A 57449-nucleotide genomic window follows, 5' to 3' on the forward strand; every position below is an offset into this window, starting at 1 on the left:
CTGCGGGTGACCGGCAAGCTGGTTGCGCCCGCAGCGCATGTGACGCTGGATCTGGTGCGGCACGGCCTGGCGTCGCCGCTGACGCTGGACGTCTCGGCGCAAGCGCCGGCGCATCCGATGGCGGGCCGCGTGTGGGCCGGGCGCAAGCTGCATCAGCTGGACGCGGACTATGAGCTGAACCGCGCGGCCATCCGTCGTCTTGGCGCGCAGTTTGGCATGCCAACGCGTGAGACGTCCCTGCTGGTGCTGGAGCGGCTGGAAGACTATGTGCGCTACGATGTGCCGCCGCCGGCCGAACTGCAGGCGGCCTTTGATGCGCTCAAGAGCGTGCGCGGCGCGGCGTTGACACAGCGTCGCGGCAAGCAGATGGAGCGTGTCGTGCAACTGTTTGAGCAGAAGCTCGCCTGGTGGAACGGCAGCTCCCCCAAGCTGCCACCGAAGCCGCTGGAACGCGAGACCGTCGCTGCGGGTGCGTGGGAACCGATGCTACCCGCGCCTGCACCTGTAGCAGTTCCGGCACCGGCGCCGGCCATCGCGATGCCGTTTGCGGAAGCCGCGCCACTTCAGCGCGCGCCGTCCTTCGGCGCCAGCGCGCCTGCGATGCGCTTTGTGGAGGCCAGCGATGCGCAGCGTGCGGCGGCGGGCGCCGGCCGCGACAAGAGCGCAGGCGAGATTGCCGTCAGCTTGAAGCGCTGGGACTCCAACGCCCAATACATCGCCCGCATGAAAGCCGCCACTACCGATCAGCTGTACGCGATCTATCTCGATGAACGCCCGTCCTATCTGAACAGCAGTGCCTTTTACATCGATGTGGCGGACCTGCTGCTGGAACGCGGCAAGCGTGAGCTGGCATTGCGCGTGTTGTCCAATCTGGCGGAGATGGACCTGGAAAACCGCCAGATACTGCGCATACTCGGCTACCGCCTGCTGCAGGCAGGCCAGCCGGATCTAGCCGTCCCGATATTCGAGAAAGTGCGCGAACTGGCTGAGGAGGAACCGCAATCCTTCCGTGACCTGGGCCTGGCTTATGCTGCCGTGGGCCGCACCCAGGACGCCATCGATCAATTGTATGAAGTGGTGACGCGCCCTTGGGATGGCCGCTTTGCGGAGATTGAGCTGATCGCGCTGGCGGACATGAACGCTCTGATTGCTGCTCCGCCGCGCAAGGTGAAGCTGGATACCAGCCGTATCGATCCGCGCCTGTTGAAGAACATGCCGCTTGATTTGCGGGTGGTATTGACTTGGGATGCCGATGACAGCGATATGGATTTGTGGGTGACCGATCCCACCGGTGAGCGCTGCTTCTACGGCAATCGCATGACGCCGCAGGGTGGCCGCTTGTCGCTGGACTTCACGGGCGGCTACGGGCCGGAGGAGTTTTCGCTGCGCCGCGCGATGCCGGGCAAATACAAGGTGGAGGCGAACTTTTTTGGCGCGCATCGGCAGGTAGTGGCGGGAGCGACCACCTTGCAGCTGAAGCTGACCAGCGGCTTTGGCCGCACCGGTTCACGCGATCAGATGGTGACGGTGCGCCTGCAAGGCCGGGGTGAGACGGTGCTGGTGGGTGAGTTTGAAGTGAAGTAGCATTTATTCGATGGCAGCGATCTGCCTGGCCAGGGCTTCCGGCACGGGATAGTCCGGATAGGCCAGGCGGAATTTTTTCCATTCCGCCAGCGCGTCGCTGCGCAAGTCGGCTTTCAGCATTTCGTCGATGGCGTGCAGCCAGGCGGCGGCTTGCGCATCAGGCGCAGGCGGCGCGATGGGGGCGGCACTTGGGCGGGCGACGATGGGCGCAGGGGCTGCTGCGGCGCCGAAGGATGGCGCAGCAAAGCGATGCGCAGTCACCGCATCGGTGACTGGCGCGGCAGGCTGCGCTGCCATGACAGGTGCCGGTGCAGGTGCAGCGGCAGGTGCGGGCAGTGGTGTCCACGCTTCCTCGGCGGCTGGTGCTGCTGGTGCAGGTGCTGCATGCACGCGTTTGTCGCTCACGATGGCGGCCGGCTTGGGTGGTGCAGTAACGGTTATTTCTGGCGACGCGGCGCGCACCGGGGCATGTGGCGCCGAAGCAGTGACCTGCGCGGGCTCCGCATATTCGCCGCGCTGCCACTCCAGTGTCAACAGCAAAGTGCCGACCACGCTGGCAGCCAACGCCAGCGGCATGCGCCAGCGCGCCATATTGGCGGCAGGCCGCTGGCGCATCGCCTGCTCCTGCGCCAGCTTTCCTTCAATCGACGCCATAATCGCCGTGTCCAGATGCGCCGGCGATTCGGGCTGCTTTAGTGCCGACAAATGGCGAGACAGCGCATCACGACCCGCCATGAAATCGTCGAGTTCGTCATCCAGCTTTTGATCATCGTGGCGCGTCATGCCTGCTCCTCCTGGGCGGCCATCCCATTCGATAACTGCTCGCGTAATTTTCGCATGGCGTAGCGCAGCCTGCTTTTGACGGTTTCAATCGGAGCGCTGGTCAGCGCCGCAATTTCCTCCAGCGATAGACCGCTGAACTGCTGCAGCACCAGGGCTTCCTTCTGCTCACCCGGCAGTGCGCGGATAGCCCGGTGCAGCGCCGCGTTCAATTGCTGCGTTTCCAGCATCGCCTCGGCCGCAGGCACCTCGCTTTCCAGGTCGGGCGCATCATCGGTCGATAACTGCGGCGACTGGCGCTGCAAATCGATCAGCCGGTTGCGCGCGATCTGGTACAGAAACGTGCGGAAAGTGGCCGTGACCTGATAGCGCTCGCGCGCTTGATGCAGCGCGATCCAGCTTTCCTGCGCCACCTCGTCCACCCAGTCCCTGCGCGGCGAGCGCCACGCGACAAACCGGTACAAGCCACGCTGATGGCGTTGGTACAGTTCGCGGAACGCCGCCACATCGCCACCCGCGTAGCGCAGCATCAGGGTTTCATCGGATGGATCGGTTGACATGCTGGCCAGTGTAGCGAGATCGTCACCACGCCGCAATGGGCAAGCTGTTTAGCGGGGCAGTGCAGCCAGGATGGCCTGCACGCGCTGCTTGCCCAGCGCCGACATAAACGGGAGTATGTCCCGATATGGCAGTGTCACTGCTTGCACGCATTCCTTAAAGTCGCGGCGGGCAAACGGCAGGAAGACCAGGCCTTGCGCGGTTGGATAAATTTGACGATCTTCCAGCGTGAACGTGACTTGCGCACTGCATTCCGGATTCGGATGACTGTAGGCCTGCCACAGGAGCTGCGATAACGTTCCCGCGTAGGTGGCTCTTTCGCTTGCCACTTCATACTGGCTGGCGATGATGGCGTCCGGATCGACGAGCCAGTCCACGGTGTGCTGTTGCTGGCCGGTGTTGAGATCAATGGTGAGGCTCTGCTCTTCGTCACTCATGTAGTCCTGCTCGCATGCGCGCTGGCGATGCTTGAGGATGACCGCGAAGTCCTGGTTCAGCATTACCAGTTCGTCTTCGTAGCGCGGTATGGCAAGCCGGGTGCGGTCCTTGAGCCACCGGAGTGCACGGCATTCCAAAGCTGTTTCATAGGCACTGGTCAGATGTGCTTCCAGGCCGATATTGATATGACCAATCTCTGCCGCCTCGCCGAGAAAGCGCAAGCTGCGGCGGTTAGCGACACCTGCAATGCCGATGACTTCATACGGTGCTTTGCCTGAGCGGCTCGTACTGATGGTTTCGACCGCAACATCAATGATGCCGTAGTAGCCAGATGGCGCGACCTGTCCTGTCAATGGCAGGGACAAGCGGCCGTCAGCCGTACGCCATGTGCCACGGAGGGGCTGATTCAGTGCACACTCCAGCGTCAGCGTGCCTAATACGGCACCTGCACTATTCACGGCCTGCCAGCCGCCGCTGGCCTGATCGGGCAGCAGGAAATTGTCCTCTGGATTAATGCCGGCGTGATAGCGGCCAGCCAGTTGACCTTCCGCTCCTAGCCACGGGCCAAATGTCATCTCGATCGGCGTATCATCGATGGCGCCCAGCCAGACGTTTTCAAGGCAGTGGCCCTGCGCCTGCGCGGCGGGCGATAGCAGGAAGGTGGCGAGGAGAGTGGTCAGCAGTGGCCGTATCATCATGTTCTTGGGTAGCGGGGAATAAAAAAACGCCCTGCGGAGAGGGCGTTTTCGCGAGGGTGAGGCTGGCCGACTGCTTAGGTGTAGTCTTCCGCGTTCAGGCCCATGACGTGCGAGAAGCCGCCGTCAACGTAGGTGATTTCGCCGGTGATGCCCGATGCCAGATCCGACAGCAGGAAGGCGGCGGTGTTGCCCACTTCTTCGATGGTGACGTTGCGGCGCAGCGGCGCGTGCGAGGCGGCAAAGCCCAGCAGCTTGCCGAAGTCCTTGATGCCTGAGGCGGCCAAGGTCTTGATCGGGCCAGCCGAAATGCCGTTCGAGCGGATGCCTTGCTTGCCCAGGTTTTCAGCCAGGTAGCGTACCGACGCTTCCAGCGATGCCTTGGCCAGGCCCATGGTGTTGTAGTAAGGGATGGCGCGCACTGCACCCAGGTAGGACAGGGTCAGCACCGACGAACCTTCTTTGAGCAGCGGCAGCGCAGCCTTGGTCAGTGCCGGGAAGCTGTACGCCGAAATGTCATGGGCGATACGGAAGTTTTCGCGGGTCAGGCCGTCCAGGAATTCACCGGCGATGGCTTCGCGCGGCGCAAAGCCGATGGCGTGGACCAGGCCGTCCAGTTGCGACCAGCTCTTGGCCAGGTCGGCGAACAGCGCGGTGATCTGCTCGTCGCTCGAGACGTCGCAGTCGAATACCAGGTTGCTGCCGAATTCAGCGGCAAATTCCGTGATGCGGTCTTTGAAACGCTCGCCAACATAGGTGAACGCCAGTTCAGCGCCTTCGCGTTTGCAGGCTTGGGCGATGCCGTAAGCGATGGAACGGTTCGACAGCAAACCAGTGATAAGGATTTTTTTGCCTTGCAAGAACGCCATAAGGACTCCGATTGCAACTGCGCGCACTGGCTGCCCGGTGGGGCTGGCTGGCGGCGTCAGTGGGTTATGTTTTTTAAGACCAAGATTGTAGGACTTGTAAGCCGCGACCGCAACCTTTGGATTGTTGCAGTCACGGCCCGTAGCCCGCGTCAGTGGCTGGTCTTGCGATGGGATTTGGATTTTGCGGCATCGCGCGACACGCGTGCCTTGACCAGTGCCACCGGGCTGGACTTGTCCGACTTGCCGGCTTTGGCCAGTTTATAGCCTTTGGCCGATTTGCCATTATTGCTGCGTTCCGCCTCATAGGCCACGGTGGCGCTCTCGGCGATATCCGACGAGATGTCGACGCTGGCCGAGGTGGAAATCTTCGGCACCAGGATGGTCGAACCGGCCTTGAGCACGGATTTCTGCGGAATGTTGTTGGCCTGGCGTATCACTTCCGGCGAAGTATGGAAACGCGACGCCAGCGTGCTGATGCTCTCACGCGCGCTGGTGATCTTGTGCGTGGTCCAGGTCGACAGCTCTTTGGTCCATTGCGACAGGTTCAGGTGGAACTTCTCGGCGTTTTCTTTCGGCAGCAGGATTTTGGTCTGCTCGTCGCCGGTAATCACCGGACGCTTGAATTGCGGATTCAGCGCCTTGAATTCGTCCACCGACAGCTCGGCCAGATGGGCCGCCACGGTCAGGTCGATGTCACTGGTCTTATCGACCGCCATGAAGTACGGCGAGTTGTCGATGAGTGGCAGGTTCAGGCCATATTGCTGCGGATTGGCAACAATGTTCTTCACTGCTTGCAATTTTGGCACGTAGTTGCGGGTTTCGGCCGGCATCAGGTCGGCCAGGCTTTCAAAATCGGTCGGTTTGCCGGCCGCCTGGTTGCGCTTGATGGCTTTTTGGACCGAGCCTTCGCCCCAGTTGTAGGCGGCCAGGGCCAGTTGCCAGTCGCCAAACATATCGTACAGGCGCTGCAGATAGGTCAGGGCGGCGTCGGTCGAGGCCAGAATGCCGCGGCGCTCGTCCTTGAAGGCGTCCTGCTTGAGGTTGAAGTCGCGGCCGGTGCCGGGCACAAACTGCCACATGCCGGCGGCATTGGCGCTGGACAGCGCGTTCGGGTTGAAGGCCGACTCGATAAACGGCAGCAGCGCCAGTTCGGTCGGCATATTGCGCTTTTCCAGCTCGGTGACGACGTGGAACAGGTATAGCGATGCGCGCGCGGTGGTGCGGGCGATGTAGTCCGGGCGGGTGGCGTACCAGTTGACGTGTTTGGCAACCAGCTCGTTGTTCACGTCGGGAATCGCGTAACCGCTGCGGATGCGGCCCCAGACGTCTTTTTCGCGGAAAGCTTCTTCGTCGACCATCTTGGCCGGCTTGTTGACTTTCAGGGAGGAGATATCGGGGAGGGGGGATTTCGGCAGGGGGGACAGCGCGGTGGTAACCGTCGGCAGGCCCGGGGCCTCATCGTAGGCCTGGACCAGCGCGGGCGCCAGTAGCGCCATCAGTGCTGCCAAAGCTGCGGATTTAGGAATTCGTGCTTGCATAGTTTTCCATGGTTGGCGACAAGAAACATCGCGTGGACTATGAATTAAACGTGGAGTGTACGAAGGTCGCTCCATCGAGTCAAGAAATATGTCACCCTTATGACAAATTCTTATAAGCAATAATTCCAGTGAAATAAGCGCGAGATCGCTGCAAATTGACGGAAATAGGAGATGCGGCAAAGAGTGCGTACAATTCTGTTTTTGCGTAGTTACCGAGGAATTGCAATATGAGTAGCCCAGCCATCGACCGCGACGTGGTCATTGCCGACACTGTCCACTGGATGGAAAAAGCCGTGATTGGCCTGAACCTGTGCCCGTTCGCCAAGGCGGTGCACGTCAAGAAGCAGATACGTTATGTGGTGAGCGAGGCGGAAACGCCGGAAGAGTTGCTGGAAAAACTCATGGAAGAGTTGCAGCACCTGGCGGACGCCGATCCTGAAAAAATCGACACCACGCTGCTGATCCATCCGAACGTGCTGACTGACTTCTTCGACTACAACGAGTTCCTCGACGTCGCCGACGCCGCGCTGGAAGAGCTGGGCCTGGATGGCTTCCTGCAGGTCGCCAGCTTCCACCCGGACTACCAGTTTGCCGATACCGACAAAAACGACATCAGCAACTACACCAACCGCTCACCGTACCCAACCCTGCACCTGCTGCGCGAAGACAGCATCGACCGCGCGGTGGAGGCGTTCCCGGAAGCGTCGGAGATTTTTGACAAGAATATCGAGAACCTGGAAAAACTGGGCCATGATGGCTGGGACAAGCTCATGGAGAAGCCATGAGCGATGATCTGCCCATCCGCCCGGACACCCCGTGCGTGGCAGTGTGCTCCACCACCTTCGACGAGATCTGCCGCGGCTGCGGCCGTACCGTGGTCGAGGTGGCGCACTGGGTGTCGATGACACCCGAGCAGAAGGAAGTGGTCTGGCAGCGCATTGTGGCGCAGGGCTACCCGCGCCGGAATACCTGATCAATAGCTACCGATAAAGTCTTTCTTGCCGATTTCCAGGCCGTTGTGGCGCAGGATGTCGTAAGCAGTGGTGGCGTGGAAGTAGAAGTGCGGCAGCGCGTAGTGGAACAGATAGGTCTGGCCGACGAAGTGCTTGGTCTTCTCGCCACTGCCGGTGGTGATGGCGCGGCCTTCGCTGCCTTCGATCTGCGCTTGCGGCACGCTGTCGATGTAGGCCAGCGTCTTGACGATGCGCTCTTTCAGATCGGCAAACGAAGTTTCCTTGTCTTCATACGACGGCACTTCCAGGCCGCCCAGGCGCGCGGCAGCGCCCTTGGCGAAATCGCAGGCAATCTGGATCTGGCGCGTGAACGGCAGCATGTCCGGGAACAGGCGGTATTGCAGCAGCGCGGCCGGGTCGATTTTCTTGTCGGTGGCGTGCGCTTCGGCTTTGTCCAGAATGGCGTGCAGGCTGTTCAGGATCTGCTTGAACACAGGAATGGAGGCGGAGTACATGGAGAAGGTGGTCATGGCGGATTCCTATGTGTTAAAAAAGAGTCGCGATCATAGCGCGGCTAGAGGTTTTTTGCTTGTGCGTGACTTTTTAAGGTTTTTTCCGTGCATAATTCCACCAAGTAATAAGCCCCAGAGCGACGATGCCCATTCACCCATTTGCCGTACCCGTGCATGACTAGCACCATTTACCAGAGATTGCGCTTACGCCTGAGCGCGTTGTATGGTCTTTCCATCTATGGTGCGCTGCTGCTGGTGGTGTTTGGTGGCCTGGTGATTCCTGCGATTATCGGCAGCTATCTGCTGATCGGCGTGCACGAGCAGCAGTCGGCGCGCGCCTCGTTGCAGGAATCGCTGCAACGCAATGCCGACATCCTGGCGCTGGGCATGCAGGAATCCCTGTGGAATATGAATGCCGAATCGGCCCATTCGCTGGTCGAATCGGTGATGCGCGACCGTTCGGTCTTGCAAGTCCAGGTCGTGGGCCAGGCCGACACCCAGTTCATGCACGTGCGCTCGCCGCGGGTGGCCAGCGGTAATGTGTACCGCGCTGAGCGCGAAATCCTCGTGCGCGGCGAACGCATCGGCCGCATCATGGTCGAGATGGACGATGCGCGCAGCCAGCAGGAGTTGCGCGAGAAGCAGCTGTCCTATGTCTTCGTGCTGGCGGCGCAGCTGACCGTGTCGCTGCTGCTGATTGTGCTGTTCCTGAACTCCCGCCTGATCAAGCCGCTGCGCAAGCTGATGCGCTTTTCGGACCGGCTGTCGCATGGCGACTTTGAAACCCGGCTCGATGTCACCGGCAGCGATGAACTGGGCCGCCTGGCGCAGCAGCTGGAGCAGATGCGGGTGGCGATCAAGCGCCTGTTTGAAGATATCGGCCAGCGCGAGGAACGTTTCCGCACCATCGTGACGCAGGTGCCGGGCGCCGTGTTCCGCTTCCGCCCGGACGGCCCGATCGACTTTGTGTCGGACGCCATTGAAGACATCTCCGGCTATTCGGCCGCACAGTTCATGCGCAGCACCACGCACTCCTGGACCAACCTGATCGCGCCGGAAGACCGCAAGAAGCAGCGCCGCGTGATCGGCCAGGCCATCCGTGACGGCCAGCCCTACGAAATCGAATACCGCATCACCGATTCCGCCGGCGCCGAGCGCTGGGTGCAGGAGAACGGCCAGCCGCAGCCATCCGAAGGCGATGAAAGCGCGCCATGGGTGGACGGCATCATCTCTGACATCAGCCAGCGCAAGCACAACGAGATGCGTATCGAAGCGCTGCTCGCCGAGCAGAGTGCGATTCTGGATAACGTGATGTTTGGCGTGATGTTCGTGCGTAATCGCACCATCGTCTCCGTCAACCGCCGCTGCGAAGAACTGTTCGGCTACGGGCCGGGCGAGATGGGCGGGGCGTCCACTTTCATGCTGTTCCTGGATGGACTGGATTACGAATCGTCGGGCGCGCGCCAATACCCGTCGCTGTCGCAGGGCGATTATTTCAGCGAAGAGCGCCAGTATCGCCGCAAGGACGGCAGCGTATTCTGGTGCCTGGTCAGCGGCTATGCGCTGGACAATAACCGCGCCAATGAAGGCAGCATCTGGGTGTTTGCCGATATCACCGAGCGCAAGGAAGCGGAAGAAAAACTGCGCCTGTCCGCCACCGTGATCGAGCACATTGCCGATGGCGTGGTGGTGCTGGACGAAGAGGGCACCATCGTCGCCGTCAATCCGGCCTTCACGCTGATTACCGGCTATACCGAATTGGAAGCGGTCGGCAAGGACCGCACGCTGACGCGCTCCGGACGCCACGAACCCGCATTCTACGAGGGCATGTGGGAGGAGCAGCTGGAGCACGGCTTCTGGCGCGGCGAGTTGTGGAGCCTGCGCAAAAACGGCGAGCTGTATCTGGAATACCTGACCGTGAGCGCGGTGCGCGACACCAGCGGCCACACCACGCACTATGTGGGCGTGTTCAGCGACATCACCAAGGCCAAGGAATCGCAGGAGAAGCTGGACCATCTGGCGCACCACGACCCACTGACCGCGCTGCCGAACCGCCTGCTGTTCCATGACCGCCTGCAGCACGCCTTGCAGCGCGCCTCGCGCGACGGCGAGCAGCTGGCGCTGCTGTTCATTGACCTGGACCGCTTCAAGAACGTCAACGACACGCTGGGCCACCACATCGGCGATGAGCTGCTGAAGCAGGTCGCGCATGCACTGACCGAGCGCCTGCGCGAAGGCGATACGCTGGCACGCCTGGGCGGCGATGAATTCATCGTGCTGCTGGAAGATATCGACAACCAGTACGGCGCCAGCCAGGTCGCGGAAAAACTGGTGCAGATGTTTGAGGAACCATTCATGGTCGCCGGTCACGAGCTGTTTGTGACCTGCAGTGTCGGTATCAGCCTGTTCCCGGACGATGCGGCTGACTTGAATATGCTGATCCGTAATGCCGACGTGGCCATGTACCAGGCCAAGGCGCGCGGGCGCAATGGCTTCAGTTTCTACGCGCCGTCGATGACGGGCGAGGGCGTCGAGCGCCTGCGCCTGGAGACCTTCCTGCGCCGCTCCATCGAGAAGGACGAGATTTTCCTCAACTACCAGCCGCAGGTGGAAATTGATACGGGCCGCCTGGTGGGCGTCGAGGCGCTGGTGCGCTGGAACCATCCGGAACTGGGCCTGATCCCGCCGATCCGCTTCATCCCGCTGGCCGAGGACACGGGCTTCATCAACCAGCTGGGCAAGTGGGTGCTGCACGAAGCCTGCCGCCAGATGGTGCGCTGGCAGGAAGCCGGGCTGCATGTGCCGAAGATCGCCGTCAACCTGTCGGCCAAGCAGTTTGAGCGCGGCAGCATCGTCAACATGGTGGCCGACATCCTGCACGACACCGGCCTGCAGCCGGAGCGCCTGCAGCTGGAAGTGACCGAGTCGGTGATTATGAACACCGGCGACGCCATGGTCTTCATCAACGACCTGCACTCGATCGGCGTGGCGCTGGCGATTGACGATTTTGGTACCGGCTATTCTTCGCTGGCGTATCTGAAGCAGCTGCCGGTGCAGACACTGAAGATCGACCGCTCCTTCATCAAGGACATCTCCACCGACGTCAATGACGAAGCGATCGCGATTGCGATTATCCAGCTGGGCAAGAGCATGAACCTGTCGGTCATCGCGGAAGGCGTGGAGACCGAAGAGCAGGCAGCCTTCCTGCTGCGCCACGGCTGTAACCTGGCGCAGGGTTACTTCTACAGTCGTCCACTGGCGGCGGATGATATGCTGAGCCGCTGGCAAAAATAAATACACGGAGAGACAGGAATGCAGGGAGTGAAGAACACGTCGCGGCGGCGCTTCCTTCTGGGCGGCGTGGCGGTGACGGGCGCATTGGTGGTGGGCTGGGGCGTGATGCCGCCGCGCCAGCGCCTGAACGCCTCGCTTCCCTTGCCGGTCCACGACGGCTGCGTGGCGCTGAATGGCTGGGTGGGCATCGGCAAGGATGGCGCCGTGACGGTCGCCATGCCGCGCAGCGAAATGGGGCAGGGCGTCTACACCGCCTTGCCGATGCTGGTGGCGGAGGAGCTGGATGTGCCGCTGTCCGCGGTGCAGGTGGTGCAGGCGCCTATCGATAAGATCTTCGGCAACATCGCCATGCTCAAGGACGGCCTGCCTTTCCATCCTGACGATACAGGGCGGTTGAAAACCACCGTGAGCTGGATCGTCGGCAAGGTGGCGCGCGAACTGGGGCTGATGATCACGGGTGGCTCGTCCAGCGTGAAGGATGCGTGGGAGCCGATGCGCGAAGCCGGCGCCGCAGCGCGCGCCATGCTGGTCGCGGCGGCTGCCGCCGAGTGGTCGGTACGTCCCGAAGACTGCTACACAGGCAACGGCTTTGTCGCGCATGCCGATGGCCGCCGCCTGGCCTATGGTGCGCTGGCCGAGCGTGCGGTGACTGCCGCGCCGGGCGAAGTGCGGCTCAAGTCCCCGGAACAGTTCAAGCTGATTGGCCATCCGCAGCCGCGCCGCGACACGCCATCCAAGGTCAATGGCTCGGCCATCTTTGGTATCGACGTGCGCCCGACGGGCATGCTGTATGCGGCGGTACGCATGTCGCCCGTGATTGGCGGCACGGTGGCTGGCGTGAACACTGCTGCCGCGCTCAAAATGCCGGGCGTGGTCAAGGTGGTCGATTATTCCAGTGCCTTGGCGGAGAAGACTGGCGCCGGTGCCGGCGTGGCCGTCATCGCCAGGAGCTATTGGCAGGCAAGGCAGGCCGCGCTGGCGCTGGATGTTCAGTGGCATGACGGCCCGCTGGCCAGCCTGTCCAGCGCCGCCATTTATGCCGGCTTTGCGCATCAGCTGGATAGCGAAGACGGCTATGCCTACTACAAGGCTGGCGATATGGATGCGGTGGAAGGCAAGGCCGCCGGTGTGGCCAAAACCATCAAGGCCGAATACCGCGCTCCGTATCTGGCGCATGCGGCCATGGAACCCATCAACTGCACGGCGCAGGTCAAGGATGGCAAGGTGCGCGTGTGGGCGCCGACGCAGTCGCCAGGCTTTGCGGTGGATGTCGCCGCCAAGGTGGCGGGTGTGGCGGCGGGCGATGTCGAGCTGCACGTCACCATGCTGGGTGGCGGCTTTGGCCGCCGGCTGGATGTGGACATGATCGCGCAAGCCGTGGCCATCGCCAGGCAGGCCGACGGCCGCCCCGTGCAACTGATCTGGTCGCGCGAGGACGATACCACGCATGATGTCTACCGCCCGGCGGCGCTGGCGCGCTTCAGTGCGACGCTGGATGCACAGGGCAATGTGCTGGGCTACGATAACAAGTCGGCCAGCGGTGCGATTTCGCACCAGTTCTTCAAGCGTAACCTGGGTTTGCCGCCCGGTGGGCCGGACAAGACCACGGCCGAAGGCGAATTCGATATGCAGTACCACTTCCCCAATCAGCGCATCCGCCACGTGATCGTGGACAGCGCGGTGCCGCTGGGTTACTGGCGTTCGGTGGGCCATTCGCACAATGCCTTCTTCAAGGAGAGCTTCATCGACGAGCTGGCGCACGCGGCCGGCAAGGACGGCGTGACGTTCCGCCGTGGCCTGCTGCTCCAGCATCCGCGTCACCTGGCGGTGCTGAATGCGGCGGTGGCCAAGGCCGGTGAGGCGCCAGCGGGCAGGGCGCACGGCGTGGCCCTGCATCAGTCGTTTGGCACCATCGTTGCGCAGGTGGCCGAGGTGTCGGTGGAAGGTACGGAGATACGCGTGCATCGCGTGGTCTGCGCGGTCGACTGCGGCCTGGCGGTGAACCCGAACATCATCGCCCAGCAGGCGGAATCGGGCGTGCTGTTTGGCCTGTCGGCGGCGCTGTTTGGCGAGGTGACGATCAAGGAGGGCAAGGTTGAACAGACTAACTTCCATGACTACCCGGTGGTGCGCCTGAACCAGGCGCCCGAGGTGGACACCATCATCATGCCGAGTGCGGCCCATCCGGAGGGGATGGGGGAACCGGCCACGCCGCCGATCGCACCGGCCGTGGCCAATGCGGTCTTCAAGCTGACGGGCAAGCGCCTGCGCAGCCTGCCGCTGAAACTATGAAGCCGCTGCTCCCGCTCCTGGTTCTACTGGGCAGCGGCGAGCTGTCTGCTGCGCCACTGGCGCAAGACCAGGTCATCAAAGTGTGTGCGCAGAGCGCGGAATGGCCGCCGTTCATGTACACCGACAAGGCCAGCAACAATAAGCTGAGCGGCTATATGATCGACTTTTTGCAGCATAGCCTCATCGAGCGCGGCCTGCGTTACACCATCGACCTGGTGCCCTGGAAGCGCTGCATGGAGCTGACCCAGCGCGGCATCTACGACATGATGACCGATGCTTCCAACAGTGCGGAGCGCGCACAAAATTATCTGGTGTCCAAACCGTATTATCAGCAACAGCTGGTCTATTTCTATGACAAGGATCGGCCACGCCCGGCGATCCACGCGGCGGCGGACCTGAACAAGGTGCGCCTGTGCGGCATGGCCGGCTACAACTACTCCGGTTTTGGGCTCAAGCCCGAGGAAGTGGAAACGGGCTCGCAGAACCTCGCACAAACCTTCCAGAAGCTCAAGCACGACCGCTGTGACGCCGTACCGGAACGGCTGGAAGTCACGCTGGGCTACCGGGCGCAAGGCGTGGTGGACTTTGAAAAGCTCAATATCGGCGTGGGCTACCTGCCCGATTTGCCGCGCTCGACGTTCCACCTCATGGTGAGCCGCAATGTGGTGTACGGACCGGCCTTGCTGGAGGTGCTCGACGAGGGGATCGATAAGCTTAATGGCAACGGCGTTGCGCAGGAACTGGCCGTCAAATACGGCGTTCCGGGCGCGGAGCTGCCGCGCCCGAAATCGAAGCGCTGATTACAGGGCGTCGCGCAGCAGCGAACGCAGATTGCATTCGCGCTGCCACTGGGCGCGCTCTGCGCTGTTGATGATGAGTTCCTGCAGGTCGGCGTCGCTTTGCGCGGCGGTGGACTGCACCAGACGGTGCGCCACGCCCACATCCGGCAGCATGGTGCCGAAGAAGGCCACCATTTCGTGGTGCTGGATCAGCAGGGTAGGGAAGTTTTCCACGTCGAGATCGCCGACCACGTCGGCCTGGTCTTCAATGTCGATCCAGACGAAAAACTTGTCGGGATGGCGTTCGGCCAGTTCGTCAAAGGTGGCGCGGTAGGATGCGCAGGTGCCGCACCAGGCGGCGCACAGGCAGGCGACGATCCAGCGGTCGCCGGCCAGGGCGGCGGCCACGTCTTCGCGGTTTTCGGAATTCAGGGTCAGGCTAGCCATAGTAGGATCAGCAAAAGCGCGCTCAGCGCCAAAACGCGTATTCTACCTGTCCGCGCGGGGTCGCGCCTGTTAGCGCGCCGGGTTAAAATACGGGATGCCTATTATTCTCGCCATTGAAACCTCGTCCGAAACCGCTTCCTGCGCACTGCTGCGGGGCGATGCCGTCACCAGTCGCGTCTCCAGCGGCGTGCGTACCCATTCCCAGGCAGTATTGCCAATGATTCAAGAACTGCTGGCCGAAGCCGGCATCACGCTACAGGACTGCGATGCGGTGGCCTATGGTTCGGGGCCGGGTTCGTTTACCGGTGTGCGTACCGCCTGCGGCGTGGCGCAGGGGCTGGCATTCGGCGGCAAGCTGCCTGCGGTGCCGGTGGTGACGCTGGATGCCATGGGGCTGGCCTGCCACCAGCAGCACGGCGCCGACGAGGTGCTGGTGGTGCTGGATGCGCGCATGGGCGAGGTCTATTGGGCGCAATACCGGTTTGAGAATGGCGCGCCGGTGGCGGTGTTGGCGCCGGTGCTGTCGGCGCCCGGTGACGTCAGGCCGCAGGGTACGCCTGTTGCCTGCGGCAATGGCTTGTCGGCGTATGCAGAGGCCTTCCCGGCCGGCGGCTTTGCCGCGGTGATGCCGCATGCGGAACAGATCGCGCAACTGGCGGCAGCGGCGTTTGCCGCCGGCCGCACGGTGGCGGCTGCCGACGCCCAGCCGCTGTACCTGCGCAACAAGGTCGCGTACACGCAGGCCGAGCGCCGCGAAATGGCGGCCACCAAGGACGGCAACGCATGACGGCGCCCGTCTGGGATCTGGCGCGGCTCAACTACGAGCCGATGCAGCACACCGATCTGGAGGACGTGTTCGCGCTGGAGCAAAGCGTTTATCCTTACCCGTGGAGCATGGCCAATTTCGTCGATTCGCTGAACAGCAATTACGAAGCGTGGGTATTGCGTGACAGTGATGGTAGTTTGCTCGGCTATTTCCTGCTGATGGCGGTGGTCGATGAGGCGCACTTGCTGAACGTGGCGGTGTCGGCAGAGAAGCAGGGGCAGGGACTGGGGCGCTTCCTGCTGAACCAGGCCGTGGCGTGCGCGCGTGGCCTGGGCATGGAATCGGTGCTGCTGGAAGTGCGGCCATCGAACATGCGGGCGCTGGAAATTTACGAACGTTACGGATTTAAACAGATAGGTCGCCGCAAAGGGTATTACCCGGCGGGCAACCAGCAACGCGAGGACGCGATTGTGATGCGGTTTGAGGTATGAGTCAGTCGGCACGTAACACGGCGTTCCTGCACGAGATGGGAATTGGCGTGCAATGGAAGTTGCGTAATGGCGTGGAGGCGCAGGCCGATCCATTCGTCGCAGCCGTCCAGGCGCTGGCGGATGGCGAGCCGGTGATGGAGGCCCCTGTGCAGCAAGATGCTGCAGTGGCCGCAACGCCAGCGATGGCTGCCCCGGCGGCTCCGCTGAGCCACGCCGCACCGGCGCCGGTCGAAGCGCCGTCGTCGCCAGTAGCGCAGCAGCCCATTCCATCGTCCGCTGCGCCACGCGCACCGGCACCATCGCAGGGCGACGACTCCACAGCCTGGTTCGACGACGCGCCCATGCCGCCGCCGGCGCCCCAGCCTGCGGCCCGCCCCGTGCCTGCCGCAGCGCGTCCTGCCGCCGCGCCAGCCCCGGCAGCCGCATCGGAAGACGAATCCACCGCATGGTTTGACGATGCTCCAGCGCCGGAGCGTCCGGAGCCAGTCAGCGACGAAGCCATCGCCGCCATGGACTGGCCGGCGTTAAAGCAGGCTGTCGCCACCTGCACCCGTTGCCCGCTGTGCGCAACCCGCCGCACCGCCGTCAACGGCCGCGGCGCCGAGCAGGCGCGCTGGGTCGCGATCGGCCCTGCGCCGTCGCGCCAGGACGAAAAGGATGGCCAGACCATGTCGGCCGAATCCGGCCAGCTGCTGCACAATATGATGAAAGCGATCGAACTCCAGCCGGAGTCCGATGTCTACGTCACCAATCTGGTCAAATGCCGCCCGACGACGCCCGAAGGCGACGACCGCACGCCAGGTGCGGACGAAGTCCTGGCCTGCCGCCCGTTCCTGGAGCGTGAACTGGCACTGACGGGCGCCGCCATGGCCATGACCTTCGGCCAGTTCGCCGCCAAAGGCCTGATGATGGGACCGGCCGCACGGGGCAAGGTCATGCACTACGGCGCGCAGCAATTGCCGGTGGTCGCGACCTATCATCCTGACGATCTGCTGCGCAAACCGGAAGACAAGGCCAAGGCCTGGGCCGACCTGTGCCTGGCGAAAGCCAGCCATGGCTAAGCCCCCGGCTGGCAGCTTTCAAGCACTGTTTGAAAGCCGCTGGCCGCATCTGACGCACCCGCACGTGCGTGCGCTGGCATGGCTGCTGGATGCGCCAGACCTGCTCGATCCCGCCGCACCGCAGTGGCAAGGACGCATCGCCACGCTGGGCGCCATGCCGCCCGCGACGGCCGACTGGCTGGCGGCGCTGGAGCGTGATCCGGCGCCGCTGGATGCCGCACTCGGCACCCGGCACTACTCGCGCCTCGGGCTGTATGCGGAAAAGCTGATGGCCTTTTATTTCGCCGAACATGGCCAGCTGGTTGCACACGGCCTGCAAGTGCGCGCCGACCGCACCGACACCATCGGCGAATTCGACTTCCTATTGCAAAACGACGCCGGCCTGACCCACATCGAGTTCGCCACCAAGTTCTACCTGCTCGACCACGCCGCCCAGGATTTCAACGGCCTCATCGGCCCAAACCTGGCGGATACGCTGGGTGTGAAGATGCGCAAAATCTTCGACAAGCAGTTATCGCTGGCCCGGCATCCGGCCGCGCAGGCCGTGTTGCCGCAGCCGGTTACGCAAGCGCAGGCGCTGGTCAAGGGCTGGCTGTTTTATCCGGACGGCGTGCCGCCGATGGCCGGCATCTCGCAACAGCACTGCCATGGTTTCTGGATGACGCAAGCACAGGCACACAGCCTGCCCGGTCAGCATTTTGCGGTGATGCCGCGCCTGCAGTGGCTGGCGCCGTTCAAGGCCGCATCGGGCCTTGACCGCGATCAGCTATTGGCGGCCGTCCACGAGCAAGCGGCGCCCGTCATGATCGTCGTGTTGCGGGCGCAAGGGGAATGGCTGGTGGAAGAGAGCCGGGGCTTCATTGTCCCCGACGGCTGGCGCGCGCAAGCTGCGCAGCGCCGCCATGAAGGTGTGCTGCCGGCCTGAGGTTTAGTGCTTGGCTTCGCCGATCAGCGCGACCGAGTCGAACTCGCGCTGATTTGCCTGGTGCCGGCGCATGATATACAGCATGGTGCCCGCCAGGAACAGGCCGAACAGCAGAATGATCACATCCAGGTTCAGGTGCGCGCGCAGCATCAGCGAGTACATCGCCAGCATGGTCAGGATCGACAGGTTCTCGTTGAAGTTCTGGACCGCGATCGAGTGACCGGCGCTCATGAGCACGTGGCCGCGGTGTTGCAGCAGCGCGTTCATCGGCACCAGGAAGAAGCCGCCCAGCAGGCCGACCAGGATCAGCAGCGGATACGCGACTTTGACCGAGTTCACCATGGTCATCGACATCACAATCACGCCCATGGCAATGCCGACCGGGATCACGGTGAGCGACTTGCGCAGCGATACAAAGCGCGCGGAAATCACGGCGCCGGCGGCGACGCCGATGGCCACTACACCCACCAGGCTGGTCGATTGTTCGTAGCTCAGGTGCAGGGTACGGTTGGCCCACTCCAGCACAATAAATTGCAGTGTTTGCGCAGCGCCCCAGAACAGTGTGGTGACGCCTAGCGAAATCTGGCCCAGCTTGTCTTTCCACAGCATGCCGAAGCAGTTGGCGAAATCGGTAATCAGCTTGATCGGATTGCGTTCCTGGTGGCCGTAGACGCAGCCGGTATCTGGAATGCGGGTGTTGAACAGAGCTGCCAGCATATAAATGCCGACCACCACGCACAGCGCCGCCTGGGTTGGTGTTTCGATGCCGGTATCGATGAGCGGCATATCAAAACCGAGCAGGAAAGACGATACCCGGCCACCTACCAGCGCGCCGCCCATGACGGTGCCGAAAATAATCGACAGCACGGTCAGGCCTTCCACCCAGCCATTGGCGGCCACGAGTTTCTCGGCAGGGAGTAATTCAGTCAGGATGCCGTATTTGGCTGGCGAATACACCGCCGCGCCAAAACCAACAATGGCATACGCCAATAATGGATGGACATTCGCGAATATCAGCAGACAGCCTCCAACCTTAATCAGGTTGGAAATAAACATAACCTTGCCTTTGGGCATCGAATCCGCAAAAGCGCCGACAAATGCTGCCAACAGCACGTAAAAGAGGGTAAATGACAACTTCAGGAGCGGCGTAATCCACCCCGGAGATTTCATATTTACCAGGAGGTCGATCGCAACAAAAAGCAGCGCATTGTCCGCCAGGGACGAAAAGAACTGCGCTGCCATGATGGTATAAAAACCACGATTCATTCTGGGATATGCCTGAAAACTTATCTGGCTTGCTTTATACCATGCTTTGATCGTATCCCCAAGAATTGAGCAGTGCGGCTTGATCTGCACGCGGTAAAATAGCGCCTCAGTTTATTTCGCGGAAAACAGACGTATGCCTAGGCCGATCTTAGCAACAATTCATATCGAATCCATGCAGCATAATCTGGCGCTGGCCAAGGCCAGATCGCCCGGCGCCAAGGCCTGGGGCGTATTGAAAGCCAACGGTTACGGCCACGGACTGGAACGCGCGATGCGCGGTTTTGCCGACGCTGACGGCCTGGCGCTGATCGAAGTGGACAACGCCGTCAAGCTGCGCGAAATGGGCTGGAAGAAGCCAATTTTATTATTGGAGGGTTTCTTCGGTCCGGCGGATTTGCACACCATGGCCGGCTACGATCTGCAAGCAGCGGTCCACTGCAACGCGCAGCTGGAATGGCTGGAAGCGGTGCAGGCGCAATTGAGCGCGCGCGGCATCCGCTTTGACCTGCACCTCAAGATGAATACCGGCATGAACCGTCTCGGCTTCATGCCGGAGGCCTATGCGGCTGCCCACGCGCGCCTTAGCGCGATTTCCTGCGTCAACAGCATCACGCTGATGACCCACTTTGCCAATGCCGACGATGTCGACCATCCGCTGCTGCCGATCACCGAACAGGTGCGCCGCTTCGAAGTGGGCGCCGCCGGCTTGCCTGGTCCGCGCAGCCTGTCGAATTCGGCCGGCGTGCTGCTGCACCACGACCACTTGAAAAATGACTGGGTACGGCCCGGCATCATGCTGTACGGCGGCACGCCGGGCGGCGCGACCGCAGAAGAATTCGGCCTGCAACCGACCATGACGCTGACCAGCGAAATCATCGGCGTGCAGGATATCGCCGCCGGTGAAGTGGTGGGTTATGGCAGCCGCTTCCAGGCCGAAGGGCCGATGCGCCTGGGCGTGGTGGCCTGCGGCTACGCGGACGGCTATCCGCGCCACGCACCGCTGGGCACGCCGATTGTGGTGGACGGCGTACGCACCCGCCTGATCGGTCGTGTGTCGATGGACATGCTGACCGTAGACCTGACGCCAGTGCCGCAAGCGCACATCGGCAGCAAGGTGGTGCTGTGGGGGCAGGGCATGCCGATCGACGAAGTGGCGACCGCCGCCGGCACCATCGGCTATGAGCTGATGTGCGCGCTGGCGCAGCGCGTGCCGGTGGTCGAGGGCTGAGCGCATGGTCAAGGCAAAGACCAACTACACCTGTAACGAATGCGGCGCCACCGCCAATAAATGGACTGGCCAGTGCTCGTCCTGCCATCAGTGGAATACCATGGTGGAGACGGTGGTGGAGTCGGGCGGCAATAACCGTTACTCCCAACCGGCGCACATGGCGCTGGCGCAGACCGCGCCGGTGCTGTCGCTGGCGGATATCGATGCGCTCGATGTGCCGCGCTTTGGCACCGGCATCGAGGAATTTGACCGCGTGCTGGGCGGCGGCCTGGTCGCGGGCGGCGTGGTGCTGATCGGCGGCGATCCCGGCATCGGCAAATCGACACTGCTGCTGCAAGCACTGGCCAATCTGTCGCATTTGAAGAAGGTGCTGTACGTCTCCGGCGAGGAGTCGGGGGCGCAGATTGCCTTGCGCGCCAAGCGCCTGAATATCGATGCGCGCGATCTGAAACTGCAGGCGGAAATCCAGCTAGAAAAAATCCTGGGGACGCTGGCGGACCTGAAGCCGGAAGTGGCGGTCATCGACTCCATCCAGACGCTGTATTCCGATGCGCTGAGTTCCGCGCCCGGTTCGGTGGCCCAGGTGCGCGAATGCGCAGCGCAGTTGACCCGCGCCGCCAAGCAGACCGGCGTGACCATCATCCTGGTCGGCCACGTGACCAAGGAAGGCGCGCTGGCCGGCCCGCGCGTGCTGGAGCACATTGTCGATACCGTGCTGTACTTTGAGGGCGACAACCATTCCAGCTTCCGCCTGGTGCGCGCCATCAAGAACCGTTTCGGCGCTGTCAATGAGCTGGGCGTGTTTGCGATGACGGAGAAGGGGCTGAAAGGGGTGTCCAATCCGTCGGCCCTTTTCCTGTCGCAGCATGACAACCAGGTGCCCGGTTCCTGCGTGATGGTGACGCAGGAAGGCACGCGGCCGCTGCTGGTGGAAATCCAGGCGCTGGTCGATGCCAGCCATCTGCCTAACGCGCGCCGCCTGTCGGTCGGCCTGGAGCAAAATCGGCTGGCAATGTTGCTGGCGGTGCTGCACCGTCACGCTGGTATTGCGGCGTTTGACCAGGACGTGTTCATCAACGCCGTCGGCGGCGTCAAGATCAGCGAGCCGGCGGTCGACCTGGCGGTGCTGCTGGCGATTAATTCTTCAATGCGCAACAAGGCGCTGCCAAGCGGCTTCGTGGTGTTTGGCGAAGTGGGCCTGGCGGGCGAGATCCGGCCGGCGCCGCGTGGCCAGGAGCGCTTGCGCGAGGCCGCCAAGCTGGGCTTCTCGATTGCGATGATCCCGACCGCGAATGCGCCCAAGCAGCCGATCGAAGGAATGACCATTATTGGGGTGGATCGTATCGATGATGCCTTCAATAAGCTGCGCGAAATCCAATAACGATGTATTGTTATGTGTTGTAATCGTTAATAGTGCATTTTGCGTAACTAAGAGGACAAGAAATTGTTAGTCGATCAAAGGTCTGGCGCGCGTAAGATCGTGCGCTCCAAAGCAGTTGTGGTGATGGATGGCATGCCTCCCAAGCAAGGGCGCACCCTGGACATCAGCGCCAGCGGCCTGTCGCTCAACTTTGACCATAAGCTGGGGACTGGCGACATCGGCACGGTGTCGTTCGAGCTGTTCGTGGAAGGGAAGGCGCAAGTGCTGACTTGCCGCTCGCGGGTCAACTACTGCATCTTCAGCGGTGACCATTTTAAAATCGGCTTCCAGTTCATGAATCCCGACATGGCCACCATGGCCACTATCAATAAATTCCTGCGTTGATGGCTGCCGGGCCGGTGTAGCTGGCCCGTGGCCGTATCAGACGGTTGGCTTGCACCTGCTCCAGCGCGTGGGCAAGCCAGCCGACGCAGCGACCCACCGCAAACAATATGAAGGGCGCATCTTTCGGCAAGCCGCAGGCAGCGGTAAGCAGCGACAGGGCGTAATCGATATTGGGCAGCTCGCCGGCCTGTTTTTCGGCGGCGTCGGCCAATGCTGCATGTGGTTGTATTTCCGGTAGCAGTTTGATCAACGCCCTGGCGCGCGGATCGCCGTCGCTATACAGCGGATGGCCGAACGCGGGCAGGGGCTGTCCGCTGGCGAGCCAGTCGCGCATGGCCTGGTCTGCGCCGTGACGCCGGGCCTGTTCAATCAGCCGCGCAAACTCCGCCGTTGCGCCGCCATGCCGTGGTCCCGTCAGCGTGGTGAAACCGGCCAGCACACCGGCCGCCAGCGACGCGCCGGTCGAGATGGCGACGCGGGTGGCAAAGGTGGAGGCATTGAGTTCGTTGTCGGCCATGAGTACGAGGGCGCGGCGGATCAGGTCTTCATGTGCGTCGGCGTGCCATGCGCAAGCGAGGCGTTGGCTGATGTACCCTGGCTGGCGGCCCACCATCGCATCGACCAATGTTGCGAGTACGCTGGCCGCTTCCGTCCGCAGTTCATCGATCGGACGGCCCAGCGATGGCGCGTCATGTGCGCTGAGGCGGGCAAGTGCCAGCAGGCCAGCTTCCAGTGGACTACCATTGGCGGCCGGCTCTGCGTAGTGCGTTTCTGCTGGCTTGCCTTCCCATAGCAAGGCGGCGATATCTTCAAGGCTGGCGGTATCGGCCAGGGTCGCGGCATCGTGTCCGCGATAGAGCAGACGGCCGTCGGCGATTGTGGAAATCGATGAGGGCAGCACCGGGTCGCCATACTGCATGGTTTGCGTGGACACGGTTTCCACCTTGCGCCGCCCGTTCGCGCGGCGTGCCATGCGCAGCACATCGTCACGGTGATACAGGCTGCGGCGGGGATCGTTGTCATCCGCTTTCGCGCGTATCTTGCCCCGGCTGACGTTGGCGTACAGCGTTTGCGGGCGAACGTTGAGCATATCCAGGGCTTCTGCGGCGGTCATCCAGACCATGGGGCTTCCTATGTTGACACATCAAGTCAAGATTGACGCTACCGGACCAGCGGTCCTAAGCTGTGTTCAAGGATAACTGATTCGGAGTGCTTATGTCTTATCACCTGCTCGATGCCGCCTGGTCGGCGCTGGACCTGCCTTCCTCGGCGCTGGACGCCGTTCAGATCACCGGGCAGGGCGAGCTGCCGTCCTGGTTTGCGACCACCGGGCTGGCAGCGGCTTCGGTCGCCACGGCGGCGTTGGCAGTGCAGCAGTTGATGGCCGCGCAGGGCCGGGCACCCGCTGGCGTCACGGTGGATCAGCGGCTGGCATCCATGTGGTTCAGCTGGTCGATTCAACCGGTTAGCTGGGAACGTCCGCCGCTGTGGGACGCGATTGCCGGGGACTATGCGACTGCCGATGGCTGGATACGCCTGCACACCAATGCGCCGCATCATCGCCTGGCCGCGTTGGCTGCCTTAGGCTGCGCGGACGACCGTGAAGCCGTCGCCCGCACTGTCGCCGGCTGGCGCGCGCAGGAACTTGAGGAAGCCGTGGTGGCACACGGCGGCTGCGCCGCAATGATGCGCTCCATGGCCGCATGGCAGGCGCACCCGCAAGGCCGCGCAGTCGCCGCCGAACCGCTGATTGCGTTCAGCTCCCATGCACAGGCCAGCGGGCGCCGTGAGTGGGCCTGGACGGCAAGCCGGCCCCTCGCAGGACTCAAAGTGCTGGACCTGACGCGGGTGCTGGCCGGCCCGGTGGCGACGCGCTTCCTGGCCGGTTATGGCGCCGATGTTTTGCGCATCGATCCACCAGGCTGGAACGAACCCGGCGTGATCCCGGAAGTCACGCTCGGCAAGCGCTGCGCGCGACTGGATCTGACGCAGGCCTCTGACCGCGCCAGGTTTGAAAAGCTGCTCGCCGAAGCTGATGTACTGGTCCACGGCTACCGTCCGGCGGCACTGGAACGTCTGGGCTATGGCGAGGAATATCGTCGCCAGCGCAATCCCTCGCTCATCGACGTCGCGCTGGATGCCTACGGCTGGACCGGCCCGCTGGCTGGCCGCCGTGGCTTCGATAGTCTGGTGCAAATGAGCTGCGGCATCGCCGATCACGGCATGCGGCAGCAGGGGGCGAGCAAACCTGTGCCGCTGCCCGTGCAGGCACTGGACCACGCCACCGGTTACCTGATTGCCGCTGCCGTAGTGCGGGCCTTGATTTCTCGCCTCAACGACGGACGCGTTCAACAGGCCCGCCTGTCGCTCGCGCGCACTGCCCAACTGCTGATGACTACACAGACGCCTGCGGCCTCTCCACCGCTGGCTGCCACCAGCGACGCTGACTACGCACCACAGCTAGAGCAAACCGAATGGGGACCCGCACGCCGCTACCATCCGCCGGCCATCATCGAAGGCGTCCCCATGGCGTGGACGCGGCCTGCATCGAGCCTGGGCTCGGCATCGGCAGCTTGGTGAGGCGCTAAGCGTATTACCAGTCGCGGCGCACGCGCAGCATGGCAAATGGCTGCGTGCGGGTGCTATTGTGTTCGACGAAATCGACGCCACCCGCCAGGCGATCACCGCCGGCATAGTGCGCGCGGTCATAGGTAATCACACGGCTGGCGAGGTTGTTCAGCTCCAGCGTCACCATCAGGTTCGATGCGGGACGGTAGTTGACGAAAGCCCGTGCCCACGCCGAACCGCTGCTGGTATCGCGCTCGGCGACCTGCCAGCTATCGTTGCTCCAGCCGTTATCGACGGAAAAGCCCCATGCCGTCCGTTGCTGCGGCAGGTCCTGCGAGAACTCCACGCGCCACGCCATCGGCTGCTCGCCAGACAGGCGGCGCGGCGCCAGTGTGGTGGCATCGGTGACGGAGGATGAACGCCAGGTGGTCGACAGCTTGAGCTGCCCCTGCGGCAGGGACCAGCTGTCTGTGGGCAGGTTCAACATGCCCGTGATGTTGTCCGCACTCGCCTCGCCGACGTTGCCGGCGACATCGTAGGTGGCGTTTGCGGTGCGGATCGGCATGCGGTCGATAAGGTCACTGATGTGGGCCTGCGTATAACTCAGCGTGGCAAGACCACGTTCCCAGAAACGGTATTCCAGCGCGCCTTCGCACAGCCAGGTCTTGGCCGCCACCACATCCGGCACGCCGGCCCGCAGCGCTTTGTCGCCAATGCCAAAGTAGGCAGCTGCGTCGCCAAAGTTGATCTGGCTGATTTCGCGTTCCAGGCGCAGGCGTAATTGCAGTGCCGGCGAGGGCGATAGCGATACGCGCAGACGCGGCTTGGGATAAACGTAGGCCTTGCCCTCCGTCTGGCTGGCGCTGGTGCTCAGCGAGGAATGTTCGATCTTCACGCCTGCCTCGGCGCTCAGCGAACTATCCACCTGCCATGCGGAAGACAGCTGGCCTTCGACCCGCGACTCCTGCACCCACGCGCTACCGGTGGGAACTGCGATGGCCTGCGCGTTGACCTGCGAGGTATTGCTGTTGTCGTTGGCGGTGACGGCGCGTTCCAGGCCACCGCGTATCACCACGCCATCCAGCGCTTGCCAGCTGAGTTCACCGGCCAATACCTTCTCGCTGGCCGTACTGGTTGAACGGCCGTGGGAAGCGCTGCTGTCAGGGCCGGACGCCGAGTCGGTAGCAATATCGGCGGTCCGGTACAGCGCTCTCAGATCCATGCTGGTACCGGGCGCCAGTTCGCGCGAGTAGGCAAGGCCTTGCTCCAGCGTGCGGCCGGTGTTGTTGTTGAAGTTGAGCGAGGGCGTCGCGCCGTCATTGCGGATCAGGGATTGATAAGACCACGGCGCCAGCCCGCCGTTCCAGGTCAACTGGCCGTCCAGCACATCCTGTCCGTAAGTCAGTTTGAGCGATTTATTGTCGGAGATGCCGGCGCCTTTGATCGCCACCTCGGCGATGGGGGTAGGCGCGGTGTACAAGGTTGTGCGGCGTCCTTCGCCTTGCGAGAAGTCCGGCGAACGTCGCCAGCCCAGTGCTAGGTTGAGGTTCTTGTCGCCGCGTTTGAGGCTGTAACTACCTTCCAGCGAGGGCTCCAGACTCCCATCCGGCATCACCGAACTGGATGCGGTGGCCGATGCCGACACCAGATCCATCGGCTTGAGGATCAGATTGGCGACACTGGCAAAGCCCTGCATATCAATGCCGCTGGCGCCACCGTTAATGACATCGATGCGCTCAACACCGATCTTGGGAATCCGTCCCAGCAGATCACCCAGCGGCTCCGTTTTGGAAGTGGGGCGCTTGCCGTTGATTAGCACATTGCCGGCCGAACCGCGTGAGGGATTTCCGCCGTCGAACACGAAGCCGGGCAGGCGAGACACCATTTCCATCGCCGTCCCCGCCTGAAACTGCACAAAGTACTCAGGTGCATACGATTGCGCGCCGGCCAGCCCCGGCGCCGTCAAGGCACAGGCGAGCAGAATGGCATGGCGGGCGAAGGTCGTAAGGCTCATCACAACATTTTGCAGTGAACACAGTTCAGTAGCAACCAAGAGCTTGAAGCAGCCGGCTTGTTTAGTGCGGTTCGATAAAACAGGATCGCCTGACTTGCCGTGATAATGTGTAAATTTTTCAGCAAAATGCTACGCCTGTCGTCGTGGGGCTTCTTTGGCTCGCCGCCAGTCATGTCTAGAAAGGACTCATACCATGCATCCACAACCACTCATCGCCACCCATGATGTCGCCGCAACCAGTGCCTGGTACCAGGCGGTGCTGGGTCTGGAAAGTGGCCATGGCGGCAGTGACTACGATCAGCTGATGCATGATGGCCGCATGGTGATGCAACTGCATCATTGGGACGCGCATCATCATCCTCACATCGGCAATCCGGAGCAGCCATCGCGCGGCAATGGCGTGCTGCTGTGGTTCCAGACGGATCAATTCGACGCGTTCATGCAGCGCGTCACGGCGCAAAACGCGCAGGTGCTGGAAGGCCCCAAGGTCAACACCAATGCCAACCACAGGGAGGTCTGGCTACGCGATCCAAATGGCTATGTTGTCGTCGTAGCCGGCGCCTATGGCGATCTTGGCTGAGGGCTCAGGCGGCGTGGCGATCCTTGAGGATGTAGCGTAACCACGCCACCCCATTGACGACGGCGACGACCGCGCCAGCCGCTTTAAATGCTTCGTCCAGTTTGGGAAAACCGCACAGGTGGAGCAGCCACGAGGTCCCCCACAAAAACGTGTACAGCGCGAACAGGTAGTGCAGCTTTACTGGCAACTGGCGCTGCTGCCTGGCTTTATTTCGGTAGGCGGCAAATAGAAACAGTCCGCCAACAGCGTAAAACAGTACGACGTTAAAGATCTCCCAGTGACGACCGTCCAGCATGACACTCCCTTGGTTTTGTGTGCTTTTATGGCAATGATTATAGCGAAGATTCCGCCTCCTGCGCATGTGCTTCTGCGCGCAGAAAGTCGGAGAACCACGTCAACGCTTCCTGTTCGCTGCGGGTAGGGCGCCAGCACATGTAGTACGCGCCTTGCGCAGTTAGCGTCTGGCTGAATGGGCTGACCAGCGTGCCGCGGCGCAGGTCATCGTCGATCAATACTGCGCGGCCCAGCGCGATGCCCTGGCCGTTCAGCGCCGCCTGCATCAGGGCGTTGCTGTCGTCGATGAGTGGACCGCGCAATGCCAGCGACGGCGCCAGGCCCGCCTGCTCAAACCAGCGCTCCCAATCATCACAGCTGTCTTCGTGCAGCAGGGTGTAGTGGGCCAGGTCGGACGGCGCCAGCAAGGGCGGGCCGTCTTTCAACATCGCGGGAGAACACACGGGCAGCAGCTCGGTGCCGAACAGCCGCTCGCACTCCACGCCCGGCCATTTGCCATCGCCCCAGCGGATCGCCAGGTCGATGCTGTCCCGTCCCAGATCGGTATGCATCACCGTGTGCACCAGCCGCACTTCGAGCTGGCTGTGCGCGGCCAAGAAGCGGTCCAGTCGCCCGACCAGCCAGCGCGAGCTGAAAGCCGGCGTGACCGCCACGGTCAGACGCCGGCGCGCGCGGCCTTCGCCCTGGGCCAGCTGTGTCAGCACGCGGTCGATGCGGCCAAAGGCATCGACCAGATTGCGCTGCAAGATCGCCCCTTCCGCCGTCAGCGTGATGGCGCGCGTCATGCGCTTGAACAGCTTGATTTCCAGCGCATCCTCCAGCGTCTTGATCTGGTGGCTGACTGCCGCCTGGGAGATGCATAACTCGTCGGCGGCACGGGTAAAGCTCATGTGCCGTGCGGTGACCTCAAACGTTTTTAACTGCCTCAACAGACTGGAAGAATGGACCACAGCGTACTCCATGCATGAAATTTTCTAATGTATCGCATGCATACTGATCATTTGTCAATGTTATTTCGCTCCTACAAGATTGGGTATCCGAACCCGATCAACAGGAAACGACATGGAATCTGCTAAGCCGTTCATCCACCCCTACATCCCCAACTCAGTGCCCGCCGTCCGTGACGCCATGCTGCATGCCGTGGGCGCCACCAGTACCGAAGAATTCTTTGCCGATATCCCCGCTGCGCTGCGCATGCAGGCGCCATTGGCGATTCCTGCGCCGCTGATGTCGGAAGCGCGCCTCAAGCGCCACGTGGAAGGCCTGCTGCGCAAGAACACCCACTGCGCGGCGCAATTGAGCTTCCTCGGCGGCGGTTGCTACCAGCATCATGTACCGGCGGTGTGCGACGAGATCAATGGCCGCAGCGAGTTCGCCACCGCCTATGCGGGCGAGCCGTATGACGACCATGGCCGCTTCCAGGCCCTGTTCGAGTACTGCAGCATGATGGGCGCCTTGCTGGAAATGGATGTCGTCAACGTCCCGGTCTACGACGGCATGCAGGCCGCTGCCACCACGGTACGCATGGCTGGTCGTCACACCGGCCGGCGCCGCGTGGTCGTCGCGGGCCACATCAATCCGGACAAGCTGTCCGTGATGGTCAACTATGGCCGTGCCGATCTGGATTTTGTAACGGTACCGTTCGACGCACAAACCGGCCTGCTGGACCTGGCCACCGTAGCGCGCACGCTGGACCAGCAGACCGCCGCGCTGTACGTCGATATCCCATCCTTCCTCGGCACCATAGACGATGGCGCCGCGCTGGCCGCTGCTGCGCATGCGGTGGGCGCGCTGTTCATCGTTGGCGTTGACCCGACCTCGCTGGGCGTGCTGGCGACACCTGCCAGCTACGGCGCCGACATCGTCTGCGGCGACATTCAGCCGCTGGGCATGCACATGAATTACGGCGGCGGGCAGGGCGGCTTCATCGCCAGTCACGATGATCCGGCCATCGTCATGCAATATCCATCGCGTCTGTTCGGCATCGTGCCGACCAACGTACCCGGTGAATATGGCTTTGGCGACGTCGCCTACAGCCGTACCTCGTTCGACAAGCGCGAGAACGGCAACGAATTCGTTGGCACCGCCGCCGCCCTGTGGGGCATTACCGCTGGCGTGTATTTGGCGTTGATGGGGCCTCAAGGCATGACCGAGCTGGCGACCGGCATCGCCCAGCGCACTGCATACGCCAGACAGCGCATGGCGCGGTTGCCAGGTGTACGCGTGACGCATGCCGGCAGCTGCCATTTCCGCGAGTTCGTCGTCAACTTCGATGGCACCGGCCTGCCGGTGGCGGCCATCAACGCCGCCTTGCAGCAGCAGGGCATGTTTGGCGGCCATGACCTGAGCACCGCTTTCCCCGCGCTGGGCCAGTCGGCCTTGTACGCCTTTTCCGAAGTCCACACGCAGGAAGACATCGACCTGCTGTGCGCAACGCTTGAGAAAGTCCTCCAACAATGAACGCCATGGATAACATCGCCACCCACCGCAAACAGCAGATGCGCCGCTACCATCAGGCGCGCTGGGACGAACCGGTTATTTTTGAATTGAGCCAGCCGGGTGAACGCGGCATTCTGGTGCCGGAAGTGGAGCCGGACATCGTGCGGGCGGCAGGCCAGCCGCTGGCGGGCCTGCCGGCGTCCATGCTGCGCCAGCAGGCACCGGCGCTGCCGGAGATGTCGCAGAACCGCGTGCTGCGGCATTATCTGCGGCTGTCGCAGGAAAATCTGGGCGCTGACCTTAATGTCGATGTTGGCCAGGGTACCTGCACGATGAAGTACAACCCGAAGATCAACGACCAGCTGGCGCGTCAGCCGGGCATGGCGGAACTGCATCCGCGCCAGCCGGACAGCAGCGTGCAGGGCATGCTGGAAGTGATCGACAAGCTGGAAGGCGTGATGTGCGAAGTGTCCGGCATGGATGCGGTGTCGCTGCAGCCGCGCGGCGGATCGCAAGCCATCTTCGCCAATATGTCCATGGTGCGCGCCTGGCATGAGAGCCGCGGCGAAGCAGGGCAGCGCGATGAGGTGATTACCACCATCTTCTCGCATCCGTCCGATGCGGCCTGCTCCAAGCTGGTAGGTTACAAGGTGATTACGATTTACCCGGATGCGGACGGCTATCCCGACCTGGCAGCGCTGAAGGCAGCAGTGTCGCCGCGCACGGCAGCACTGGTCATCACGAATCCTGAAGATACCGGCATCTTCAACAGCCGCATACGTGAGTTTGTGGACGCGGTGCACGCGGTGGGTGGCCTGTGCGTGTATGACCAGGCCAATGCCAACGGGCTGCTGGGCATTGCACGCGCAAGGGAAGCGGGCTTCGACCTGTGCCACTTCAACCTGCACAAGACCTTCGCCACGCCGCATGCGTGTGGTGGTCCCGCTGTCGGCGCGGTGTGCTGCACTGCGGCGCTGGCGCCATTCCTGCCCGGTCCTCTGGTGCGTAGCAAGGAGGGCCGTTATCAGCTGGTGAGCGGCGCGCAGCAGTCCATCGGCAAGATCAGCAGCTTTGCCGGCGCGGCGTCCATCATGTTGCGCGCCTATGCCTGGGTTATGAGTCTGGGCGCGGAAGGTCTGAAGACGGTGTCCGAAATTGCGGTCCTCAATAACAACTACATGATGCACGAGCTGTTGAAGATCGACGGCATGGCTGCACCGTACGCACCGGGCAAGCGCCGTATCGAACAAGTACGCTACAGCTGGGCCGCGCTAACCGAAGCGACCGGTGTGACGTCGGAAGAAATCGGCCTGCGCGCGGCCGACTTTGGCGTCCATTACTGGACCAGCCACCACCCCTATCTGGTGCCGGAACCCGCCACCATCGAACCGACCGAGTCGTATTCGCGTGCCGATCTGGATGAATTCATCAGTGTGATGCGCCATATCGCTGGCGAGGCGCGCAGCAATCCGGCGCTGGTGAAGACCGCGCCGCATAACTGCCCCGTACATCGCGTGCAAGGCGAGATGCTGGATGATCCGGAGCGCTGGGGCATCACCTGGCGTGCCTATCAACGCAAGCTGGGCGAGCGCGGACTGGCATGAAGATAGGACTGGTGGCCAATCCCTGGGCCGGTATCGGCGGCCCGGCAGGGCTCAAGGGCTCGGACGGCGCCGGCAGTGTGCAGGCGGCGCTTGCCGCGCACAGCCTGCCGCAAGTGCCCGCACGTCTGGCTGCCATGTTTGCGGCCTGCGGCGAAGCGGCACGCGCCATCGACTGGTATACCGCCGATGGCGCCATGGGGTGGACTGCGTTGCAGACGGCAGGCTTGCAGGCCAGCGCCGTGGTGCCGGTCAGCGAGCCGTCGCAAGCAGCGGACACGCGCCGCGCCAGTGGCATCCTGGCCGGAATGGGTATTGATCTGCTGCTGTTCGCCGGCGGCGACGGCACGGCACGCGATGTGCTGGATGGTCTGCATGACACTGGCGCAGTGGGCCGCCTGCCTGTATTGGGGCTGCCGGCTGGCGTCAAGATGCAGTCGGCGGTGTTTGCCAACCACCCGACGGCGGCAGGGCTGCTGCTCCGCCAGTTGCAACAAAACGGTCTGGCGGTATGTGCCGATGCCGAGGTGATGGACCTGGACGAAGATGCACTGCGCAGCGGCGAGATCTCGCCGTGCTTGTATGGGTACCTGCAAATCCCGCTGGCGCCGACGCTGACCCAGGGTGGTAAAGCCCGTCACGTCAGCGGCAGCGGTGCGCAGCGCATGGCCATCGCCCGCAGCTTTGCGGAAAGGATGGAAGCCCGTTCGCTCTACCTGATCGGGCCTGGCACGACCACCCAGGCGTTGCTGGCGCTGCTGGGCGTCGAGGGGACTTTGCTTGGCGTGGATGCGGTGCTGGGAGATGGCACCTTGCTGGCGCGTGACGCCACGCGCCGCGAGTTGGAGGATCTGGCTGGCGACTGGCAGGCATCGCTGCATCTGGTGCTGTCGCCGATAGGAGGGCAGGGAATGGTGCTGGGAAGGGGAAACCAGCAGATTTCGCCGCGCCTGTTGCGTGCGGCCGGCCGCCACGGCCTGCATGTGCTGGCGCCACCGGACAAGCTGATGTCGCTGTACGGTGGCGTGCTGCGTATCGATAGCGGCGACGCCGAACTCGATGCGCAATTCAGTGGGTATTTGCCGGTCACCACCGGCTATCGGGAACAGACCATGTGGCCTGTCTCGGTGTAGTGGCAGTAATCATAACGATAAAGATCAGGAGACTCAGATGAGACAAAAAACAGGGCTGACGCTTTCGGTTGCGACGCTGGCGCAGCTGGCAGCCATGCATGGCGCGCAGGCGCAAACCGCACCGGAAGCGGCGGCGGTCAACGACAAGGGCGCGGTCGTGCCGGAAGTCGTGGTGACCGGTACCACCGCCAGGAACCGTACCAAGCTGGAATCGTCGGTGGCGATTACCACGGTGGACCAGGCCAAGCTGGAAAAGCTGGCGCCGCACAGTCTTGCCGACTCGCTGCAGCAGGTGCCCGGCTTGTGGGTGGAAGCCTCCGGCGGCGAGGTATCGAATAATGTGTCGCCACGCGGCCTGAGTGGCGGCGCGGCATTCCAGTTCATCAGCCTTCAGGAAGACGGCCTGCCGGTGATTTATGACGGCGAACTGGTGGACGTGTTGATGCGCGAGGACGTTACCATCAAGCGTTTTGAAGCGATTCGTGGCGGAACCTCGGCTATTCTGTCGACCAACGGCCCGGCCGCCATCGTCAACTTCATCAGCCAGAAAGGCACGCAGAAGCCGCAAGGCGAAGTGAAGGTCACCGTCAGCGACTACGGCATGGTACGCACGGAAGGCGTGTATTCGGGACCGATCAACGATGACTGGACCTACGCAGCGGGCGGTTACTACCGCGAAGGCAAGGGCGTTCGGCCTATCGGCATTACCGCCGACCACGGCGGCCAGTTCCGCCTGAACCTGACGCGCAAGCTGGAAGGTGGCGAGTTGAATCTGTCGGCCAAATACGTCAATGACCACAACACCTTCTATCTGCCTATTCCGCTGACCAATCCAGGTAATCCCACCGGCGTGCCGGGCGTCGATCCGCATTACGGCTCGCTGGATGGTCCGGATGTCGCGCATATCCGCAACCAGACCACTAACGGCGTGATCGACACCAACCTCAATACCGGCTTCCACGTGCTGGCCAAGGTGTTTGGCGCGGACCTGCAGCATGAGCTGGGTGGCGACTGGTCGTTCCGTAACAATGCGCGCTATACCCGCTATGACGTGGCGCCGCATTCCGTGTTCAATGGACCGAACAGCTATCTGGTCCGCGCCAGTAATCGCCTCGATCCCAAGCAATCCAGTGATGTGGCGGAATTGCTCAAGCGTTTTGGCGGTACGGCGAAACTGGCGTATGCCGGCACTGGCCAGATCATCAATGATCCATCGACCCTGAATGGCAACGGCTTCACCACAGACGCTGTGGCGGAGACGCGCTTCCGTTCCCTGGGCCACTTCATCGACAAGCTGTCGGTGACCAACGAGAATAGCAAGAACAGCTTCACGGCCGGCGTCCTGTTCGCGTCGCAGAAGCTGTATGACGATTCCGATTACGGCGCCCGCATCATCACCGATGTGCGCGACCAGCCTAGCCGTCTGGATATCGTCGCGGTCGACGCCAGCAACAAGATCCTCGGCTACCTGTCGGACAAGGGCGTGCTGCGCAACGGCTACTTCTACGAGCGCCACAAAGGTGATATGAAGTCGCTGTCCTATTTCGTCAATGATGAGTGGAAGGTGAGCGACAAGCTGCGCCTTGACGCTGGCGTGCGTTACGAAGTCGCACGCTATGACGTGCAGGACGAAGGCGTGCAGGCTGCCGGCGACGATCTGCCGGGCGATAGTCTGACCGGTGGCGCAATCATTCCGGGCGCGCTGAATCCGGATGGCACCGACAAGGACAACATCATCGCCAACAACTACATGCGCCGTGCAGGTACCGGGGTGTGGACGCGCAAGCAGAAGACCATCAAGGAAGCGTCGTACACGGCCGGTTTCAATTACGCCTTCAACGATCACGTGGCGACCTATGGCCGCTACGCCAGCGGCACCAATATGCCGACCTTGTACAGCACCGACAGTTTTGTCGATGGCGCCAGCCGGTTGAGTTTCACCGAAGCGGGCGTACGCTACATCTCGCCGTTCTGGACCACCTCGGCGACGCTGTTCCACACCAAGTTCGATAACCTGTCGTTTGGTGAAACCGACCAGGCTACCGGTAACTTCCGCCAGGTGTTCGTCAAAACGCTGTCCACCGGCGTGGAGCTGGAAGGTGTCGTCAACTTGCACAAGCGCTTCTCGCTGGAGTATGTGGCAACCCTGCAGAAAGCCACCATCGACGGCATTGATCCAAACGCGGAAGAGGCCAAGCAGAACGGCAACCAGGTGATGCGGACGCCAAATACGCAAGTGCGCCTGATTCCGACTGTGCACTTTGACTTCGGCGATGTGTTCCTGGTCTACAGCCATATCGGCAAGCGCTTTGCCGACTTTGAAAATGCGCTGGCGCTGCCTGCCTACCATGTGATCGACATGGGTGCGGAAATCAACCTCGATAAGAAGTGGAAGCTGAATCTCAAGGTGAACAACCTGACCAACGAGATCGGCCTCACCGAGGGCAACCCACGTAGCGGCTTCAATCAAAGTTCAAATGGCAGCCTGTTCTACGCACGGCCTATCCTCGGGCGCAATGCCACGGCCGCGCTGTCTTACCGCTTCTGATGTATCCGGGGCCGGACGTGTGTAGCGTCCGGCCTTATCGTGTTACCCTTCCTTCAACTCGATCTCATTCCCGCTTATGCCTTCATCTGTACGCAACCTGATATTGATTGCGGCGTGTACTGCCGCCTGGAGCGCCCAAGCGCAGGCTCCATCCATTAACCGGTATGGCACGCCAGGCGCTGCGCGCGATTTCGATGCCGAACAAAACCAGCGCTTCAATCCGATGTTCGATGCCGGTAGCTGGCATGGCTACCTGCTGCCGGAAACGCAGGCGCTGGCCGGTACGTTCAGCGGCCCAATGGTGATCGCCGAGGAGTACAGCCTGTACATCGCCTCTGCACTGGAGCGGCTGGCGTTGAGTGATCGCCGCAGCGGTCACAGTTTTAACCCGGAGCAGGCCCGCTGGAGCAGTGCCTCCCGGCCCGGGGTATTGAGCCAGCGCCTGGTCTGGCCGGAGCTACAGCTGGACGTGGACCTGCACTTCGTCAGTTCCAGTAGCGCGCTGGTGCGCTACCGCTTGCGCAATACGTCGAATAAGCCGTTGTCGTTGCGTATGCAATGGCAGGGCGACCTGATGGCGGAATGGGGCAAGGGCAAGGAGGCCGGCGCGATTGCGGTCCAGCAGCCGGCGTGGAAACCGACGCTGGTGAAAGATGCCGCCGGCATCAGCATCACCTTCGGCAAAGTGCGCGATGCCAGCAATGTGATGACAAGTGGCCATGCGCGCTATCGCATCGAGCGCAGCGTGCGTGCGCAGGATGCTGTGAGCGGTCAGCATTACGACAGCAACGCCGATTTGCCGCTGCTGGCGGCTGGCCGTGAGCAGACCATCTACAGCGCCTACAGCTATCAGCTGGACGGCGCTGCCGCAGATACCGGCGCAGCGTCGCTGCTGGCCAGTCCGGCGCGCTCGGAGCAGGCGATCGCCGCAAATCAGCGCCGCTGGGCTGCGTGGCAAGCCAGGCTTCCCGCTGCACCGCTCAGCACCAAAGCGCTGGAAACGCTGATTGGTAACTGGCGTGCGCCGCGCGGCGCCATCCTGCATGACGCCATGGTGCCATCTACTACCGCACGCTGGTTCAACGGCGCCTGGACCTGGGACACCTGGAAACAGGCCTATGCCCTTGCCGCAATCGATCCGGCGCTGGCCGCCAACACGGTGCGCGCGCTGTTTGACTATCAGATCAAGGCCGATGACAAAATACGTCCGCAAGACGAGGGTATGTTACCGGACAATGTCTTCTACAACGTCGATGCCGCGCGGGGTGGCGATGGCGATAACTGGAACGAACGCGATACCAAACCGCCATTGGCCGCGTGGGTGGTGTGGGAAATTTACCAGCACTCGCGCCAGCGCGCGTGGCTGCAGGAGATGCGGCCCAAACTGGAGGCCTATCACCGCTGGTGGTATCGCAACCGCGATCATGACCAGAACGGCCTGGCAGAATATGGCGCCACCGTGCACCCGCTGCACAACAATGACGACGGCAAGCTGCGCCTTCATGTGCAGCAGGCGGCCGGCTATGAATCCGGCATGGACAATGCGGCGCGTTTCGGCTTTATCGAGCCTTCTGCATTGCAACGTTATGCGGACAAGGTTCATGGCGGTGACCTGGCGGCCGCGCAGCGTGACTGGCAGGTTGGCGTCGTCGAAAACCGCGACAGCAAAGGCAAGCTGCTGGGTTATTCCATCGATCAGGAGTCGGTCGACCTGAATGCCTTCCTCTACCGCGAAAAGCTCATCCTGGCGGACATCGCGCAGGAACTGGGCGATGCGGCGGCAGCACGTGTCTGGCGCGAACAGGCCGCACACCTGCGCACCCAGATTAACGACAGCTTTTTCGACGCCGCCAGCGGCTTCTATTACGACCGCCAACTGGGCGGCAAGCTGCTGACCATGCGCGGCCGCGGTCCGGAGGGCTGGACTGCGTTGTGGGCCGGTGCAGCGGAAAAAATACAAGCCGATGCGGTCATCGCCAACATGCTGGACCCCGCCGAATTCGCAACACCGGTACCGATGCCCACTGCTGCAGTCTCGAATCCATCGTACGATCCAGGGATCTACTGGCGTGGCAGGGTGTGGCTGGACCAGCTGTACTTTGGCGCTGCGGGCCTGCGCAACTACGGCCGTTCTGCCGACGCTGACGCCATGACGACGCGGTTTGTGCAAGGTGCGGAGGGTTTGCTGGGGGATGCGCCGATCCGGGAGAACTACAATCCCGTGACCGGCCATATGCAGGGAGCGACCAACTTCAGCTGGAGTGCCGCGCACCTGCTGATGCTCGCGCGCGAGGCTGCGGCAAAGGCTCGGAAGTAAGCAGGCTGCGTTCATACTGGCGATACTTCCACAAGGCCCATCCCAGGAACAGAACCACGCCGCCCACGTTGTAACCCAGCGTGAGCAGCAGGTTCTGGTCCGCCGGGAAAATCGCGGCAATGAAGGCGACGCCAAATACGGCCAGCAGCACGCTGGTCACCGCCAATCCCACCCGGCGCGATCCCATGCGGAAGTCGCGCGGCAGATGGTCCAGCCGCAGGCGCAGATGGAAATAAGCCGCCATGATAATCAGTGGCGGCAGCAGCGCCGTGGCAGCTGTCATATTGATGACCACATTCAGCAGCTGATTCACGTTCGACGATCCCACCGCCGGTATCACCAGCAGCGGTACGACCACGCAGAACTGTATCCACGCTGCGCGCTCCGGCATGTCGTGGCGGTTCAACGCGATGGCGCGCTCGCCAAAGATGCCTTTCGGGATTTCGGAGAACAGCGCTTTCACTGGCGCCGCTGTCCACACCATCAGCGTACCAAAGGAGCCAATCAGCATCACGGCGCCCACCAAGCGGTTCAGCAGCAGCGGCGATACCTGGTGATGCGCGCCCAGGGCGCCGAACACCTGGAATACGCCCGAGGAGTAGCTTAGCTTCGATGCCGGAACGTACAGGTTCAGCACCAGCGCCGATACCGAATACAGCGCGCCAATCAGCAGGCCGGCAAACACGATGGTGCGGACAAAGGTGCGGGCGCCGCCGCGTACGTCGTTCAGGAACACGCCCACCGATTCGGCGCCGCCGGCCGCAAACAATATCCACGCCATTGCGCCCATGAAGGCCCAGCTGAAGGCCGGTGTCATGGCGCTGACGGTGACAGGCGTTGCAGGCGTGACGCCGCCGATCCAGTCGCCCAGGCTCAATGCCACAAAACCGAATGCCATTACCAGCACCAGCGAGCTGCCAATCGAGGTCACGCGCGCCACCCACGCCGCGCCCTTGGTTGATACCCAGGTGGCGAAAGCGAACAGCATGATCGATAACAGCACCGTCGCCAGCGGCGAGATCTGCACTTCGCGACCCAGCCAGGCGTAAGACGCATACACCAGTATATTGGGCAGCACAGACGTGAAGTAGAACAGGTTCACAAACCAGTAGCAGTAAGCGCCAACGAAAGCCCATTTGTCGCCCATCGACGAACGTATCCATTGATAGATGCCGGATTTCGCCTCCTTATTCAGGCTGACGAATTCCGCGATGATTAACACGTAGGGAATGAAGAAGGTCACCGTCGCAAACAGGAAGGAGGGCACCGCCACCATGCCGATGGCGATATTGCTGTTGACGACATTACGGATGTTGAAGATGGCCGCCACGGCCATCGATAGCAGCATGAAGCGGCCAATTTTGGTATTGCCGGAAGTCGCCATGGTCAGCTCACTTATTGTGGAATGTCGCACCTTCTATCGTCACCATCAGCACCATCTTGCGCAGATGGTCCGCACCGGACAGCTGGTAGGCATAGTCGTTATCGAAGATCAGCAGCTGGCCGGGGCTGGTGGTGTGCCGTCCGGTAGCCTCGCCGCTGAACGTCTCGCGGTCCGTCTCGTCGCTGTAGGGGGCAAGGCAGGCCAGCGAGGACTTGGCCGCATACGCCACGGTTTCGCTGCCGCCGCTCAGGTAGTAGTGGATTTCGACGTAGCGCCGGTTGCCGGTGAAGCTGGCCGTGGCGGGCGCTTTGCCGTCAACCAGGCGGTAGACCAGCGAGTCGCCGATGGAATGGCATACGCCGGGCATCAGGGCGGGCAGGTTGTTGATCGCCTCCACGCAGCGGTTCCATTTTTTCGTGGAGTGATAACGTTGGCGGAATTCGTCCACGCTGTTCAGAATAATCACTGGCCGTTCTCCTTGTTCAGCGGTGACAGGGTCAGGCTATAGCTGAACTGCTCCAGATAGACGCGATAGGAGTCCAGCACTTCGGAACCCCAGGAGTTGGAGCCCAGGCCACTGATCTTGTGATCGAGGTTCACAGTCCAGTAATCATCTTCACGCAGCTCGTTGTCGTGCCGTGCCGCTGCGATCTGCTCGGCGCTGTAGGGCCATATGCTGACGTGGATGCCTTGCGGCGCGTCGATGCGCAGGCCTTTGCCGTGGCTATCGTGCAGCGTGGCCCAGATCACGTCCATGCGGTTGCCGTTGTCTTGCGGCTTGGGGTAATGTTCGAACATATCGGCAGCCGCGCTGCGGTAACGGTCGATGATGTTGCATGCCTTGCTGTCCGGGTAGTTTTCACCGGGGCCACGGCCAAAGTATTCGACTTGCCCGAGCGAGCGGTTGACGCCCAGTGTCATGCCGATCTTGGGAATCATGTCGCGGAAGCCGCCGTACGGCGTGCCGGACAAGGTAAGCTGCAATTGGCCTGCGCCGTCAACCCGGTAGTGATAGCGGCAACGCATGCCGTAACCGAGGATGGGCGGCGCGATCTGGCAGTCGACAATGATGTCCACCGTGCCGCCATTGCGCACCACCTCCATGCCGCGCAAATGCTCCTGCAGGATGTTCAGGTGCTGCGGCAGCCACAGGGCGTCGTTCTCCTGTTTGTGATTGTCGATGCAGGGTTTGTAGAACGTCAGCTGCGGAGCGCGGGCGAGCAGCGGCATGCCGTCGGCCACCCATTCTTTGAGCTTGCCGGTGAGCTTGCAGAACACCATATGGAAGCCAGGGCCTTCGATGCGGTAGTCGAGGCGATGTTCTGTCAGCACTGGCGGTTCGGCCACCGCGCGCACAGGCAAGGATGACGTCGACGGCAGCGCAAACTGGTACACCGCCAGTTCATGCTGGGCCGCGCTGTAGGCAGTCGCCTGATCGCGGATGACGCGCACGTTCAGATAGCGCTGGCCCGTGCCTGATGGCGGTTCTGCGATGCGGATTTCCTGCCGCTGTCCTGGCGGTAGCGGCGGCAGTGGAACGCGCTGTACGCGCAGGGATTCGCCATCCTCCCTGGTTTCAATCAGCAGTGTGATGCAATCGAGGCTGCTGAACCAGTAGCGGTTTTCCACTTCCAGCCGGCCAGCGGCAGCGTCAATGGCGCGCACTTTTACTGGCGCGATGACCTGCTTGTATTCGCGCAGGCCGGGACCGGGGCGCTGGTCCGGGTAGATCAGGCCATCGCAGCAGAAATTGCCGCTGTTAGGGTAATCGCCGTAGTCGCCGCCGAAGGCATAGAACGGCCGTCCTGGCACATCCGGCTGCAGGATGGCGTGGTCGCACCATTCCCACAGATAGTGGCCTTGCAGATGCGGATGGCGGTCCATCACGGCCTGGTACTCGCTCAGCCCACCCGGCCCATTGCCCATCGCATGCGCGTACTCGCACAGGATGCGCGGTTTGTGCATCGGGTACTCGCCGAAGGCATTCATCATCTGCACGCGCGAGTACATGGTGCTGACGACATCGCACACTTCAGCGTCGCGGTCTTCCTCGTAATGGATCAGGCGCGTGGGATCGATCTCGCGGCAGCGGGCCGCCATCGCGCGGATGTTGCAGCCGTAGCCGGACTCGTTCCCCAATGACCAGATGATGATGGAGGGGTGATTCTTCTGCGCGTGCACATGGCGTTCAATGCGGTCAACAAAAGCGGCTTCCCATGCCGGATCATCGGTGATCTGGCTCAGATTGCCGATGTTGACGAAACCGTGGGTCTCGACATCCGTTTCCGCCATCACGAACAGGCCGTATTGGTCGCACAGTTCGTAAAAGCGCGGATCGTTGGGATAGTGCGCCGTGCGGACCGAGTTGATATTGTGCTGCTTCATCAGCACGATGTCCTGTTCGACGCGCGCCATCGTGACGGCGCGGCCGCGCAACTGGTCGTTGTCGTGACGGTTGACGCCATGCAGCTTGAGATAGCGGCCGTTCACGTACATCAGGCCATCCTGCACGCTGATCTCGCGGAAGCCGACGCGTAGCGGCACCACCTCCAGCAAGGCGCCGGCGTCGTCGTACAGGCTGATTTCGAGGCGATACAGATATGGGTCTTCCGCATTCCACTGGCGTGGCGCCGGTACGCTCGCTTCCCAGGTCAATGCCTTGCCGCCGCCTTGCAGCAGCTGGCGCGCGCCATCGTAGAGCGACCATTCAAGGCGCCAGCCCGCGTTGGCGGAGATGGCGATGGTACAGGCCAGCGTGGCATCGCGGCAGGCATCGTCAAAGCGGGTTTGTACGCAGACGTCCTGCACGTGGATGGCGCCTTTGCCGATCAGGTAGACATCGCGGAAGATGCCAGCGGTCCACCACATATCCTGGTCTTCGAGGTAGCTGGCATCTGCCCATTGCAGCACGCGGACGCTGAGCAGGTTCTCGCCCTCGTTGAGCAAGGCGGTGATGTCAAACTCGGACGCCAGCCGGCTGCCCTTGCTCATGCCGGCATAGCTGCCGTTGACATAGATTTCGAAGTAGGTTTCAACGCCATCGAAGCGCAGCACCACACGCTGGCCGCGCCACTCCGGTCCCAGCGTCCAGCGGCATTGATACGCGCCGGTGGGATTGGACGACGGCACGTAAGGCGGATCGACAGGGAAGGGCATGCCATCGTCGGTGTACTGCAAATGGCCATGGCCCTGCATCTGCCACATGCCGGGCACCTCGATCTCGCCCCAGCGCTCCATGTATTCGCTGTAAAACGATGGCGGCACTTGCAGCGGATGGTCGAAATATGCGAAGCGCCACATGCCGCTCAGCGACAGGAAGCGGCGGCTGCGTTCACGCGCGAAGCTGCGCGCGGTTTCGGCGTCGGCATAGGCAAAGAAATAGGCGTGCGGAGGCAGCCGGTGTTCCTCCAGCAGCTGGGGGTTCTCCCATTTGTTCACGGTTTATGCCGATCCGGCCAGGCCGCCGCCATCCACCACCAGCGCGTCGCCGGTGACGAAGGAGGCACGGTCAGAAGCGAGGAACAGGACTGCTTGTGCGATCTCGGGCGGCTGGCCGACACGCATCAACGGCCGGCCCGCGCCGGCTGCGACGAGTGCGGTTTCTTCCAGTCCCAGTTGATGCGCTTCGTTGCGCAGCATGGGCGTATCGGTGTCGCCAGGGCAGACGCAGTTGACGCGGATGTTTTGCGGGCCGTGGTCCACCGCCATGGCCTTGGTCATGATGACCACCGCACCTTTCGACGCGCAGTAGGAAACGGCATCCTTGCCGCCCACCAGGCCCCAGCCGGAGGCGGTGTTGATGATGCTGCCGCTGCCTTGCTGCTGCATCACCGGCACGGCGTATTTGGACATCAGGAATATCGATTTGACGTTGACGGCCATGACCTGATCCCATTCCTGTTCGGTGGTATCGATCACGTTGGCGCGGCGGGTAATGCCGGCGTTGTTGAACAGGACGTCGAGACGGCCGTAGCGCGACACGGCGGCAGCCACTGCTGCCGCGCAGTCGGCGGCGATAGCCACATCGGTGCGGATGAAGGAGGCGTGGGCGCCGGTGGCGATGATCGCGGCCACCGCCAGTTCGCCGGCGGCGCCGTCGCGGTCCGCGATCAGCACCGTGGCGCCTTCACGCGCAAACAATTCCGCAGTGGCGCGGCCAATGCCGGAAGCGCCGCCCGTCACCAATGCCACCTTGCCTGCCAGTTCGCCTTGCTGTTGCATAGTGCTGTCTCCATTGTATGAGTTATAGCTGGGTTATAGCTTAGTTATAGCTTCATCTTGCCCGTTTTTGAGCCTGACTGACAAATGAATAGTCTGCATGACATGCATAAGACAGACTAATGCATATCGGGACCGCCGTAGAATGTAAAGCATGCGCGCAGTTGATGGATAGCGACGCGATGCAAGGCAGGCTTGGCGCTATTGACCGGGTGTGCTAAATTTCTATGATTATTTGATAAGCTTGCGCACTTCACTCACGGTCAACTACAACATGAAAATAGACCAGATTCGCTACATCCTGATCGGCGGCCTCGTGGCCGGCGCCCTGGACATTACGTTTGCCATTTCCTTTGCCGCATTTAACGGTACGCCGCCCTTGCAGCTGCTGCGCATCGTGGCCAGTGGCGCTTTCGGTAAAGCAGCGCTGAATGGCGGCCTGCCGATGGCCGCGTTCGGACTGGTGGCGCACTTTGTGTTGTCGCTGGGCTGGGCCGGCGTGTACCTGCTGCTGGTCCAGCTGAAGCCGCCGCTGGTGCGGCATGCGGTGATCTACGGCATCCTGTTCGGGATCGTGGTGTTCTTCGCCATGCGGCTGGTGGTGTTGCCGGCATCGGCATTCCCGTTCCCGGTGCGTTTCAAGCCGCTGGCGACGGCGCTGGATCTGATGTCCCATATGTTCCTGTTTGGCGTGCCGATCGCCCTGGCGACGCGCAAGGCGGTTAAACTACACGCCACTTAGAACGGATAAGGTGCGACCATGGCTTGGCTGATAACGAAGTATTTGCTGACGTCAGCCGTGGTGATCGCGGTCTCCGAATTTGCCAAACGCAGCGACAAGCTGGGCGCGCTGATTGCCGCGCTGCCGCTGGTGACGCTGCTGGCACTGGTCTGGCTGCATGTCGAAAACCAGAGCGAGCAGAAGATTGCGAATCACGCGTGGTACACCTTCTGGTACGTGGTGCCGACCTTGCCGATGTTTCTGGCGTTTCCCGCCTTGCTGCCGCGCCTGGGATTCTGGGGTAGCCTGCTGGCCTGCATTGCGATGACCGTTGTATTGTTCGGCCTGTTCGCGCTGGTCGTGCGCCGCTTCGGCATCGAGCTGCTCTGACGGCGGATAGAGGGGGAAAAACCGCTGTATTCCCCGCTTTAGTGCAACCGTCCATATTGCATACTATGTAATACCCAAGACGGAATTTCACTATGGCTACCTCCAGCATCGGCTCAACGAGCAATACCAGCAACCAGCAGGTATCGGCGGACGTGTATAACCGCGTCCAGCAAACCATGTCCACGCAAACCGGCGCGGCCAATAAACTCAATGCGTCCATCGCCAAGGACCAGACCAAGCTGTCTGCATTGGGGCAGCTGAAAAGTGCGCTGGCCAGCTTCCAGTCGATTGCGGCCAGCCTCAGCGGCAGCGGCCTCAGCACCAGCGCCGGCAGTTCGGCCAAGGGCGTGCTGACCGCTTCGTCCAGCGGCAATGCCAAGGCGGGCACGTATGCGCTGGACGTGAAACAGCTCGCGCAAGGCCAGTTCCTGACCAGCGACGCGTTTGCGGCTTCCACTGGCAAGATCGGCGCCGGCGGCACGACCACGGTCAAGATCGACTTCGGCACGGCGGGCGGCGAGAAGGGCTTCGTCAACGCCGCCGTCGCCAGCAAGTCCGTCACCATCGATTCCAGCAACAACACGCTGGATGGCATCGCTGCGGCGTTCAAGGCGGCCGGCGTGGATGTCAGCGTCATCAAGGGCGACGATGGCAAGTTCTCGCTGTCGATTGCCGGCGCGAGCGGTGCGGCCAACAGTATGCGTATCAGCGTCAGCGGCGATGCCGCGCTGAAAAACCTGCTGACCTTCGATCCGGACGGCACGCAAAAGCTGAAGCAGAAAAACGCCGCCATGGACGCCATCCTGCTGGTCGACGGCAAGGAGGTCAAGAGCCCGACCAATACCGTCAAGGACACCGCGATTGCGGGCGCCACGCTGAACCTGGTGGCAACCGGCAAGAGCGATGTCAGCATCACCCAGGATGGCAGCCAGGTCAGCACCAACCTGAAATCCTTTGTCGCTGCTTACAACGACCTCAACGCCAAGATGCTGAAGCTGCAAAAAGGCGACCTGAAATCGGATACGGCCCTGAACCAGGCCATCAGCCAGATGAGCATGCTGCTGAAGACGGGCGGCGGCTCGGTCTCCGTGACTGCGCTGGCCTCGGCCGGCATCAGCCAGGACAAGGATGGCAACCTGGTGCTGGACGACAAAAAGCTGCAGGCCGCAATGACCAGCGATTCCTCGGCTGTGGCGAAATTGTTCACCAACGATGGCCGCGGCATTGCCGATCTGCTATCGTCGAAAGCATCCTCGCTGACCTCGACCAATAGCGTGCTGGCCAAGGAAACCTCGCTGACGACCAATGAAATCGCCAGCCTGAACAGCAAGAAAACCGCCATGACCAAGGCCTTGACGGCCCAGGCCAATGCGCTGGCGGCGCTGTACACGGCGCAGTCCAAGACCGGCGCGGGCAGCGCCATCAATGGCGCAGGCAGCAGCGGCACCGGGACCTTGTTCGATATTCTGGGCTGATAATTCTACGGAACTCCTTGCATCCGGACGGGCTATGCCCGATCATCACGGCTTATGTGATGAATCCCATTTCGGAGGTGCTATGGCAGGGAAGTTCGTTGGTGCGGTGCTGGTCGCGGCTGGCTTGATGGCTGGTGCAGCGCAGGCGCAAGAGGAAAAAGTTCTCAATATTTATAACTGGTCGGACTACATCGCCGAAGACACGGTTAAGAATTTTGAGAAAGAGACCGGCATCAAGGTCCGCTATGACCTTTTTGATAATAACGAAATCCTGAACTCCAAGCTGGTGGCCGGCAAATCCGGCTACGACATCGTGGTGCCGACCGCGCAATGGGCGCGTCTGCAGATCGATGGCAAGCTGCTGCGCAAGCTGGACAAGTCCAAGCTGCCTAACCTGAAAAACCTCGATCCGGCGATCCAGTCCAAGCTGGCCAATATCGATCCGGGCAATGACTACCTGGTCGACTGGCTGTGGGGTTACACCACCGTCGGCATCAACGTCAACAAGGTGAAAGCGGCGCTGGGCGGCATGCCGATGCCGGACAATGCCTGGGACCTGATCTTCAATCCGAAATACGCTGCCAAGCTGAAGTCCTGCGGCGTGTCCTTCCTGGATTCGCCATCGGAAGTGCTGCCAGCCGCGCTGATGTATGCCGGCAAACCAGCCTACTCGAAAAACGCAGCGGACTATGCGGAAGCCGGCAAGGTGCTGCAGGCGATCCGTCCTTACGTCACCTTGTTCAGCTCGTCGGGCTACATCAATGACATGGCCAATGGCGCAGTCTGCGTGGCGCTGGGCTGGTCGGGCGACATCAACATCGCCCGCCAGCGCGCCATCGACGCCAAGAACGGTAACGTGATTGAAGTGCTGGTGCCGAAGACCTCGGCCGCGCTGGTGTTCGACACCATGGCGATCCCGGCCGACGCGCCGCATCCGAACAATGCCCACTTGTGGATCAACTACATCATGCGCCCGGAAGTGCATGCGAGCCTGACCAACAAGGTGTTCTATGCCAACCCGAACGCAGCCAGCGTGAAGTTTGTGCGCAAGGATATCGCCGGCAACAAGACGGTGTTCCTGTCCGATGAGGACAAGAAGCGTATGGCCGCGCCAGAAGCGGTACCGGCCGATATCCGCCGTAACATCACCCGCATCTACACCAAGTTCAAGACCGGCGTGTAAGCGGTCGCGTAAACAATGAACGGCGCGAGGGGCGATGTCCTGGTAAGGGCATGCCGCTGGCGCCGTAGGCTTCGATGAAGCTGTTTGCTATTCGTGATAGCGGTCGATGAGTTTGTGTTTACTGCCGCGCATTTCCTGTACCAGTTCGTAGACAACCAGGGCGATCATGCCCCCGAACATCCCCATGGTGAGCAAGGTGAACATCATGATGGCCTCCCTCATAGTTGATACAGTTAAACTTTAGCAGAAGCCGATCGCTTTACAAGCTATTTAACCACCAGGTCCGCGGCCATTACCGCTTTTAGATACACACTCATGGCATCGCCGGGATCGCGTTGCGCAAACCACCACGCGCTGGCTTTGCGGATATCCCATTCCAGGTCATCGCCCGTCATCAGCATGGCGGCCACCTGGCCCAGCGTCGGCTGATGGCCCACTACCAGCACGGAATCCTTGTTGCCAGGCCAGTTGACGGCTTTCAGGATGTCGGCCGGATCGGCGCCCGGCGCCAGGTCGGTATGGATTTTGAACTTGCGGCCCAGCGCTTCCACCGTTTGCAGCGTGCGTACGGCAGGGCTGGACAGGATCCTGCAGCTGTCCGGCAGCTGCGAGTTGAGCCATTGCCCCATGCGGCGTGCCTGCTTCTGGCCCTTGCCGGTCAGCGCCCGTTCCAGATCGGTCATGCCGGGCTGCGCCTCCTCTGCCTCCGCATGCCGCCACAAAATGAGATCCATGCTTTTCTCCTGGGTTAGCTCTGAAAACACATTTGAAAACAGATCCCGGCCGCCCACCTCCCGGTGGCGCGGCGCCGCTTACTCGCCAAGATGGGCGTTGGGTGTCCCCAGCGTATCCATCAGGTGTTGCTGCGCGCTGAAGTGCACCTGCTTGCCGCGTGGCCGGCGGCGCTGATAATGGCCGTCCGCTTCCAGCTCCCACGCGTTCATATTGTCCTTCAGGTAGGGGTTCAGGCCTTCGGCCAATACCCGGCGTTTCAAGGCCTTGTCCAGAATCGGGAAGGCGACTTCAATCCGGCGGAACAGATTACGGCTCATCCAGTCGGCACTGGCCAGGTAGGTGTCATGCGCCAGGTCGTTGCGGAAGTAATAGATGCGGCTGTGTTCCAGGAAGCGGCCGATCACCGAACGCACCTTGATGTTTTCCGACAGGCCCGGCACGCCCGGCTTGAGGGTGCAGGCGCCGCGCACGATGAGGTCGATCTTGACGCCATCCTTGGACGCCGCGTACAGCGCGCGGATCACCGACTCGTCTACCAATGCATTTATTTTAACAATAATACGCCCCGGCCGTCCCGCGCGCGCAATGCGTGCCTCGTTGCGGATCGCCTTGATGATTTCATTCTGCAGCGCGAACGGCGCCAGCCACAAGTGGTTGAGGCGGTGCGGCTTGGTCAGCGACGTTAAGTGGATGAACACCTCGTTGACCTCCTGGCTCATGCCGGGGTGGCAGGTCAGCAGGCCAAAGTCGGTATAGAACTTGGTCGTGGTCGGATGGTAGTTGCCGGTGCCCAGGTGGGCGTAGTAGCGCAGCTTGCCTTCTTCGCGGCGGATCACCAGCGCCACCTTGGCGTGCGTCTTCAGTCCCACCACGCCGTACACCACCTGCGCGCCGGCCTGTTCCAGCTTGTCGGCCCAGTTGATATTGGCTTCCTCGTCGAAGCGCGCTTTCAGTTCCACGATGACGGTGACTTCCTTGCCGGCCTTGGCAGCGGTAATCAGCGATTCCATCAGGTCCGAGTTCATGCCGGTGCGGTAAATGGTCTGCTTGATGGCGACCACGGCCGGGTCTAGCGCAGCGCTGCGGATGAAATCGATGACGGTCTGGAAGGACTGGTAAGGGTGGTGCAGCAGGATATCGTTTTCGCGCAGCGCGGCAAAGATGTCCTGGCCGGTGGTCTTGTGCGCCAGGCCCGGGAAGAACGGCGGGAAGCGCAGCGCCGGATTATGGATATTGTCCATGATCTCGTTCAGACGCACCAGGTTCACCGGACCATTGACCGCATACAGCCGGCTCTGGTGCAGGCCAAACTGGTCAAGCAGGAATTGCGACAGGTCCGGCGGGCAGTTCTTGGCCACTTCCAGCCGTACCGAGGCGCCGAACTGGCGGCCGACCAGCTCGCCCTTGAGCGCCTGGCGCAGGTTTTTCACCTCATCCTCGTCGACCCACAGGTCGCTGTCGCGCGTCACGCGGAACTGCGAATAGCCGATCACTTCGCGGCCGGCAAACAGGTCGGCAATATGCGCGTGGATCACGGAAGACAGCAGGCAGAACGACACGCCGCCGCTCTTGGACAAATGGTCCGGCAGGCGGATCACGCGCGGCAGCACGCGCGGCGCTTTCACAATCGCAATCGCGGTGCCGCGGCCAAACGCATCCTTGCCGGTCAGCGAGACGATGAAGTTGAGACTTTTATTAACGACTTGCGGGAAGGGGTGTGCCGGGTCCAGGCCGATCGGCGTCAGGAGCGGACGCACTTCGGTATCGAAATATTCCTTGACCCAGGCGCGCTGCGCTTCGTTGCGCTCGTTGTGGCGCACCAGATGGATGCCGTTGGCCGCCATCTCGGGCAGGATTTCGTTGTTCAGGATTTCATATTGGTGCGCCACCAATAAATGGCACTCATTGCTGATGCGCGACAGCGTGGCAACCAGGGCAGGGTGGGTGGATAGTGAACCGTCCGCTGCGCCAGCCGCCAGCAGGCTGGCCACGCGCACTTCAAAGAACTCATCCAGGTTGCTACTGGCAATGCACAGATAACGCAGGCGCTCTAATAAAGGAATGCTTTTATCTTCTGCTTGCGCCAGCACCCGGCGGTTAAACATCAGTTGGGAAATTTCCCGGTCGAGGAAGGCCGAGTTCTTGTTTACTTCCGCATGGGAGGCAGGCTTCATGTCTTTTTGTTCACTTTGCTCATAAACCGATTCTATCCTCTTTTAAGGAAGAAGGATTGCTACAGTGTAAAGATTAAATATGACATCTCTGTGACAGAAGCTGTCATAAATGGTCACCAATTATGACAAGCAGGCGTAACATACTGATGCGAAGCGGCTTGTTCTCATAGGAGAAGCCCAGGGAAAGAATAATTTTCAGTTATTTTGTTGATGTCATAAAGCCGTCATAAAACGCCGTTAGACTGCGCAGCATCCTAACCTGTCATAACAAAGGACTTGAAATGCGACTGAAACAATTGATCTCTTCTCTGGTAGTTGGCGCAGCAGCTGTAATGGCTTTCTCGTCGGCTGCCCACGCCGCCGATATGACCGGCGCCGGCGCGACCTTCCCGTACCCAATCTACGCTAAATGGGCCGAGTCGTACAAAGCCGCTACCGGCAACGGCCTGAACTACCAGTCCGTCGGTTCGGGCGCTGGCATCAAGCAGATCAAAGCCAAGACCGTGGATTTCGGCGCATCGGACATGCCGCTGACCGCTGCTGACCTGGACGCAGAAGGCCTGATGCAGTTCCCAGCCATCATGGGTGGCGTTGTGACCGTGGTTAACCTGGACGGCGTGACCCCAGGCCAGCTGAAACTGACCGGCCCAGTGGTGGCCGACATCTACCTGGGCAAAATCACCAAGTGGAATGACCAGGCGATCGCCGCCCTGAACCCAGGCGTGAAACTGCCAGCAGAAGACATCACCGTGGTACACCGCGCTGACGGCTCGGGCACCTCGTTCCTGTTCACCGACTTCCTGTCGAAAACCAGCCCAGAGTTCAAGACCAAGATCGGTGCTTCGACTGCTGTGAAATGGATCGTCGGCGTCGGCGGCAAAGGTAACGAAGGCGTCGCCGCCAACGTTCAGCGTATCAAAGGTTCGATCGGCTACGTCGAGTGGGCCTACGCTAAAAAGAACAAAATGTCGCACACCCAGCTGAAAAACAAGGATGGCAACTTCCTGCAACCTGACGACGACTTCTTCAAAGCCGCCGCTGCCAATGCAGAATGGACCAAGACCCCAGGCTTCGGCGTGGTGCTGACCGACCAGGCTGGCAAAAACTCGTGGCCTATCACCGGCGTGTCGTTCATCCTGATGCACAAAGCCCAGGCTGATGCCAACAAAGGCAAGGAAGTCGTCAAGTTCTTCGACTGGGCCTTCAAAAACGGCGCCCAGCAAGCTACCGACCTGGACTACGTTCCACTGCCAACAACCGTTGTCAAGCTGGTACAGGATTCCTGGAAAGCTAACCTGAAAGACGCTTCGGGCAAGGCAATCTACTAATCCGGACTGTCCCTTCGCTGCCGTCAGTCGTGGCGGCGAGGGGGTTAGCCTGCGGTGCCCGACCGGGTACCGCAGGCTAGCTTACATCCACCGAGACAACAATATGAGCGCAGATATCACTTCCACGCCCCTACCAAAGCCAGAGCCGGCCATGCACACCAGCACCGCACAAATGACAGCAGTGGAACAGGCTGCCATGCAGTCCATGCTCCGCACCATGCGCAAGCAGCGCATCCAGGATTTCTTCTTCCACAAAACCACCATGCTGTTTGCACTGTCCGTACTGGCGGTGCTGCTGGGGATTATCTTCTCGCTCATGGTTGGCGCCTGGCCGGCGTTCAAGGAATTCGGCCCGGCCTTCATCACCACGGTGGAGTGGGATCCGGTCAATGACCAGTATGGCGCGATGATCGCGATTGTCGGCACGCTGGCGACCTCGGGCATTGCACTGCTGATCGCTTTCCCGGTGTCGTTTGGTATCGCGCTGTTCCTGACCGAAATCTGCCCGGCCGGCCTGCGCCGTCCACTGGGCACGGCGGTGGAGCTGCTGGCCGGTATCCCGTCCATCATCTACGGCATGTGGGGCCTATTCGTGTTTGCGCCGCTGTTCGGCGACTACGTGCAGCCGTTCCTGAAACAGACCATCGGCCAGCTGCCGCTGATCGGCCAGTTCTTCAGCGGCCCGACCATGGGCATCGGCATCCTGACCGCCGCGCTGATCCTGGCTGTGATGATCATTCCGTTCATCTCCTCGGTGATGCGCGACGTGTTTGAAATCGTCCCGGCCGTGCTGAAAGAATCCGCTTACGGCCTGGGCTGCACCCGCTGGGAAGTGGTGCGCAAGATCGTGCTGCCATACACCAAGACCGGTGTGGTTGGCGGCGTGATGCTGGGCCTGGGCCGCGCACTGGGTGAAACCATGGCGGTCACCTTCGTGATCGGTAACGCTAACAAGCTGTCGTGGTCGTTGTTCGCAGCCGGTAACTCGATCGCCTCGACGCTGGCCAATGAATTTGCTGAATCGGATACCGTGCTGCACACCTCGTCGCTGTTCGCGCTGGCACTGATCCTGTTCGTGATTACCTTTATCGTTCTGTCCGCCGCCAAGCTGATGCTGGCTGGCATGTCTCGCAAGGAAGGCGTCAAATAATGAGCGCAACTCTGGAAAAAGCCGCGATGAATCCGGTGTACCGCAAGCGTCTGCTGATGCACCGTGTCGGCATCGCACTGTCGGTGGCCGCCATGTCGGTTGGCCTGCTGGTGCTGGCCTGGATTCTGATTACCCTGATCATCAAGGGCTTTGGCGCGCTGAGCATCAATCTGTTCACGCAAACCACGCCAGCGCCAGGCAGCGAAGGTGGTGGCCTGATCAATGCGATCTTCGGCAGCGTGATGATCGTCGGCCTGTCGACGCTGATCTCGACGCCGATCGGCATTCTGGCCGGCATGTACCTGGCCGAATACGGCGAAGAAAACAAGATCGCCGCGATTACCCGTTTCGTCACCGACATCATGCTGTCGGCGCCATCGATCGTGATTGGTATGTTCGTGTGGGCCATGTATGTGGCCACCACCAAGCACTACTCGGGCTATGCCGGTTCGATCGCGCTGGCGCTGATCGCCGTGCCGGTGGTGGTACGCACCACCGACAACATGCTGCGCCTGGTACCGAACAGCCTGCTGGAAGCCGCGTTTGCACTGGGCGCACCGCGCTGGAAAGTGGCGATGATGGTGCGCCTGCGTGCCGTCAAGGCCGGCGTGATCACCGGTGTGCTGCTGGCCGTGGCCCGCGTCTCCGGCGAGACCGCGCCGCTGCTGTTCACCGCGCTGAACAACCAGTTCTTCAGCTCCGACATGAACGCGCCGATGGCCAACCTGCCGGTCGTGATCTACGGCTTTGCCATGAGCCCTTATGACAACTGGCGCGAACTCGCCTGGGGTGGCGCACTGCTGGTGACCTTCAGCGTGCTGGCCCTGAACGTCATCTCGCGCACCGTGTTTGCCCAAAAAGCCCCGAACTAACCAGATAGATAAAGCGAATCCATACAATGAATACGCAACTGAGCCAAGAGAATGTCATCGCCATGAACGGCAAACGTAAAACCATCGAGATTTCGGGCCTGAATTTCTTCTACGGTAAAACCCAGAGCCTGCACAATGTCAGCCTGGACATCCATGAAAAGCAGGTAACCGCCTTCATCGGCCCGTCGGGCTGCGGCAAATCGACCTTGCTGCGCACGCTGAACCGCATGTACGACCTGTACCCAGGTCAGCGCGCCGAAGGCGCCATCATGTACCGCGGCCGTAACATCCTCGAAGGCGGCCAGGACTTGAACATGCTGCGCGCCAAGGTCGGCATGGTGTTCCAGAAGCCGACCCCGTTCCCGATGTCGATTTACGACAACATCGCGTTTGGCGTGCGCCTGTACGAAGACCTGTCGAAAGGTGAAATGGATGAGCGCGTGGAATGGGCGCTGAAAAAAGCCGCACTGTGGACCGAAGTCAAGGACAAGCTGACCAAGAGCGGCCTGTCGCTGTCCGGCGGCCAGCAGCAGCGTCTGTGCATCGCCCGTGGCGTCGCCGTCAAACCGGACGTGCTGCTGCTGGACGAACCAACCTCGGCACTGGACCCGATCTCGACCTCGAAAGTGGAAGAACTGATCAGCGAGCTGAAACAGGACTACACCATCGCCATCGTGACCCACAATATGCAGCAGGCAGCGCGCTGCTCGGACTACACCGCGTATATGTACCTGGGCGAGCTGGTGGAATTTGGCGAAACCGACCAGATCTTCATGAATCCGGCCCGCAAGGAAACCCAGGACTACATCACCGGCCGCTTCGGCTGATCAACCTTATAATACGCATTCGACATTGGAGAGCAGCATGATCGGTGAGCATTCATCCAAACAGTACGACAACGAACTTGAGTCCATCCGCAGCAAAGTGCTGCTGATGGGCGGCATCGTCGAGACCCAGTTCCTCGACGCCATGACCTGCTTCCGCATTGGCAACACCGAGCGCGCCGACCGCGTGATGCGTGAAGACGACGCCGTCAACCAGCTGGAAGTGCAGCTGGACGACGCCTGCAGCCACCTGATCGTGCGCCGCCAGCCGGCCGCCAACGACCTGCGCACCATCATGGCCACCATCAAGGTGATTACCGACCTCGAGCGCATCGGCGACGAAGCCACCAAGATCGCCCGTATCGCCAAGCAGCTGCATGGCCGTGGCGCCGTGACCGTGAACCACTATGAAATGGTGCGCGGCATCGCCAACAACACCAGCGACCTGCTGCACGACGCGCTGGACGCGTTTGCACGCAACGACGGCAAGCAGGCGCTGCAGCTGATCGCCCAGGATGCCGTGATCGACCACGAATTCCGTTCGATCATGCGCAACCTGATTACCTTCATGATGGAAGATCCGCGTACAATCTCGGCCGCGCTGGACACCCTGTGGGTGGCCAAGGCCATCGAACGCATCGGCGACCACGCCAAAAACATCGCGGAATACGTGATCTACGTGGTGGAAGGCAAGGACATCCGCCACACCAAGATGCACGTTACTGAGAACGAGCCTGAGCAAGCTGAGTAAATAAAAATAAATGGCATCTGATAAAACTACCGTACTGATTGTTGAAGACGAACCAGCCATTGTTGAGCTGGTCACGTTTTCGCTGCGCGAGGCAGGCTGGAACTGCTGCGCGGTGCAAAGCGCCGGGGAAGCCTGGGACTTCATCCAGACCAAGACCCCGCAACTGATCCTGCTGGACTGGATGCTGCCGGACTCCACCGGTCTGCGCCTGCTGGCGCGCATCCGTTCGGACCGCCAGTTCAATGAAATTCCGGTCATCATGCTGACGGCAAAGAGCATGGAAGAAGACAAGCTGGCCGGCCTGAACAGTGGCGCCGACGATTACGTCACCAAGCCGTTCTCGCCGCGCGAGCTGCTGGCCCGCGCCAAGGCGCTGCTGCGCCGCAAGAGCCCGGAACACGCGCAATCGACCATGCGCGCGGCCAACATCATGCTGGACCCGGTGAGCTGCACGGTGTCGATGGATGAGCAGAAAATCGATATCGGCCACGCCGAATACAAGCTGCTGAAATTCCTGCTGGCGCATCCGGAACGCGTGTTCTCGCGCAGCCAGCTGCTGGACAAGGTGTGGGGCGACCACGTGGTCATCGAAGAGCGGACGGTGGACGTGCATGTGCTGCGTCTGCGCAAGGCCTTGAAAGAAGCCGAGCACCTGATCAAAACCGTACGTAGTGTAGGCTACATGCTGTCGGAAAAAAACTGAGTTTTACATGAATCCAAAACTGGTGTTCTGGGTGCCTGCTGCGCTGCGTACGGCCATTATTCTGGCCGGTTGCGCGCTGGGAGGCTGGATCTTTGGCTGGGTCAATGGCCTGATCCTCGCGGTCATCGCCATGATGGCGCTGGTGTTTACCCAGCTGTCCTATCTCTACCAGCTGAGCAACTGGATGGACGACCCGCAAAGCGCCAAGCTGCCGGACGGCTGGGGCGAGTGGACCAATATCTTCTCGCGCCTGTACCGCATGCGCCGCGAGGACGAGAAAAACCAGACCGAGCTGACCGAATGGCTGACGCGCTTCCGCCAGGCCATGCATCTGCTGCCGGACGGCGTCGCCATCATGGATGACGTGCTGTTCCTGGAGTGGTGCAATCCGGCCGCCGAGCAGCATCTGGGCCTCAGCAACGAGCGCGACAAAGGCATGCGCGTGACCAACCTGGTGCGCAATCCGGACTTCATGGATTACATCATCCTGGGCCGCTACGACCAGCCGCTGACGATCAGCTTCCGCGAACGCAAACTGATCGTGCACATCATTCCGTTTGAGAACCGCCGCCAGATCCTGGTGACGCACGACGCCACCGAAACCGAACGCATTGAAGAAATGCGCCGCGACTTTATCGCCAACGCCTCGCACGAACTGCGCACACCGCTGACCGTGATCGTCGGCTTCCTGGAAATCGCCGCGCAGGAAGGGCTGGACGCCGCCACGCGCGCCGCCCACCTCAAGCTGATGACGGAGCAGGGCCACCGCATGCAGCACCTGATCGAGGACATGCTGACCCTGTCGCGCCTGGAGTCGGTGGATTATCCGATGCGTCCCGATCCGGTGGATGTGGGCAAGCTCATGGACCAGTTGCTGCGCGAAGCGCGTGCGCTGTCGGCCGGCAAGCACGAGATCACCATGGAAGTCAGCGGCCCGGACGTGCAGGGCTCGTACGAAGAGCTGCACAGCGCGTTTGGCAACCTGGCCTCCAACGCGGTGCGCTACACGCCAGCAGGCGGCAAAATCCACCTGGTGTGGAAAGAGTTCGACAATGGCGCCAAGTTCCTGGTGGAAGATACCGGCATTGGCATCAGCCCGGAACACATCTCACGCCTGACCGAGCGCTTCTACCGCGTCGACAAGAGCCGTTCGCGCGAGACGCAGGGCACGGGCCTGGGCCTGGCCATCGTCAAGCACGTACTGCTGCGCCACAACAGCACGCTGCAGATCAAGTCGGAAGCAGGCAAGGGCAGCACCTTCATCGTGTGCATGCCCAAGACCGCCGTCGTGCAACAACAGCCGGAGCTGCTGGCTAACTGACCCAGCCCAGCGTATGGGATTGAATCTGCTCCACCACGCCGGGGTGATGCTGCTCGGCGGTGGCGGCAATTTCCTCGACCTGCGCTGGCGGGATTTGCCCGGCCTGCTCGGGCGTTACACGGGGCTGGCCCTGGGCATCGATGAAATCGCCGATGCTGCCGGCCAGCGACGTCAGCATTTCCGGACTCACATTGACCAGCAACTGATTAATCAGGTCAGCACACTGCTGAGGATCGCTGCGCAGCAGCAGGCTGCTGATAGTTTGCGGGAACGGCACCGCCTGATGGAGGCTGGCCGCTTCTTTCACGCTGGGAGCGTGCTCGGTATCACTGGCGAAATCAATAGTCATGATGGCTCCTTCTGAGGTTAGGAGCCAGCATACGGGGTCTACCGATAAAGACTGTTCGCGTCCTAACGTATGCCTTGGCAGAAGTCCGGTTAAACCGTCGGCAGCACGCTGAAACCGTCCTCGCTGCAGGCCTCGG

Annotated in this window: 50 protein-coding genes (1 of these 50 cut by a window edge); 31 read left to right on the forward strand and 19 right to left on the reverse strand. The window is 61.7% G+C overall.

Annotated features, from left to right (window positions below):
• Positions 1–1584 carry the 3' portion of a VIT domain-containing protein gene (locus GTP58_RS26620; protein WP_161080025.1) on the forward strand. Its footprint begins 1353 nt before the window's first position, so the window shows 1584 of its 2937 coding nt (coding positions 1354–2937); its start codon lies beyond the left edge, outside the window; the stop codon is at positions 1582–1584.
• A 3-nt stretch (positions 1585–1587) separates the two neighbouring features.
• Here the strand turns inward: GTP58_RS26620 and GTP58_RS26625 are convergent, their stop codons facing one another.
• From GTP58_RS26625 to GTP58_RS26645, 5 genes are all read right to left on the reverse strand, one after another.
• A complete protein-coding gene (locus GTP58_RS26625) occupies positions 1588–2367 on the reverse strand; it encodes a hypothetical protein (RefSeq protein WP_161080026.1) in 780 nt (259 codons plus the stop codon).
• Positions 2364–2924: a sigma-70 family RNA polymerase sigma factor gene (locus tag GTP58_RS26630; protein ID WP_161080027.1), complete on the reverse strand. Its 561-nt coding sequence runs from the start codon at positions 2922–2924 to the stop codon at positions 2364–2366. The genes GTP58_RS26625 and GTP58_RS26630 overlap by 4 nt, the downstream gene beginning before the upstream one ends.
• Positions 2925–2972: 48 nt before the next feature.
• Entirely contained in the window at positions 2973–4058 is a 1086-nt protein-coding gene (locus GTP58_RS26635; RefSeq protein WP_161080028.1) for a hypothetical protein, read from the reverse strand.
• Between the two features lie 74 nt (positions 4059–4132).
• Positions 4133–4924: an enoyl-ACP reductase FabI gene (gene fabI / locus GTP58_RS26640; protein ID WP_072786638.1), complete on the reverse strand. Its 792-nt coding sequence runs from the start codon at positions 4922–4924 to the stop codon at positions 4133–4135.
• A gap of 149 nt (positions 4925–5073) precedes the next feature.
• A complete protein-coding gene (locus GTP58_RS26645; RefSeq protein ID WP_161080029.1) occupies positions 5074–6462 on the reverse strand; it encodes a transglycosylase SLT domain-containing protein in 1389 nt (462 codons plus the stop codon).
• A 227-nt stretch (positions 6463–6689) separates the two neighbouring features.
• Between GTP58_RS26645 and GTP58_RS26650 the strand changes: the two genes are divergently transcribed.
• Both GTP58_RS26650 and GTP58_RS26655 read left to right on the forward strand, forming a co-directional pair.
• Positions 6690–7247, forward strand: a complete 558-nt coding sequence (locus GTP58_RS26650; RefSeq protein ID WP_161080030.1) for a DUF1415 domain-containing protein — start codon at positions 6690–6692, stop codon at positions 7245–7247.
• Positions 7244–7435, forward strand: a complete 192-nt coding sequence (locus GTP58_RS26655; RefSeq protein ID WP_161080031.1) for a DUF1289 domain-containing protein — start codon at positions 7244–7246, stop codon at positions 7433–7435. Before GTP58_RS26650 ends, GTP58_RS26655 begins: the two co-directional genes overlap by 4 nt.
• Here the strand turns inward: GTP58_RS26655 and GTP58_RS26660 are convergent, their stop codons facing one another.
• Entirely contained in the window at positions 7436–7945 is a 510-nt protein-coding gene (locus GTP58_RS26660) for a DUF1993 family protein (RefSeq protein WP_072786642.1), read from the reverse strand. It lies immediately after the preceding gene.
• 156 nt (positions 7946–8101) lie between these two features.
• On the opposite strand from GTP58_RS26660, the gene GTP58_RS26665 reads away from it, so the two are divergent.
• The 3 genes from GTP58_RS26665 to GTP58_RS26675 are packed head-to-tail and all read left to right on the forward strand — an operon-like array spanning position 8102 to position 14313.
• Positions 8102–11221 carry an EAL domain-containing protein gene (locus tag GTP58_RS26665; protein WP_161080032.1) on the forward strand — a complete coding sequence of 1040 codons (3120 nt, stop codon included), beginning with the start codon at positions 8102–8104 and terminating at the stop codon, positions 11219–11221.
• 18 nt (positions 11222–11239) lie between these two features.
• A complete protein-coding gene (locus tag GTP58_RS26670; RefSeq protein ID WP_161080033.1) occupies positions 11240–13513 on the forward strand; it encodes a molybdopterin cofactor-binding domain-containing protein in 2274 nt (757 codons plus the stop codon).
• The gene (locus GTP58_RS26675; protein WP_161080034.1) at positions 13510–14313 is read left to right on the forward strand and encodes an ABC transporter substrate-binding protein; all 804 of its coding nucleotides are present in this window, start codon (positions 13510–13512) and stop codon (positions 14311–14313) included. Before GTP58_RS26670 ends, GTP58_RS26675 begins: the two co-directional genes overlap by 4 nt.
• Here GTP58_RS26675 and GTP58_RS26680 read toward each other — a convergent pair whose 3' ends face one another.
• Positions 14314–14739 carry a thioredoxin family protein gene (locus GTP58_RS26680; RefSeq protein ID WP_072786646.1) on the reverse strand — a complete coding sequence of 142 codons (426 nt, stop codon included), beginning with the start codon at positions 14737–14739 and terminating at the stop codon, positions 14314–14316.
• Positions 14740–14833: 94 nt separating this feature from the next.
• On the opposite strand from GTP58_RS26680, the gene tsaB reads away from it, so the two are divergent.
• From tsaB to GTP58_RS26700, 4 genes are read left to right on the forward strand one after another with little or no spacing between them, the layout of a single operon-like run.
• Complete coding sequence (gene tsaB / locus GTP58_RS26685) at positions 14834–15526, forward strand: tRNA (adenosine(37)-N6)-threonylcarbamoyltransferase complex dimerization subunit type 1 TsaB (protein ID WP_161080035.1); 693 nt, start codon at positions 14834–14836, stop codon at positions 15524–15526.
• Positions 15523–15996 carry a ribosomal protein S18-alanine N-acetyltransferase gene (gene rimI / locus GTP58_RS26690; protein ID WP_161080036.1) on the forward strand — a complete coding sequence of 158 codons (474 nt, stop codon included), beginning with the start codon at positions 15523–15525 and terminating at the stop codon, positions 15994–15996. The genes tsaB and rimI overlap by 4 nt, the downstream gene beginning before the upstream one ends.
• Positions 15993–17057 carry a uracil-DNA glycosylase gene (locus GTP58_RS26695; protein WP_161080037.1) on the forward strand — a complete coding sequence of 355 codons (1065 nt, stop codon included), beginning with the start codon at positions 15993–15995 and terminating at the stop codon, positions 17055–17057. Before rimI ends, GTP58_RS26695 begins: the two co-directional genes overlap by 4 nt.
• Positions 17050–17982, forward strand: coding sequence for a DUF1853 family protein (locus GTP58_RS26700; RefSeq protein ID WP_161080038.1), 933 nt, complete (start codon positions 17050–17052; stop codon positions 17980–17982). The genes GTP58_RS26695 and GTP58_RS26700 overlap by 8 nt, the downstream gene beginning before the upstream one ends.
• A 3-nt stretch (positions 17983–17985) precedes the next feature.
• On the opposite strand, the gene lplT is transcribed toward GTP58_RS26700, so the two are convergent.
• A complete protein-coding gene (gene lplT, locus GTP58_RS26705) occupies positions 17986–19248 on the reverse strand; it encodes a lysophospholipid transporter LplT (protein WP_072786651.1) in 1263 nt (420 codons plus the stop codon).
• 133 nt (positions 19249–19381) lie between these two features.
• On the opposite strand from lplT, the gene alr reads away from it, so the two are divergent.
• From alr to GTP58_RS26720, 3 genes are all read left to right on the forward strand, one after another.
• The gene (alr, locus tag GTP58_RS26710) at positions 19382–20476 is read left to right on the forward strand and encodes an alanine racemase (RefSeq protein WP_161080039.1); all 1095 of its coding nucleotides are present in this window, start codon (positions 19382–19384) and stop codon (positions 20474–20476) included.
• Between the two features lie 4 nt (positions 20477–20480).
• Positions 20481–21857 (forward strand): DNA repair protein RadA, encoded by a 1377-nt coding sequence (radA, locus tag GTP58_RS26715; protein ID WP_161080040.1) that lies wholly within the window; start codon positions 20481–20483, stop codon positions 21855–21857.
• Between the two features lie 63 nt (positions 21858–21920).
• Positions 21921–22241, forward strand: coding sequence for a PilZ domain-containing protein (locus tag GTP58_RS26720; RefSeq protein WP_161080041.1), 321 nt, complete (start codon positions 21921–21923; stop codon positions 22239–22241).
• Here the strand turns inward: GTP58_RS26720 and GTP58_RS26725 are convergent.
• Positions 22222–23364, reverse strand: a complete 1143-nt coding sequence (locus GTP58_RS26725; RefSeq protein WP_161080042.1) for a citrate synthase family protein — start codon at positions 23362–23364, stop codon at positions 22222–22224. The two genes, GTP58_RS26720 and GTP58_RS26725, sit on opposite strands and share 20 nt — an antisense overlap.
• Positions 23365–23456: 92 nt before the next feature.
• Here GTP58_RS26725 and GTP58_RS26730 point away from each other — a divergent pair, with 92 nt between their 5' ends.
• Complete coding sequence (locus GTP58_RS26730) at positions 23457–24821, forward strand: CoA transferase (RefSeq protein ID WP_161080043.1); 1365 nt, start codon at positions 23457–23459, stop codon at positions 24819–24821.
• A 13-nt stretch (positions 24822–24834) separates the two neighbouring features.
• Here the strand turns inward: GTP58_RS26730 and GTP58_RS26735 are convergent, their stop codons facing one another.
• Positions 24835–26823 (reverse strand): TonB-dependent siderophore receptor, encoded by a 1989-nt coding sequence (locus tag GTP58_RS26735; protein ID WP_161080044.1) that lies wholly within the window; start codon positions 26821–26823, stop codon positions 24835–24837.
• 193 nt (positions 26824–27016) lie between these two features.
• On the opposite strand from GTP58_RS26735, the gene GTP58_RS26740 reads away from it, so the two are divergent.
• Positions 27017–27403, forward strand: a complete 387-nt coding sequence (locus GTP58_RS26740; RefSeq protein WP_161080045.1) for a VOC family protein — start codon at positions 27017–27019, stop codon at positions 27401–27403.
• Positions 27404–27407: 4 nt separating this feature from the next.
• Here the strand turns inward: GTP58_RS26740 and GTP58_RS26745 are convergent, their stop codons facing one another.
• Positions 27408–27698 (reverse strand): hypothetical protein, encoded by a 291-nt coding sequence (locus GTP58_RS26745; protein ID WP_161080046.1) that lies wholly within the window; start codon positions 27696–27698, stop codon positions 27408–27410.
• Positions 27699–27735: 37 nt separating this feature from the next.
• Positions 27736–28659, reverse strand: a complete 924-nt coding sequence (gene gcvA, locus GTP58_RS26750) for a transcriptional regulator GcvA (protein WP_255490770.1) — start codon at positions 28657–28659, stop codon at positions 27736–27738.
• Between the two features lie 100 nt (positions 28660–28759).
• Here gcvA and gcvPA point away from each other — a divergent pair, with 100 nt between their 5' ends.
• The 5 genes from gcvPA to GTP58_RS26775 all read left to right on the forward strand — a co-directional run bounded on the left by gcvPA (position 28760) and on the right by GTP58_RS26775 (position 37735).
• A complete protein-coding gene (gcvPA, locus tag GTP58_RS26755; RefSeq protein WP_161080048.1) occupies positions 28760–30157 on the forward strand; it encodes an aminomethyl-transferring glycine dehydrogenase subunit GcvPA in 1398 nt (465 codons plus the stop codon).
• Positions 30154–31740: an aminomethyl-transferring glycine dehydrogenase subunit GcvPB gene (gene gcvPB / locus GTP58_RS26760; protein WP_161080049.1), complete on the forward strand. Its 1587-nt coding sequence runs from the start codon at positions 30154–30156 to the stop codon at positions 31738–31740. The genes gcvPA and gcvPB overlap by 4 nt, the downstream gene beginning before the upstream one ends.
• Positions 31737–32870, forward strand: coding sequence for an ATP-NAD kinase family protein (locus GTP58_RS26765; protein ID WP_161080050.1), 1134 nt, complete (start codon positions 31737–31739; stop codon positions 32868–32870). Before gcvPB ends, GTP58_RS26765 begins: the two co-directional genes overlap by 4 nt.
• Before the next feature lie 37 nt (positions 32871–32907).
• Complete coding sequence (locus GTP58_RS26770; RefSeq protein WP_161080051.1) at positions 32908–35418, forward strand: TonB-dependent receptor; 2511 nt, start codon at positions 32908–32910, stop codon at positions 35416–35418.
• Between the two features lie 76 nt (positions 35419–35494).
• The gene (locus GTP58_RS26775; RefSeq protein WP_161080052.1) at positions 35495–37735 is read left to right on the forward strand and encodes a trehalase family glycosidase; all 2241 of its coding nucleotides are present in this window, start codon (positions 35495–35497) and stop codon (positions 37733–37735) included.
• Here GTP58_RS26775 and GTP58_RS26780 read toward each other — a convergent pair.
• Genes GTP58_RS26780 through GTP58_RS26795 form a run of 4 tightly spaced genes read right to left on the reverse strand, consistent with a single transcriptional unit; the run spans position 37671 to position 43340 of the window.
• Entirely contained in the window at positions 37671–39119 is a 1449-nt protein-coding gene (locus GTP58_RS26780) for an amino acid permease (protein WP_161080053.1), read from the reverse strand. The genes GTP58_RS26775 and GTP58_RS26780 overlap by 65 nt on opposite strands.
• A 7-nt stretch (positions 39120–39126) precedes the next feature.
• Positions 39127–39585 carry a beta-galactosidase subunit beta gene (locus GTP58_RS26785; protein ID WP_161080054.1) on the reverse strand — a complete coding sequence of 153 codons (459 nt, stop codon included), beginning with the start codon at positions 39583–39585 and terminating at the stop codon, positions 39127–39129.
• Complete coding sequence (ebgA, locus tag GTP58_RS26790) at positions 39582–42557, reverse strand: beta-galactosidase subunit alpha (protein WP_161080055.1); 2976 nt, start codon at positions 42555–42557, stop codon at positions 39582–39584. The genes GTP58_RS26785 and ebgA overlap by 4 nt, the downstream gene beginning before the upstream one ends.
• Before the next feature lie 3 nt (positions 42558–42560).
• Positions 42561–43340 (reverse strand): SDR family NAD(P)-dependent oxidoreductase, encoded by a 780-nt coding sequence (locus tag GTP58_RS26795; protein ID WP_161080056.1) that lies wholly within the window; start codon positions 43338–43340, stop codon positions 42561–42563.
• A 241-nt stretch (positions 43341–43581) separates the two neighbouring features.
• Between GTP58_RS26795 and GTP58_RS26800 the strand changes: the two genes are divergently transcribed.
• From GTP58_RS26800 to GTP58_RS26815, 4 genes are all read left to right on the forward strand, one after another.
• Positions 43582–44079 (forward strand): DUF1440 domain-containing protein, encoded by a 498-nt coding sequence (locus tag GTP58_RS26800; RefSeq protein ID WP_139260629.1) that lies wholly within the window; start codon positions 43582–43584, stop codon positions 44077–44079.
• An 18-nt stretch (positions 44080–44097) separates the two neighbouring features.
• Positions 44098–44448 (forward strand): DUF3147 family protein, encoded by a 351-nt coding sequence (locus tag GTP58_RS26805; RefSeq protein ID WP_161080057.1) that lies wholly within the window; start codon positions 44098–44100, stop codon positions 44446–44448.
• 92 nt (positions 44449–44540) lie between these two features.
• Positions 44541–45923: a flagellar filament capping protein FliD gene (gene fliD, locus GTP58_RS26810; RefSeq protein WP_072786671.1), complete on the forward strand. Its 1383-nt coding sequence runs from the start codon at positions 44541–44543 to the stop codon at positions 45921–45923.
• An 82-nt stretch (positions 45924–46005) separates the two neighbouring features.
• Complete coding sequence (locus GTP58_RS26815) at positions 46006–47106, forward strand: polyamine ABC transporter substrate-binding protein (RefSeq protein WP_072786672.1); 1101 nt, start codon at positions 46006–46008, stop codon at positions 47104–47106.
• A gap of 266 nt (positions 47107–47372) precedes the next feature.
• Here the strand turns inward: GTP58_RS26815 and sixA are convergent, their stop codons facing one another.
• On the reverse strand, positions 47373–47840 hold the full coding sequence (gene sixA / locus GTP58_RS26820; protein ID WP_161080058.1) for a phosphohistidine phosphatase SixA: 468 nt from the start codon (positions 47838–47840) through the stop codon (positions 47373–47375).
• Between the two features lie 78 nt (positions 47841–47918).
• A complete protein-coding gene (gene ppk1, locus GTP58_RS26825; protein WP_072786674.1) occupies positions 47919–50015 on the reverse strand; it encodes a polyphosphate kinase 1 in 2097 nt (698 codons plus the stop codon).
• 281 nt (positions 50016–50296) lie between these two features.
• Here ppk1 and pstS point away from each other — a divergent pair, with 281 nt between their 5' ends.
• The 7 genes from pstS to phoR all read left to right on the forward strand — a co-directional run bounded on the left by pstS (position 50297) and on the right by phoR (position 56964).
• On the forward strand, positions 50297–51343 hold the full coding sequence (gene pstS / locus GTP58_RS26830) for a phosphate ABC transporter substrate-binding protein PstS (protein ID WP_161080059.1): 1047 nt from the start codon (positions 50297–50299) through the stop codon (positions 51341–51343).
• A gap of 151 nt (positions 51344–51494) precedes the next feature.
• Complete coding sequence (gene pstC / locus GTP58_RS26835; protein ID WP_072786676.1) at positions 51495–52493, forward strand: phosphate ABC transporter permease subunit PstC; 999 nt, start codon at positions 51495–51497, stop codon at positions 52491–52493.
• Positions 52493–53365: a phosphate ABC transporter permease PstA gene (gene pstA, locus GTP58_RS26840; protein WP_161080060.1), complete on the forward strand. Its 873-nt coding sequence runs from the start codon at positions 52493–52495 to the stop codon at positions 53363–53365. Before pstC ends, pstA begins: the two co-directional genes overlap by 1 nt.
• Before the next feature lie 26 nt (positions 53366–53391).
• The gene (gene pstB, locus GTP58_RS26845; RefSeq protein WP_072786678.1) at positions 53392–54192 is read left to right on the forward strand and encodes a phosphate ABC transporter ATP-binding protein PstB; all 801 of its coding nucleotides are present in this window, start codon (positions 53392–53394) and stop codon (positions 54190–54192) included.
• Positions 54193–54229: 37 nt separating this feature from the next.
• Complete coding sequence (gene phoU, locus GTP58_RS26850; protein WP_072786679.1) at positions 54230–54940, forward strand: phosphate signaling complex protein PhoU; 711 nt, start codon at positions 54230–54232, stop codon at positions 54938–54940.
• Between the two features lie 10 nt (positions 54941–54950).
• Positions 54951–55643 (forward strand): response regulator, encoded by a 693-nt coding sequence (locus tag GTP58_RS26855; RefSeq protein ID WP_072786680.1) that lies wholly within the window; start codon positions 54951–54953, stop codon positions 55641–55643.
• Between the two features lie 7 nt (positions 55644–55650).
• Positions 55651–56964: a phosphate regulon sensor histidine kinase PhoR gene (gene phoR / locus GTP58_RS26860; RefSeq protein WP_161080061.1), complete on the forward strand. Its 1314-nt coding sequence runs from the start codon at positions 55651–55653 to the stop codon at positions 56962–56964.
• Here the strand turns inward: phoR and GTP58_RS26865 are convergent.
• Positions 56957–57313, reverse strand: coding sequence for a hypothetical protein (locus GTP58_RS26865; RefSeq protein WP_161080062.1), 357 nt, complete (start codon positions 57311–57313; stop codon positions 56957–56959). The two genes, phoR and GTP58_RS26865, sit on opposite strands and share 8 nt — an antisense overlap.
• Positions 57314–57449 lie beyond the last annotated feature (136 nt).

The organism is Duganella sp. CY15W (genome assembly GCF_009857555.1).
Lineage (GTDB): Bacteria > Pseudomonadota > Gammaproteobacteria > Burkholderiales > Burkholderiaceae_D > Rugamonas > Rugamonas sacchari.

Coding starts and splice junctions, on each gene's coding strand:
- fabI (WP_072786638.1), bottom strand. CDS start 4,924: ATGGCGTTCTTGCAAGGCAAAAAAATCCTTATCACTGGTTTGCTGTCG.
- rimI (WP_161080036.1), top strand. CDS start 15,523: ATGACGGCGCCCGTCTGGGATCTGGCGCGGCTCAACTACGAGCCGATG.
- GTP58_RS26745 (WP_161080046.1), bottom strand. CDS start 27,698: ATGCTGGACGGTCGTCACTGGGAGATCTTTAACGTCGTACTGTTTTAC.
- GTP58_RS26650 (WP_161080030.1), top strand. CDS start 6,690: ATGAGTAGCCCAGCCATCGACCGCGACGTGGTCATTGCCGACACTGTC.
- GTP58_RS26855 (WP_072786680.1), top strand. CDS start 54,951: ATGGCATCTGATAAAACTACCGTACTGATTGTTGAAGACGAACCAGCC.
- GTP58_RS26665 (WP_161080032.1), top strand. CDS start 8,102: ATGACTAGCACCATTTACCAGAGATTGCGCTTACGCCTGAGCGCGTTG.
- ppk1 (WP_072786674.1), bottom strand. CDS start 50,015: ATGAAGCCTGCCTCCCATGCGGAAGTAAACAAGAACTCGGCCTTCCTC.
- GTP58_RS26735 (WP_161080044.1), bottom strand. CDS start 26,823: ATGAGCCTTACGACCTTCGCCCGCCATGCCATTCTGCTCGCCTGTGCC.
- GTP58_RS26635 (WP_161080028.1), bottom strand. CDS start 4,058: ATGATGATACGGCCACTGCTGACCACTCTCCTCGCCACCTTCCTGCTA.
- pstS (WP_161080059.1), top strand. CDS start 50,297: ATGCGACTGAAACAATTGATCTCTTCTCTGGTAGTTGGCGCAGCAGCT.
- GTP58_RS26670 (WP_161080033.1), top strand. CDS start 11,240: ATGCAGGGAGTGAAGAACACGTCGCGGCGGCGCTTCCTTCTGGGCGGC.
- gcvA (WP_255490770.1), bottom strand. CDS start 28,659: ATGGAGTACGCTGTGGTCCATTCTTCCAGTCTGTTGAGGCAGTTAAAA.
- fliD (WP_072786671.1), top strand. CDS start 44,541: ATGGCTACCTCCAGCATCGGCTCAACGAGCAATACCAGCAACCAGCAG.
- pstB (WP_072786678.1), top strand. CDS start 53,392: ATGAATACGCAACTGAGCCAAGAGAATGTCATCGCCATGAACGGCAAA.
- GTP58_RS26795 (WP_161080056.1), bottom strand. CDS start 43,340: ATGCAACAGCAAGGCGAACTGGCAGGCAAGGTGGCATTGGTGACGGGC.
- GTP58_RS26630 (WP_161080027.1), bottom strand. CDS start 2,924: ATGTCAACCGATCCATCCGATGAAACCCTGATGCTGCGCTACGCGGGT.
- sixA (WP_161080058.1), bottom strand. CDS start 47,840: ATGGATCTCATTTTGTGGCGGCATGCGGAGGCAGAGGAGGCGCAGCCC.
- GTP58_RS26730 (WP_161080043.1), top strand. CDS start 23,457: ATGTCTTATCACCTGCTCGATGCCGCCTGGTCGGCGCTGGACCTGCCT.
- GTP58_RS26780 (WP_161080053.1), bottom strand. CDS start 39,119: ATGGCGACTTCCGGCAATACCAAAATTGGCCGCTTCATGCTGCTATCG.
- GTP58_RS26740 (WP_161080045.1), top strand. CDS start 27,017: ATGCATCCACAACCACTCATCGCCACCCATGATGTCGCCGCAACCAGT.
- gcvPA (WP_161080048.1), top strand. CDS start 28,760: ATGGAATCTGCTAAGCCGTTCATCCACCCCTACATCCCCAACTCAGTG.
- alr (WP_161080039.1), top strand. CDS start 19,382: ATGCCTAGGCCGATCTTAGCAACAATTCATATCGAATCCATGCAGCAT.
- GTP58_RS26625 (WP_161080026.1), bottom strand. CDS start 2,367: ATGACGCGCCACGATGATCAAAAGCTGGATGACGAACTCGACGATTTC.
- lplT (WP_072786651.1), bottom strand. CDS start 19,248: ATGAATCGTGGTTTTTATACCATCATGGCAGCGCAGTTCTTTTCGTCC.
- GTP58_RS26695 (WP_161080037.1), top strand. CDS start 15,993: ATGAGTCAGTCGGCACGTAACACGGCGTTCCTGCACGAGATGGGAATT.
- GTP58_RS26655 (WP_161080031.1), top strand. CDS start 7,244: ATGAGCGATGATCTGCCCATCCGCCCGGACACCCCGTGCGTGGCAGTG.
- GTP58_RS26765 (WP_161080050.1), top strand. CDS start 31,737: ATGAAGATAGGACTGGTGGCCAATCCCTGGGCCGGTATCGGCGGCCCG.
- tsaB (WP_161080035.1), top strand. CDS start 14,834: ATGCCTATTATTCTCGCCATTGAAACCTCGTCCGAAACCGCTTCCTGC.
- GTP58_RS26660 (WP_072786642.1), bottom strand. CDS start 7,945: ATGACCACCTTCTCCATGTACTCCGCCTCCATTCCTGTGTTCAAGCAG.
- phoR (WP_161080061.1), top strand. CDS start 55,651: ATGAATCCAAAACTGGTGTTCTGGGTGCCTGCTGCGCTGCGTACGGCC.
- gcvPB (WP_161080049.1), top strand. CDS start 30,154: ATGAACGCCATGGATAACATCGCCACCCACCGCAAACAGCAGATGCGC.
- radA (WP_161080040.1), top strand. CDS start 20,481: ATGGTCAAGGCAAAGACCAACTACACCTGTAACGAATGCGGCGCCACC.
- GTP58_RS26675 (WP_161080034.1), top strand. CDS start 13,510: ATGAAGCCGCTGCTCCCGCTCCTGGTTCTACTGGGCAGCGGCGAGCTG.
- GTP58_RS26645 (WP_161080029.1), bottom strand. CDS start 6,462: ATGCAAGCACGAATTCCTAAATCCGCAGCTTTGGCAGCACTGATGGCG.
- phoU (WP_072786679.1), top strand. CDS start 54,230: ATGATCGGTGAGCATTCATCCAAACAGTACGACAACGAACTTGAGTCC.
- GTP58_RS26725 (WP_161080042.1), bottom strand. CDS start 23,364: ATGGTCTGGATGACCGCCGCAGAAGCCCTGGATATGCTCAACGTTCGC.
- GTP58_RS26680 (WP_072786646.1), bottom strand. CDS start 14,739: ATGGCTAGCCTGACCCTGAATTCCGAAAACCGCGAAGACGTGGCCGCC.
- GTP58_RS26815 (WP_072786672.1), top strand. CDS start 46,006: ATGGCAGGGAAGTTCGTTGGTGCGGTGCTGGTCGCGGCTGGCTTGATG.
- GTP58_RS26775 (WP_161080052.1), top strand. CDS start 35,495: ATGCCTTCATCTGTACGCAACCTGATATTGATTGCGGCGTGTACTGCC.
- GTP58_RS26805 (WP_161080057.1), top strand. CDS start 44,098: ATGGCTTGGCTGATAACGAAGTATTTGCTGACGTCAGCCGTGGTGATC.
- pstA (WP_161080060.1), top strand. CDS start 52,493: ATGAGCGCAACTCTGGAAAAAGCCGCGATGAATCCGGTGTACCGCAAG.
- GTP58_RS26700 (WP_161080038.1), top strand. CDS start 17,050: ATGGCTAAGCCCCCGGCTGGCAGCTTTCAAGCACTGTTTGAAAGCCGC.
- GTP58_RS26865 (WP_161080062.1), bottom strand. CDS start 57,313: ATGACTATTGATTTCGCCAGTGATACCGAGCACGCTCCCAGCGTGAAA.
- pstC (WP_072786676.1), top strand. CDS start 51,495: ATGCACACCAGCACCGCACAAATGACAGCAGTGGAACAGGCTGCCATG.
- GTP58_RS26770 (WP_161080051.1), top strand. CDS start 32,908: ATGAGACAAAAAACAGGGCTGACGCTTTCGGTTGCGACGCTGGCGCAG.